56 protein-coding genes and 1 other annotated feature (1 of these 57 running past the window's edge) are annotated in these 57,671 nt (G+C 46.1%); of the genes, 28 read left to right on the top strand and 28 right to left on the bottom strand.

Annotation, left to right across the window (positions count from 1 at the left end):
* The 6 genes from KNP94_RS07660 to KNP94_RS07635 all read left to right on the top strand — a co-directional run.
* Positions 1-549 carry the 3' end of an FAD-dependent oxidoreductase gene (locus KNP94_RS07660; RefSeq protein WP_215115522.1) on the top strand. 804 nt of this gene lie to the left of the window's left edge, so 549 of the gene's 1,353 nt are visible here — the last part of the coding sequence; the start codon falls outside the window, past its left edge; it ends in the stop codon at positions 547-549.
* A gap of 227 nt (positions 550-776) precedes the next feature.
* On the top strand, positions 777-1,661 hold the full coding sequence (locus KNP94_RS07655) for an SDR family oxidoreductase (protein WP_215115521.1): 885 nt from the start codon (positions 777-779) through the stop codon (positions 1,659-1,661).
* A gap of 123 nt (positions 1,662-1,784) precedes the next feature.
* Positions 1,785-2,336, top strand: a complete 552-nt coding sequence (locus tag KNP94_RS07650) for a maltose acetyltransferase domain-containing protein (protein ID WP_371816012.1) — start codon at positions 1,785-1,787, stop codon at positions 2,334-2,336.
* A gap of 99 nt (positions 2,337-2,435) precedes the next feature.
* Entirely contained in the window at positions 2,436-3,524 is a 1,089-nt protein-coding gene (locus KNP94_RS07645; protein ID WP_215115520.1) for a site-2 protease family protein, read from the top strand.
* A gap of 171 nt (positions 3,525-3,695) precedes the next feature.
* On the top strand, positions 3,696-5,084 hold the full coding sequence (locus KNP94_RS07640; protein WP_215115519.1) for an MATE family efflux transporter: 1,389 nt from the start codon (positions 3,696-3,698) through the stop codon (positions 5,082-5,084).
* A gap of 127 nt (positions 5,085-5,211) precedes the next feature.
* On the top strand, positions 5,212-5,787 hold the full coding sequence (locus tag KNP94_RS07635; protein ID WP_214766410.1) for a 3'-5' exonuclease: 576 nt from the start codon (positions 5,212-5,214) through the stop codon (positions 5,785-5,787).
* Positions 5,788-5,947: 160 nt separating this feature from the next.
* On the opposite strand, the gene KNP94_RS07630 is transcribed toward KNP94_RS07635, so the two are convergent.
* From KNP94_RS07630 to KNP94_RS07620, 3 genes are all read right to left on the bottom strand, one after another.
* Positions 5,948-7,063 (bottom strand): NADH-dependent flavin oxidoreductase, encoded by a 1,116-nt coding sequence (locus tag KNP94_RS07630; protein WP_214810984.1) that lies wholly within the window; start codon positions 7,061-7,063, stop codon positions 5,948-5,950.
* 101 nt (positions 7,064-7,164) lie between these two features.
* The gene (locus tag KNP94_RS07625) at positions 7,165-9,273 is read right to left on the bottom strand and encodes an MMPL family transporter (RefSeq protein ID WP_214810987.1); all 2,109 of its coding nucleotides are present in this window, start codon (positions 9,271-9,273) and stop codon (positions 7,165-7,167) included.
* Positions 9,274-9,341: 68 nt separating this feature from the next.
* Entirely contained in the window at positions 9,342-10,142 is an 801-nt protein-coding gene (locus KNP94_RS07620) for a hypothetical protein (RefSeq protein WP_214766404.1), read from the bottom strand.
* A 108-nt stretch (positions 10,143-10,250) separates the two neighbouring features.
* On the opposite strand from KNP94_RS07620, the gene KNP94_RS07615 reads away from it, so the two are divergent.
* Positions 10,251-10,424: a YycC family protein gene (locus tag KNP94_RS07615; protein WP_088838124.1), complete on the top strand. Its 174-nt coding sequence runs from the start codon at positions 10,251-10,253 to the stop codon at positions 10,422-10,424.
* 63 nt (positions 10,425-10,487) lie between these two features.
* On the opposite strand, the gene KNP94_RS07610 is transcribed toward KNP94_RS07615, so the two are convergent.
* Positions 10,488-10,970, bottom strand: a complete 483-nt coding sequence (locus tag KNP94_RS07610) for a hypothetical protein (RefSeq protein ID WP_029331967.1) — start codon at positions 10,968-10,970, stop codon at positions 10,488-10,490.
* 137 nt (positions 10,971-11,107) lie between these two features.
* Positions 11,108-13,117 (bottom strand): type I pullulanase, encoded by a 2,010-nt coding sequence (gene pulA / locus KNP94_RS07605; RefSeq protein ID WP_215115518.1) that lies wholly within the window; start codon positions 13,115-13,117, stop codon positions 11,108-11,110.
* Between the two features lie 106 nt (positions 13,118-13,223).
* Between pulA and KNP94_RS07600 the strand changes: the two genes are divergently transcribed.
* Complete coding sequence (locus tag KNP94_RS07600) at positions 13,224-13,718, top strand: YajQ family cyclic di-GMP-binding protein (RefSeq protein ID WP_029331969.1); 495 nt, start codon at positions 13,224-13,226, stop codon at positions 13,716-13,718.
* A 48-nt stretch (positions 13,719-13,766) separates the two neighbouring features.
* Here the strand turns inward: KNP94_RS07600 and KNP94_RS07595 are convergent, their stop codons facing one another.
* Positions 13,767-14,549: a 3-hydroxybutyrate dehydrogenase gene (locus tag KNP94_RS07595; protein WP_214845948.1), complete on the bottom strand. Its 783-nt coding sequence runs from the start codon at positions 14,547-14,549 to the stop codon at positions 13,767-13,769.
* A 115-nt stretch (positions 14,550-14,664) separates the two neighbouring features.
* Between KNP94_RS07595 and KNP94_RS07590 the strand changes: the two genes are divergently transcribed.
* The 3 genes from KNP94_RS07590 to KNP94_RS07580 all read left to right on the top strand — a co-directional run bounded on the left by KNP94_RS07590 (position 14,665) and on the right by KNP94_RS07580 (position 16,703).
* A complete protein-coding gene (locus KNP94_RS07590; RefSeq protein WP_214766398.1) occupies positions 14,665-15,549 on the top strand; it encodes a LysR family transcriptional regulator in 885 nt (294 codons plus the stop codon).
* A gap of 86 nt (positions 15,550-15,635) precedes the next feature.
* The gene (locus KNP94_RS07585; RefSeq protein ID WP_088838130.1) at positions 15,636-16,046 is read left to right on the top strand and encodes a carboxymuconolactone decarboxylase family protein; all 411 of its coding nucleotides are present in this window, start codon (positions 15,636-15,638) and stop codon (positions 16,044-16,046) included.
* Between the two features lie 63 nt (positions 16,047-16,109).
* Positions 16,110-16,703, top strand: a complete 594-nt coding sequence (locus tag KNP94_RS07580; protein WP_215115517.1) for a metallophosphoesterase family protein — start codon at positions 16,110-16,112, stop codon at positions 16,701-16,703.
* Positions 16,704-16,767: 64 nt separating this feature from the next.
* Here KNP94_RS07580 and KNP94_RS07575 read toward each other — a convergent pair whose 3' ends face one another.
* A complete protein-coding gene (locus KNP94_RS07575; protein WP_088838133.1) occupies positions 16,768-17,373 on the bottom strand; it encodes a hypothetical protein in 606 nt (201 codons plus the stop codon).
* A 29-nt stretch (positions 17,374-17,402) separates the two neighbouring features.
* Positions 17,403-19,085 (bottom strand): arginine--tRNA ligase, encoded by a 1,683-nt coding sequence (gene argS / locus KNP94_RS07570; protein WP_215115516.1) that lies wholly within the window; start codon positions 19,083-19,085, stop codon positions 17,403-17,405.
* Between the two features lie 56 nt (positions 19,086-19,141).
* Positions 19,142-19,362: a binding site (T-box leader), on the bottom strand.
* 129 nt (positions 19,363-19,491) lie between these two features.
* Here argS and KNP94_RS07565 point away from each other — a divergent pair.
* Positions 19,492-21,168, top strand: a complete 1,677-nt coding sequence (locus KNP94_RS07565) for a GGDEF domain-containing protein (RefSeq protein ID WP_215115515.1) — start codon at positions 19,492-19,494, stop codon at positions 21,166-21,168.
* 15 nt (positions 21,169-21,183) lie between these two features.
* The gene (locus tag KNP94_RS07560; protein WP_215115514.1) at positions 21,184-21,960 is read left to right on the top strand and encodes an alpha/beta hydrolase; all 777 of its coding nucleotides are present in this window, start codon (positions 21,184-21,186) and stop codon (positions 21,958-21,960) included.
* Positions 21,961-22,069: 109 nt separating this feature from the next.
* Here the strand turns inward: KNP94_RS07560 and trhO are convergent, their stop codons facing one another.
* Positions 22,070-22,987: an oxygen-dependent tRNA uridine(34) hydroxylase TrhO gene (gene trhO / locus KNP94_RS07555; protein WP_088838140.1), complete on the bottom strand. Its 918-nt coding sequence runs from the start codon at positions 22,985-22,987 to the stop codon at positions 22,070-22,072.
* A gap of 239 nt (positions 22,988-23,226) precedes the next feature.
* Here trhO and KNP94_RS07550 point away from each other — a divergent pair, with 239 nt between their 5' ends.
* Both KNP94_RS07550 and KNP94_RS07545 read left to right on the top strand, forming a co-directional pair.
* Positions 23,227-23,871, top strand: a complete 645-nt coding sequence (locus tag KNP94_RS07550; RefSeq protein WP_088838142.1) for a TVP38/TMEM64 family protein — start codon at positions 23,227-23,229, stop codon at positions 23,869-23,871.
* 633 nt (positions 23,872-24,504) lie between these two features.
* A complete protein-coding gene (locus KNP94_RS07545) occupies positions 24,505-25,359 on the top strand; it encodes a sulfite exporter TauE/SafE family protein (protein ID WP_215115513.1) in 855 nt (284 codons plus the stop codon).
* 64 nt (positions 25,360-25,423) lie between these two features.
* Here KNP94_RS07545 and KNP94_RS07540 read toward each other — a convergent pair whose 3' ends face one another.
* Positions 25,424-26,800, bottom strand: a complete 1,377-nt coding sequence (locus KNP94_RS07540; protein ID WP_088838145.1) for an alanine/glycine:cation symporter family protein — start codon at positions 26,798-26,800, stop codon at positions 25,424-25,426.
* 162 nt (positions 26,801-26,962) lie between these two features.
* On the opposite strand from KNP94_RS07540, the gene KNP94_RS07535 reads away from it, so the two are divergent.
* Positions 26,963-28,180, top strand: coding sequence for a PucR family transcriptional regulator (locus KNP94_RS07535; RefSeq protein WP_029331984.1), 1,218 nt, complete (start codon positions 26,963-26,965; stop codon positions 28,178-28,180).
* Between the two features lie 131 nt (positions 28,181-28,311).
* Positions 28,312-29,436 (top strand): alanine dehydrogenase, encoded by a 1,125-nt coding sequence (gene ald / locus KNP94_RS07530; protein WP_214771717.1) that lies wholly within the window; start codon positions 28,312-28,314, stop codon positions 29,434-29,436.
* Between the two features lie 112 nt (positions 29,437-29,548).
* Here ald and KNP94_RS07525 read toward each other — a convergent pair whose 3' ends face one another.
* Entirely contained in the window at positions 29,549-30,196 is a 648-nt protein-coding gene (locus KNP94_RS07525) for a diacylglycerol/polyprenol kinase family protein (protein WP_088838148.1), read from the bottom strand.
* 117 nt (positions 30,197-30,313) lie between these two features.
* On the opposite strand from KNP94_RS07525, the gene KNP94_RS07520 reads away from it, so the two are divergent.
* Complete coding sequence (locus tag KNP94_RS07520) at positions 30,314-30,934, top strand: DUF1836 domain-containing protein (protein ID WP_088838149.1); 621 nt, start codon at positions 30,314-30,316, stop codon at positions 30,932-30,934.
* 43 nt (positions 30,935-30,977) lie between these two features.
* On the opposite strand, the gene KNP94_RS07515 is transcribed toward KNP94_RS07520, so the two are convergent.
* Together KNP94_RS07515 and KNP94_RS07510 are read right to left on the bottom strand one after the other, a co-directional pair.
* On the bottom strand, positions 30,978-31,454 hold the full coding sequence (locus KNP94_RS07515) for an LURP-one-related family protein (RefSeq protein ID WP_088838151.1): 477 nt from the start codon (positions 31,452-31,454) through the stop codon (positions 30,978-30,980).
* A 171-nt stretch (positions 31,455-31,625) separates the two neighbouring features.
* Positions 31,626-32,150 carry a restriction endonuclease gene (locus KNP94_RS07510; RefSeq protein ID WP_088838153.1) on the bottom strand — a complete coding sequence of 175 codons (525 nt, stop codon included), beginning with the start codon at positions 32,148-32,150 and terminating at the stop codon, positions 31,626-31,628.
* A gap of 191 nt (positions 32,151-32,341) precedes the next feature.
* Here KNP94_RS07510 and KNP94_RS07505 point away from each other — a divergent pair, with 191 nt between their 5' ends.
* From KNP94_RS07505 to KNP94_RS07495, 3 genes are read left to right on the top strand one after another with little or no spacing between them, the layout of a single operon-like run.
* Positions 32,342-34,480 carry a PAS domain-containing sensor histidine kinase gene (locus tag KNP94_RS07505; RefSeq protein WP_215115512.1) on the top strand — a complete coding sequence of 713 codons (2,139 nt, stop codon included), beginning with the start codon at positions 32,342-32,344 and terminating at the stop codon, positions 34,478-34,480.
* Entirely contained in the window at positions 34,477-35,562 is a 1,086-nt protein-coding gene (locus KNP94_RS07500) for an SDR family oxidoreductase (RefSeq protein ID WP_088838156.1), read from the top strand. Before KNP94_RS07505 ends, KNP94_RS07500 begins: the two co-directional genes overlap by 4 nt.
* Entirely contained in the window at positions 35,559-36,299 is a 741-nt protein-coding gene (locus KNP94_RS07495; protein WP_159172973.1) for a sugar nucleotide-binding protein, read from the top strand. The genes KNP94_RS07500 and KNP94_RS07495 overlap by 4 nt, the downstream gene beginning before the upstream one ends.
* 75 nt (positions 36,300-36,374) lie before the next feature.
* Here KNP94_RS07495 and KNP94_RS07490 read toward each other — a convergent pair whose 3' ends face one another.
* Positions 36,375-37,766 (bottom strand): TrkH family potassium uptake protein, encoded by a 1,392-nt coding sequence (locus tag KNP94_RS07490; protein ID WP_088838158.1) that lies wholly within the window; start codon positions 37,764-37,766, stop codon positions 36,375-36,377.
* Positions 37,767-37,926: 160 nt separating this feature from the next.
* On the opposite strand from KNP94_RS07490, the gene KNP94_RS07485 reads away from it, so the two are divergent.
* The 3 genes from KNP94_RS07485 (at position 37,927) to motB (ending at position 39,800) form a co-directional block, all read left to right on the top strand.
* The gene (locus tag KNP94_RS07485; RefSeq protein ID WP_029331998.1) at positions 37,927-38,166 is read left to right on the top strand and encodes a hypothetical protein; all 240 of its coding nucleotides are present in this window, start codon (positions 37,927-37,929) and stop codon (positions 38,164-38,166) included.
* A gap of 100 nt (positions 38,167-38,266) precedes the next feature.
* Positions 38,267-39,052: a flagellar motor stator protein MotA gene (motA, locus tag KNP94_RS07480; protein WP_088838159.1), complete on the top strand. Its 786-nt coding sequence runs from the start codon at positions 38,267-38,269 to the stop codon at positions 39,050-39,052.
* Positions 39,027-39,800, top strand: a complete 774-nt coding sequence (gene motB / locus KNP94_RS07475) for a flagellar motor protein MotB (protein WP_088838160.1) — start codon at positions 39,027-39,029, stop codon at positions 39,798-39,800. Before motA ends, motB begins: the two co-directional genes overlap by 26 nt.
* Before the next feature lie 240 nt (positions 39,801-40,040).
* On the opposite strand, the gene KNP94_RS07470 is transcribed toward motB, so the two are convergent.
* The 6 genes from KNP94_RS07470 to KNP94_RS07445 form a co-directional block, all read right to left on the bottom strand.
* The gene (locus tag KNP94_RS07470; RefSeq protein WP_088838161.1) at positions 40,041-40,574 is read right to left on the bottom strand and encodes a DUF420 domain-containing protein; all 534 of its coding nucleotides are present in this window, start codon (positions 40,572-40,574) and stop codon (positions 40,041-40,043) included.
* 3 nt (positions 40,575-40,577) lie between these two features.
* Positions 40,578-42,005, bottom strand: coding sequence for a dihydrolipoyl dehydrogenase family protein (locus KNP94_RS07465; RefSeq protein WP_029332004.1), 1,428 nt, complete (start codon positions 42,003-42,005; stop codon positions 40,578-40,580).
* Positions 42,002-42,382 carry a DUF1499 domain-containing protein gene (locus KNP94_RS07460; RefSeq protein ID WP_088838162.1) on the bottom strand — a complete coding sequence of 127 codons (381 nt, stop codon included), beginning with the start codon at positions 42,380-42,382 and terminating at the stop codon, positions 42,002-42,004. The genes KNP94_RS07465 and KNP94_RS07460 overlap by 4 nt, the downstream gene beginning before the upstream one ends.
* 97 nt (positions 42,383-42,479) lie before the next feature.
* A complete protein-coding gene (locus KNP94_RS07455; protein WP_088838163.1) occupies positions 42,480-43,865 on the bottom strand; it encodes a sensor histidine kinase in 1,386 nt (461 codons plus the stop codon).
* Positions 43,862-44,554, bottom strand: a complete 693-nt coding sequence (locus KNP94_RS07450; RefSeq protein ID WP_088838164.1) for a response regulator transcription factor — start codon at positions 44,552-44,554, stop codon at positions 43,862-43,864. Before KNP94_RS07450 ends, KNP94_RS07455 begins: the two co-directional genes overlap by 4 nt.
* 23 nt (positions 44,555-44,577) lie before the next feature.
* Positions 44,578-45,840 (bottom strand): hypothetical protein, encoded by a 1,263-nt coding sequence (locus tag KNP94_RS07445; protein WP_214808378.1) that lies wholly within the window; start codon positions 45,838-45,840, stop codon positions 44,578-44,580.
* 126 nt (positions 45,841-45,966) lie between these two features.
* Here KNP94_RS07445 and KNP94_RS07440 point away from each other — a divergent pair, with 126 nt between their 5' ends.
* A complete protein-coding gene (locus KNP94_RS07440; RefSeq protein ID WP_214808382.1) occupies positions 45,967-46,773 on the top strand; it encodes a Cof-type HAD-IIB family hydrolase in 807 nt (268 codons plus the stop codon).
* Positions 46,774-46,929: 156 nt separating this feature from the next.
* Here KNP94_RS07440 and KNP94_RS07435 read toward each other — a convergent pair whose 3' ends face one another.
* On the bottom strand, positions 46,930-47,589 hold the full coding sequence (locus KNP94_RS07435; protein ID WP_088838167.1) for a uracil-DNA glycosylase: 660 nt from the start codon (positions 47,587-47,589) through the stop codon (positions 46,930-46,932).
* 81 nt (positions 47,590-47,670) lie between these two features.
* Between KNP94_RS07435 and KNP94_RS07430 the strand changes: the two genes are divergently transcribed.
* On the top strand, positions 47,671-48,393 hold the full coding sequence (locus KNP94_RS07430) for a WecB/TagA/CpsF family glycosyltransferase (protein WP_088838168.1): 723 nt from the start codon (positions 47,671-47,673) through the stop codon (positions 48,391-48,393).
* Between the two features lie 49 nt (positions 48,394-48,442).
* Here KNP94_RS07430 and KNP94_RS07425 read toward each other — a convergent pair whose 3' ends face one another.
* Complete coding sequence (locus KNP94_RS07425; protein ID WP_029332013.1) at positions 48,443-49,075, bottom strand: NAD(P)H-dependent oxidoreductase; 633 nt, start codon at positions 49,073-49,075, stop codon at positions 48,443-48,445.
* A 171-nt stretch (positions 49,076-49,246) separates the two neighbouring features.
* A complete protein-coding gene (locus tag KNP94_RS07420) occupies positions 49,247-49,705 on the bottom strand; it encodes a MarR family winged helix-turn-helix transcriptional regulator (RefSeq protein WP_088838529.1) in 459 nt (152 codons plus the stop codon).
* Positions 49,706-49,875: 170 nt separating this feature from the next.
* On the opposite strand from KNP94_RS07420, the gene KNP94_RS07415 reads away from it, so the two are divergent.
* Positions 49,876-50,130, top strand: coding sequence for a hypothetical protein (locus KNP94_RS07415; protein WP_088838169.1), 255 nt, complete (start codon positions 49,876-49,878; stop codon positions 50,128-50,130).
* Positions 50,131-50,148: 18 nt separating this feature from the next.
* Complete coding sequence (locus KNP94_RS07410; RefSeq protein ID WP_214808388.1) at positions 50,149-51,120, top strand: LacI family DNA-binding transcriptional regulator; 972 nt, start codon at positions 50,149-50,151, stop codon at positions 51,118-51,120.
* 59 nt (positions 51,121-51,179) lie between these two features.
* On the opposite strand, the gene KNP94_RS07405 is transcribed toward KNP94_RS07410, so the two are convergent.
* The 5 genes from KNP94_RS07405 to cbpA all read right to left on the bottom strand — a co-directional run bounded on the left by KNP94_RS07405 (position 51,180) and on the right by cbpA (position 57,462).
* Positions 51,180-51,842 carry a C40 family peptidase gene (locus KNP94_RS07405; RefSeq protein WP_088838171.1) on the bottom strand — a complete coding sequence of 221 codons (663 nt, stop codon included), beginning with the start codon at positions 51,840-51,842 and terminating at the stop codon, positions 51,180-51,182.
* Positions 51,843-52,074: 232 nt separating this feature from the next.
* Positions 52,075-55,218, bottom strand: a complete 3,144-nt coding sequence (locus KNP94_RS07400) for an efflux RND transporter permease subunit (protein ID WP_088838172.1) — start codon at positions 55,216-55,218, stop codon at positions 52,075-52,077.
* Positions 55,219-55,256: 38 nt separating this feature from the next.
* Complete coding sequence (locus KNP94_RS07395) at positions 55,257-55,820, bottom strand: TetR/AcrR family transcriptional regulator (protein WP_088838173.1); 564 nt, start codon at positions 55,818-55,820, stop codon at positions 55,257-55,259.
* A gap of 174 nt (positions 55,821-55,994) precedes the next feature.
* Complete coding sequence (locus tag KNP94_RS07390) at positions 55,995-56,759, bottom strand: pyrroline-5-carboxylate reductase family protein (protein ID WP_088838174.1); 765 nt, start codon at positions 56,757-56,759, stop codon at positions 55,995-55,997.
* A gap of 64 nt (positions 56,760-56,823) precedes the next feature.
* Positions 56,824-57,462 (bottom strand): cyclic di-AMP binding protein CbpA, encoded by a 639-nt coding sequence (gene cbpA / locus KNP94_RS07385; RefSeq protein WP_088838175.1) that lies wholly within the window; start codon positions 57,460-57,462, stop codon positions 56,824-56,826.
* Between the last annotated feature and the right edge of the window lie 209 nt (positions 57,463-57,671).

The following is a 57,671-nucleotide window of genomic DNA, read 5'->3' as shown; positions in this document are numbered from 1 at the left end:
CGGACGAGTAATCCGAATATCTTTGCTGCCGGTGACAGCTGTGCCGTCTACTACAATCCGGCCCGGACACATGCCTATATTCCACTCGCGACGAACGCCGTCCGTATGGGAACGCTCGTCGGGAAAAACTTACTTGCCCCGACGATTCGTTACCAAGGGACGCAAGGGACGTCCGGTCTCCGGTTATATGACTTAAATATCGCGTCGACCGGCGTCACGGAAGATGCTGCTCCATTCTTTGGACTAGAAGTCATGAGTACGACCGTCACAGATACGTATCGACCTGAATTTATGCCGACTGCAGAAGACGTCCAACTCAAACTTGTTTTTGAACAAAACTCTCATCGCGTCGTCGGGGCCCAAATTATTTCGAAGGTCGATTTGACGCAAGCGATGAATACGTTATCGGTCGCGATTCAAAATGAAATGACGCTTGAAGAACTGGCCTTCGTCGACTTCTTCTTCCAACCGCACTACAACAAACCGTGGAACTTACTGAATCAAGCAGCTCTACAAGGGATGAAAGAGCTGACAGCAGAACGCGTCTGATCGCTCATCCACCTTATCTTTAGTAAAAATCGGAGTTCACACCTGTGGACTCCGATTTTTTTATTCGCTCTTCGTTCGCATTCAGTTATTTGTTGCTATAGCCTTATCGAGCAGCCTTTTCGCTCTAATAAAAACTTCACTTGGTTAATAAGTTGACGTTTAAACGTGAAATGACAGGGAACATACTTCTTATGCAAATCAAACCACTACCTAGGAGGAATCAGTTCATGTCACAGTCTAAAAATCCACTTACACAACACTTCAACGATGATTTCCCAAAACAGTATCAGGAGCCACCGGCTGTCCAGGCAAAAATGGAACCCCTTCCGGATTGCGGAGAAGAAAGCTACAAAGGTTCAGGTAAACTAAAAGGTAAGAAAGCGTTGATTACAGGCGGTGATTCAGGAATCGGACGTGCTGCTGCGATTGCTTATGCCCGTGAAGGAGCAGATGTCTTCCTGAACTATCTCCCGGAAGAACAACAAGATGCAGAAGAAGTAAAAGCACTTGTCGAAGCAGCTGGTCAAAAAGCGTACTTACTCGCAGGTGATTTAAGTGACGAATCGTTCTGTCAGCAACTTGTCAAAGAGGCACATGATTCACTTGGCGGACTCGACATCCTTGCACTCGTCGCCGGAAAACAACAAGCTGTCGAGGACATCATGGATCTGTCAACAGAACAACTCCGGAAAACATATGAAATTAATGTCTTCTCGCTGTTTTGGGTCATTAAAGCCGCTCTCCCACTTCTAAAAGAAGGCGCTTCGATCATCACGACAACTTCTGTTCAAGGATACAATCCGAGTGAGAACTTACTTGATTACGCCTCAACGAAATTTGCCATCAATGGATTCACACGCGGCCTCGCGAAACAAATTGCGCCAAAAGGCATCCGCGTTAATTCGGTCGCACCGGGTCCAATTTGGACACCACTTCAAATCTCAGGTGGTCAACCGAGCGAAAACATTCCGGAATTCGGACAAGAAACACCACTCAAACGAAGTGGTCAACCGGTCGAACTTTCGAGCGTCTATGTCTTCCTCGCGTCTGACGATGCCAGTTATGTCACGGCACAAATTTATGGTGTGACAGGCGGAATTGAACTTGCTTAATTGAATGCCAGAGTAAAAAGCGGTTTTGATGGCGACATCAAAACCGCTTTTTTTGGTATCAGTTGCTTCTCCCCGTCCGATTTAGTCTAATGAAGATATACATACCGTTAGGAGATGATTCATGTGACAGAAAAAGAAAAGATGATTCAAGGTCAGTTGTACTTAGCCGGGGATGCGGAGCTCGTGGCGGACCGGAAACGGGCGCAGATGCTTTGTCATCGATTCAACCAACTGAGCATCGAAGAGCTGCCCGACCGAAAATCTCTCCTGCAACAACTTTTCCGGACGGAACAAACGGATTTTTACATCGAACCGTCTTTTAAATGTGATTATGGCTACAACATCACGCTTGGTGCCCGGTTTTATGCCAATTACGATTGTGTGCTGCTCGACATTTGCCCGATTACGATCGGTGACAACTGTATGCTTGCTCCGGGCGTCCACATCTATACAGCGACGCATCCGTTAGATCCTGTCGAACGAAATAGTGGGTATGAATTCGGCAAACCCGTCGTCATCGGGGATAACGTCTGGATCGGCGGACGAGCTGTCATTAATCCCGGTGTGACGATTGGCGATAATGCGGTCATCGCTTCCGGGAGCGTCGTCGTTAAAGATGTCCCTGCGAATACGGTCGTGGGTGGAAACCCTGCTAAGATCCTCAAAACGATTTGATATGGGAAACAGACTGAACCGGCGGCAAATGAAACTTTTTTTCTTAATTTGGCGTACACTAGAGACAGAACGTCATATTTATGGAAGAAGGAATTCATGATGGATAAAAAACGTTGGGGAGGCCTTGCCGTCGCCGGAGCATTTTTGCTCTCGAAAGGAAAGGTCGTCCTTGCACTCTTAAAATTTTCGAAGTTCGGAGGAACGCTGATTTCGTTCGGTATTTCGCTTCTCTTTTATGCCCAAATTTTTGGTGTTTGGTTTGGTGTTGGTTTGCTTTACCTATTGTTCATTCATGAGATGGGACATTTAGCTGCTGCAAAACGCCTGGGTTTTAAGACGGGACCAGCGATTTTCGTTCCGTTCATGGGGGCCGTCATCGGGATCAAAGATACATTCCGAACGCCGAAACAAGAAGCAATCTTAGCCTACGGGGGTCCGCTCGCCGGACTGCTCTCCCTTATCCCGCTTTTGATTGGATATGCCGTGACAGGAAATGATTTTTGGCTCGTTATCTTCCACTTAGGTGCCCTGCTCAATCTATTCAATTTACTCCCGGTCAGTCCGCTCGATGGCGGACGGATTTTAGCTGGTCTGCCGATCGTCGTCTGGATTGCAGGACTCGCTGCCCTGATTGCCTACGGTCTCACCCATTTCAGCATCATCTTATTGTTGATCGCTTTCCTCGGCGGCAGTGCCGTCTGGAAACGGTACCGTTTTGCGAAACAATACGAAGACAATCAATCCGTCCTGATGTTGTACCGGGCAGCCCGCAACCGTGTTTTACAAGCAAAAGCGGAACAGGAACAACAGCCAATCGCTGAACCGGCTGAGAGCGATCAACTCGACTCAGGTGAGACTACAGTCTCCGCTACAACGAGCTATGATCCGATTGCTTGGACTTTACGCCATGACTTGCAAAGTCTGCGGAGTGCAAGTCCGGAAGAAGCAAAACCAGCTGCTGATGAACTCTTACGCTATCAATATGATTCGGCGAATGATTACGATGCCTTGCTGCGTCGACTCGACCAACGCATCGAACCGTTGCTTGAAGCGGAAAAATCGGTTGAGTACCACCAGATGCCGAAAAAACAACAAGCGATTACGTTAGTTGCCTATTTGGCACTCGGAGCGATTCTCTTCCTCGCTTTCGAATACTCAAAAGGCTATTTACCGTTACCCTCCTCTTAACGCGCAAACACTCCGTCACTGTACTGTTGCCGGAGTGTTTTTGTTTTCATACCGATTCGTCGAACAGTTCCTCTTTGCACATTGCCTGGAGTGATTTCTTGCATCTGCCGACCCAAGCGACTAGTCTGAGTAAAAGCCAACGTACTTACCTTAAAGGAGGCTCTCCTACCGATGAATAAGAATACTGCCCAACTGGGAGATGCACCCATTAATAAATTATTGATTGGATTATCGCTCCCGGCGATGATTGGTATGCTCGTCACTGCGCTCTATAACATCGTCGATACGATTTTTGTCGCCCAAGGAATTGGGACGATTGCTGTCGCTGCCGTCGGAATCGCGTTTCCCGTCCAACTCGTTTTGATGGCGATTGCTAATTCACTTGGAATCGGCGGCGCCGCGATTGCCTCCCAACGACTCGGTCAAAAAAATTTAATCGGAGCCAGTCGCGCATATGCGAATGTCTTGATGGTCGTGCTCGTCGTCAGTATGCTCGCCATCGTCTCCGCCTTCATCTTCGTCGAGCCATTGTTGCGTGTCTTTGGAGCAACCGATGAAATCATGCCATACAGCATCGATTTCTTGCGTGTTTTGCTGTTCGGTTCCCCATTCTTCATGTTGACGATGGCATCAAGTGCGATGTTACGGGCGGAAGGACGCGCGAACTACCAAATGCGTGTCATGTTGACAACTGTCGCCATTAATACGATTCTGACCCCTTTGTTCATCTTCGGATTCGATTGGGGCATTAAAGGAGCGGCACTCGGGACCGTCGTCGCTCAAATCGTCGGTTCCATCTTGATTTTCCGATTCTTCTTTACGAAACAGAAAAAGACAAGTCTCCTATTAGACCGTGAAGCCTTCCGTTTTGAACCAAAGCTCGTTGTCCGGATGTCGCAAATCGGTTCGTCGTCCTTCATCATGCAAGTCTCCCAATCCGTTTTGTTCATCACCGTCAACCATATGCTCGTCCGATACGGGGGGACGACGGAACTTGCGACCTTCGCCGTCATCAACAAATTCATGGCGCTCGTCGGGATGCCGATCATGGGAATCGTCCAAGGGATGCAGCCGATCGTCGGCTACAACTTTGGTTCGAAACAATTCGACCGCATGTCGCTCGCCATCAAACTTGCGATGCGGTACGGTCTGTCATTATCGATTACACTTTGGTTATTGATTCAACTCTTCCCACGCTTCTGGGTCGGAATGTTCACGAATGATACCGCACTGCTCGATGATGGTTCGACCGCGATGCGGATTCTTTTCGCCGTCTCGTTTGTCTATGGGATTCAGATGATCATTAACGGCATGTATCAATCACTCGCGAAAGCCCGTGTCGCGCTTTTCCTTTCTTTATCACGTCAAACACTTTACACGATTCCACTCGTGTTGATTTTACCGATGTTCTTCGGCGTCAGCGGTGTCTGGTTCGCCTTTCCGATTGCTGACTTGATGGCAGTCCTGACTGCGAGTGTCTTTGCTTATCGCGACCGGGTCATGCTCTTTAAGCCCCAAGAATATACAGACCCAGCACCTGAAGCCGTTCAAGCTAAATAATTATCATCGCCGTCCCGTTCACATGTCATGTGAGCGGGTTTCTTGAGGAAAAAAGATGCTTGGGCCGAAATACGAACATGCATTCTAAGTCTGAATACGGTATGCTCTAAGAAAAGGAGTGATGATTATGGTACAACCCTATACATTAGCCATCGACTTTGAAACAGCGAATCGAAACAGTCGCAGTATTTGTGCATTCGGTTGGTCTGTCCTCGCGAACGGTCAGGTCGTTACGAGTAATCAAGTCTTGATCAATCCAGAAGAAGAATTCGATGCCGGAAATATTCGGGTCCATGGCATCCGTCCGAGTGACGTTTGGAACGAACCTGCTTTACCGGAAGCGATGGAACAACACGGCTTATATGATTTGATTGCCGGTGCCGAACTGATTGTTGCACACAATGCAGCATTTGACATGGGTGCTCTGCAAAAAGCAATTCAAAAGTATGACTTGTATCAAATCCCCGCATTTCGATATGGCTGCACCGTCAAGCTATCCCGTAAACTTTATCCGTGGCTGCCGAATCATAAATTGAACACGATGGCCGAGTTTTTAGGTGTATCGTTTAAACACCACGATGCAAAGGAAGATGCCTACATTTGCGCATTGTTGCTAAACGATATGCTCGACCGGACAAATCTTGACCATCCCGTCACCCTCCACGAATTTTGTGGTGTACGAATGGGACAAGTCGCTTATTAATTCTTATTTCATAGGCGATTTGTTCGGATAAAATAAGATGACGCTCATGGTTGCTTTTCCCTTTGGAAGCAATCCACGACGGAACGCGCTTTAAAACGTCTGCATGCTAAAAGGAGGACTCGACTAAATCGTCGAAGCCTCCTTTTTTTAAGCGCGTTGTTTAGTTTGTTGTTTGTTTAATCGGGAACCAGCCTGGACGGCTAATAATTCCTTGCCACAGTGCATCTGGCATCACGAGTTCTGCTTGTGTTGTTGGATCAAGTTCTGTCCGAATCGACGCGACGTCTCCTGCTTCGACTTTTTCGACCCAGTTCGGTTCCATGATTAATTCACGACCGAGTGCGACGAGTGGCACTTCTGTCAAGGCACGCTCGACTTCTTCTGGTGTGTGGAGTGATCCGACACCGATGACTGGAACTTGTTGTCCCACACGCTCTTGAACGAGTGTGATTGGTGAACGTGTTTCGTTTTCATCACGAATCGAACCAGCAAAGAAGTCCATGACGGAGACGTGCAGGTAGTCTAAGTCTTTTTTAGCGAGTACATCAACGAGCTGCATTGTGTCTTCTAGTGTAATCCCCGGGTTTTCGATTTCTTCTGGTGAGAAGCGATATCCGACGATGAACGATGGGTCTTGTTTTGCGACCGCTTCGACTGCATCGACGACAGCAAGTGGGAATGCCAAACGTTTTTCAAGGCTGCCACCCCATTTGTCATCACGACGGTTTGAGTGTGGTGAGACGAATTGTTGAATCAGGTACGTATTTGCACCATGAATTTCAACACCATCAAATCCAGCTTCCATCGCACGACGCGTCGCTTGACCGAATGCTTCGATGATGGCTTCGACTTCTTCTGCTTCGAGTGCACGTGGTGTCATGGCACCTTCACGTTCTGGCGCTACAGCACTCGCGCTGACCGTCTGCCCGCCGACGAGTTCTGGTGGTGCCATCCGGCCTGCATGGAAAATTTGAAGAATCGCTTTTGCGCCTTTGTCTTGGATTGTTGTTGCAAGACGTTTTAAGCTTGGAATGAGTTCATCACGCTCTGCGCCGAATTCATTCGGGAAACCTTGTCCATCCGCTGTGACGTTGGCACAAGCTGTGATGACTGCACCGACGCCACCTGAACGTGCTGCATAATAAGCGAGTTCCGCTTCCGAAACTTCACCATTCTCTTCTGCCGCATAGTTGGTCATCGGCGCCATCATGACGCGGTTTTTCAATGTCACTCCGTTTGGAAGTGTAAACGTATCAAACATCTTTTCATTAGCCATTGAAACATATCCTCCTCTGAAATCTTAACTTGAATATCGTCAGTATACGCTCGGACTTTTCAAAATACCTAATGATGTGCCTAGCCAATCTGCTCGCTTGTTTAGTGGAGCTTCATTTGGCGTTTCCGTCGACCGCCCGGCCACCACCAGTTCCAGTGTCCGAATAACTTCATCAAGGCTGGAACTAACAGCATCCGAACAATCGTCGCATCGATGAAGATCGCGAGCGCAATCCCGACACCGAGTTGCTTAATCGGGCTGACACCCGTGAAGGCAAACGCTCCCGTGACGACAATCATGATCAAGGCAGCCGATGTGATGATTTTACTTGTTTTCGCAAGCCCCATTTCCGTCGCCACGTCATTGTCACCCGTCTCGTCATAGTATTCTTCCATCCGTGAAACTAAAAACACTTCATAGTCCATCGATAAACCGAATACGAGCGAGAAGATAAAGACCGGCGTCAAAATGCCAATCGTTTCTGCCGGAAAAACGAGTCCTGATTCAAATAAAATGACGAGCAATCCGAATGTCGCACCGAGACTGAGTAAGTTCATCAAAATCGCTTTAATCGGAATTAAGATCGAGCGAAACGCAATCAATAAAATCAAGAACGTCGCGAGTAACACGACACTGAGCGCAAGCGGCATCTTGTCATAAATCTCATCGTAGATTTCTTGATTGAATGCGGCAGGACCACCAATCGTAAAGCCCATTTCCCGGACTTTCCTGACCCAGTCCTGCGAGGCTTGATCACCGGGGTCACCGGCTAAATTGACGTTCACCCGGGCGACGTCCGCGTCAAACGCAATCCAAGGGGTCAACTGTTGTTTCGCCTGCTCGATTTGAACGGCTTGCTGCAAATCGAGTCCGTTCTGCTCGGCTAAGGTCGCGCCGGAAATTACTTCTTTCACACCGCTATCTGTTTGAAACTGTCGTGTCGCGTCCTCGAGACGACTGAGTCCTGCTTCAGACGAAAAGTCTCCCTCGACTAACACGACTGCGTCGGTCCCGTCATCCCCAAACGTTTTTTCCCATGACTCAAAAGCAAGCCTTGATGCATAATCTTCCGGCAGGGCACTCGCTTGCGGAATGTTCAACTCAATATCACGCAATGGAATCAAGCACGGGACGAGTAATATCAATGAAAATACCGTAATCGCCACAGGACGCTTCATGACGAAGCGCGCCAGATTCCGCCAGCGTCGTTCACCACGATCCGAGCCCGACTTAAAAATCCGTCCTTTTTCTAATCCTGCACCGAACAGTGCGAGCAAGGCGGGTAATAACGTGATGGCACTAATGACCGCGCCAAGTACCGAGACGAGTGTCCCGATTGCGACCGCTTGAAAGACGTCGACATCGATGACTAACAGACCAGCGAGCCCGACAAAGACGCAAATCCCAGAAAATAAAATCGAACGACCGGCTGTCGCGACAGAGACTTCTGCTGCCCGCGCAATCGAATACCCTTTGCCCTGTTCCTCTCGAAAACGATTGACGTAAAGCAGTGAAAAATCGATTCCGAGCGCGAGTGAGATCATCGCGACGGCGTTTAGAACGAAAATCGATAACTCTTGTTGTCCCGCGACAAAATAGAGAATCCCGGCACCGAAGATGAACGTAACGAGTCCCATGATGAGCGGTAAGACAGCTGCCAAGGGCGTCCCGAAGACGATAAGTAAGACAAGTAAAGCCGCTGGAACACCAATCAATTCAGCACGAACCAAATCGTTTTTCGAGGCCGTGTTCAAGTCGTCGACGATCAGTGGTTCTCCAGTTAGACGGACAGTTACATCACTCGGAACATCCAGCTTGTTTTCGATGGCTTTTGCCCATGTCCGTTCGATGTCCGGTGTCCCGACCGTAAGATATCCTTTGCCGTCCCGAATCGCTTGTGGATTTTCGGTTGGTCCAACGACCTGTCCGACTCCTTTGATGTCACGAAACAACGTGACATGCCGCGTCATTTCTTTGCGAATCGTTTGTTCATCCCCTTCAAACAAGACGATGATTTGATGGGGGTCTTGCTTAAATTCTTGTTCTAACACCTGCTCCACTTGTTGAAATTCCCCATCACGGGTGAAGCCGTTCCCTTTCAATTGATCGGGTAACTGAAGGGCGAAATACCCAAGGACAATCAGTGCAATCAACCAGACGAGACTGATGCTTTTTCGAAAACGAACAATCTTCTGACCAAGACGTTCCATCTGTCGACTCCTCCTTTTTTCTACTTAGACAGCAAAAACATCCTTCGTACGACCGACAAAGGATGTGTTTACGTCTTGTGAAAAATTTGAACCCACGTGTTTCCGAAATTCGGTGACGTCGAAACGATTGCTAGTCGTCTTGCCTGTTCGTCAAGCAACAGACTTTTTAACAATACGGACGACTGACACCCTTCAAATTTAAACTTTAATTGTTTGTCCTCATAGAGGTAAAATCGTGTCGCATCCGTGACAGAAAACAATTGTTTCTGACTATCGACGAGTGAATATTCTTCATAGTCCGAAAACGGGATGACTTGTTCTTCTTGCTTGACCGCGTCCCAAATGACGTATCGCGTCTGATCGGGATCGTACGAGATGATCGTCGCCGGCGCAATAAATCGTTCGAACGTCAATTGTTCATTGTATCCACGCTCGACGATGCGCCCTAATAAAGGGGCTTCGTCATAGTCTGAAAAAGTTCCTGCTTCCGTCATCAAATCAAAGCGGACGATATCCGTTTCCGCTGCGTATAAGAACAGTTGATTGCCACTCCACTCATACAGGTTACTAAACCAAGCATCCGCCCAGATATCCGGGCGATTCATATATGTTATCTGACCATTCTTTAAATCAAGTAATCCGAAGACAATCGTTTCTTCGAAGACGATGAACGCACGACTTCCATTCGGTTCGAGGTACCACGTGAATGGAACATAAGCACAGGCTGTTTCCCAAACTATTTTTAAATCCGCATCGCATTTCGTAAATCCTCCTTGCTCTCGAAACAAGACGAATTCCTCTCCTACTCGTTCAAATAACGATACCGATTCATGGAGCAACAGCTCAGCCGCTGGTTTATACATATACATCACTTCCTACCTCCTACGGTATCAACCTTCTTGATTTCTAGCTACTGTCGATGCGCTCGCGTTGTATGTCTTGTATACTAGAACCAATCATCAAAAGGAGGATCTTTCATGAAACCATTACAACTTTCTGCTGATACGGCAGTCGAGCTCGCGAAGCGTCTGAATGTACCACTCGAACAATTGATGCATATGCCGCGTCACATCTTAATCCAAAAGTTAGTCGAACTCGAGAGCGAACAAGCGGATGCTGCAACTGAATCAAGTGATGAGGAGACAAACTGAGCTCCACTTCTGACAAGCAGCACTCCAATCCGTACGAAAAAAAGAGGCGCTAGGCCTCTTTTTTTACGCTTGCGGATTATACTCCGACTTGCCGTACCGAAAGACATTGACAATTGCTTTCCCATCACTCGGATATCCATTCGGATGATCAATCGGAAAGAGTGAAAAGAAAACAAAGTAGAAGGAGAAATAAGCGAACTGATACGTAAAGATCGATGCTTCGAACACTCCGGCATAAATCAATCCGTTGACGATTAAAATACCTGCAACGTTCGCTAACGAACCACCCAAGTACACCATGATGTTCGTAAATTTATTTTCATGCCGGAGTGCCTCATACTGGCACCAGCCATCCCAAAAGTAAATTCGATTCAAACGAATCGGTCCGACACGTACCAATGACTTGCCTGACCCAATATTGATCTCCATATTTCCTCCGAACAATCGTGCGAAGAAATAATGCCCCATTTCATGAATTAATGTCACAATCGGTAATAACAGAAAAAACGATAAGAAAAATTTCCAGATATCATCAAATCCAAACATGCTGACGCTCCCTTTCAGAAAACTAATCCTCTAAATACTACTTAATCTATTTTCCCGCATCAGATGAATTAAAACTGGATTATCTAAAAAGAATTAATACGAAAAGATGACAGCCGCAACGCGACTGCCATACTAGGTTACTCTTTTTTTCGACGTTTGTTTGCTGCATATAAGAGACCGATGATCGTCAATGCCGCGCCACCCGCGACCGCATACTTTTTATAGTCTGCTTTTCGCTCGGCCACTACGGTCGTTGTCAGTGCCGGAATCAATAATTCCCGTTCCTCGTGCAGACGAGGCGCATGAATTTTGACTGCCCCGTTTTCGACAAGCACTTCGAACTCACCACTTGGCAATTCAATCGTTACGTCTTCATCTGTCGCATTATGATAGACGCGTTGCCGCTCGACGTAACCTTCATACGTCCGCTTCAGCTCATATGCAATGATGCCTTCCCCTTCTTCTAGGAAGCGGAGATGTTTGCGAATCATCGCTGTATTTTCAAGGCGGAACATCGGATATTGACGACGCATCGCTATCAACCCTTTGACATATTCAACGGAAGAACTGAATGTCTCTGCCCGTTCATAATCAAGCCGATTCACGACTTCTCCCGCATTGAAACTATCACGAATCCCATCCTTCGTCCGGAAGAACTCTTGACCCGCGTGGAGGAACGGAATCCCTTGTCCCGTCAAAATGATCGCATTGGCAAGCATTTGACGCTTACGTCGTACTTCATCCGTATCCTCCGGGCGTGAGACAGAGAGCTTGTCCCAAACTGTTAAGTCGTCATGCGCTTCGATATAGGAGACGACTTGGTTCGGCTCATCCGCAAAGCCTTGCGATGAAACGTTCCCGGCAATCCCGCGCTTGACTTCATTCGTCCGATCGAACGCCCCACTGATAAAGCCGCGGTTCTCCGGTGTTTGGACATCTCCTTTTAACCCGTCACGCAAGCCGTTATTAAAGTGTGCAATCCCCGGCATCTGCGGGGCATTGAAATAGTTCGCTTTTTGGTCGAGCGGTAACGGTGTATCAAGATCCCAGCCTTCACCGATGATTAAAATCGACGGGTCGATTCGATCGAGTGCATGACGAACTTGGTTCATCGTTTCGATATCGTGGAGTCCCATCAAGTCGAACCGGAATCCGTCGAGATGATACTCTTTTGCCCAGTACGTCACGCAATCGATGATGAATTTCCGCATCATGAAACGCTCAGAAGCTGTGTCATTGCCACAGAAACTACCATTCGAAAGCGTTCCGTCTGCCGCTTGACGGTAAAAGTAACCCGGAACGAACTGACCAAGCGGAACCTTTTCTGCTTCATAGGTATGGTTGAAGACGACATCCATGATGACTCGGATTCCACGGTCATGCAGTGCCTGGACCAATTCTTTGAGCTCACGGATGCGTGCTTTCGGATCATCTGCGTTTGATGAATAGGAACCTTCCGGTGCAAAGAAATTGACCGGATCGTATCCCCAATTGTAATTATCCGGATCGTTTGGTGCTGCTTCGTTGACCGAACCGAAATCATAGATAGGAAGTAATTGGACGTGCGTCACACCTAAATCAGCTAAGTAGTCGAGTCCCGTCAATCCACCATTTTTCGTCCGCGTACCTGCTTCCGTCAATCCGCGGAACGTACCTCGTTCGACCACACCACTCGCCGGATGACTTGTCGCGTCGCGAACGTGCAACTCATAAATGACAGCATCTTGTGACGAATGGAACATCGGTCGCTCCTCAATCCAACGGTCCGGTTGTACGTTGGACGGATCGATTAATGCACCACGCTTTCCGTTCGTTCCGACTGCTTTTGCATAAGGGTCGACCGCTTCGACTTTCTGACCGTCGACGATGGCTTGAAATGTATAAAAATAACCTTCATACACAGCACGATCGAGTTCTGCGACGAATGTCCCCCGTTCAGCGGCTGACAGTTCGACTTCCTCTACTTTTCTTGCACGCAGCGTCCGGTACAGACGGATGACCACACGTTCCGCCGTCGGTGCCCACAATCGAACACGAATCGTCGTCTCTTCAAAAGTCGCACCCAAGTCCATTCCTCTATAGGCATAACGCTCATCCATCTCCTTTGGCGTGAGCGTCAACATATCTGCTGTTTGTTTCAAAGCCATGCACCCCTTTCATTTCATGGTATTCATTATAACAAAATTTCAAAGTGGTGGACGCTTCCGCTGTTCCTCTCTAAAATAGAGAATAGAACGAAAGGGGAGATGCCATATGGCAGCAAAAGATAATTCATTTGATATCGTGTCACAAATCAACATCGAGGAAGTCAAAAACGCGATGCAAGTCGCACTGAAGGAAATTACGAACCGCTTTGATTTTAAAGGTTCGAAGAGTGACATGAAACTTGAGAAAGAGGATTTAATCCTCATCTCGGATGACGACTTTAAACTCGATCAAGTCAAAGACGTCTTGACGACGAAGTTGATTAAACGCGAAGTCCCGACAAAGAACTTACAGTATGAAAAAGTCGAACAGGCAGCCGGGAACACAGTCCGTCAACGTGTCATCCTAAAGAGCGGAATCGACCGTGATGATGCGAAAAAAATCAACAATGCCGTCAAAGAATCCAAATTAAAAGTCAAAACGCAAATTCAAGATGACCAAATCCGTGTCACGGCTAAATCGCGTGATGACTTGCAACAAGTCATGCAGATCGTCCGTGAGTTACCATTATCTGTCGACGTCCAGTTCATCAATTTCCGTTAAGCAGCAAAAATCCCTTTCTCCAAGTCGGAGGAAGGGATTTACTTATGCTCATTGCGCTGTATATCCACCATCAAGGACGACGGCTTGACCTGTCACGCCAGCTGCTTTATCACTTGATAAGAAAATTGCATAATCTGCGATTTCTTTCACTTGCAACAAACGCTGTTGTGGGACGAGCGGGTAGATGACTTCTTCTAAGACAGACTCAAGTGGTACGTTCCGCGTTTCAGCGAGTGAAGACAATTGTTTTTGGACGAGTGGCGTATCGACGTAACCCGGGCAAATCGCATTGACCGTAATACCGGATGTCGCACCTTCAAGTGCTGCTACTTTCGTTAAGCCAATCACGCCATGTTTCGCACTGTTGTATGCAGCTTTCCCGGCAAAGCCAATCAAACCATTAATGGATGACATGTTAAGAATCCGTCCGAATCCTTGTTTTTTCATGATCGGGAACACGTATTTCGTATAGAGGAATGGTGCCCGTAACATGATACTTTGCATCAAATCAAACGTCTCTGTCGAGAAGTCTTCGATGGGTGAGACGTGTTGCATGCCGGCGTTATTGATGACGATATCAATTTTTCCGTAATGTGCCATCGTCTGTTCGATACTTGTTTTAATCGCCGCTTCACTCGTTACGTCACCCGCGACCGCAAAAGCGTCAAATCCTTTATCCGTCAGTGCTTCTGCTGCATTTTTCGCTGCCTGCTCCTGCAAGTCGACAATCACGACCTTAGCGCCTTCTTGCGCAAATTCTTCAGCGATTTCAAGACCGATTCCACTAGCTGCTCCAGTAATTAACGCTACTTTTCCTTCGAGTTGTTTCATTTCCATCTACTCCTTCTTTACGGTTTCACTTCTTTTACTGTACGCTTGCAAAAACAATAATAAAAATGAATCCTTATTATGCTATATATAACCATTAGGAATAGGAGGAAATACGATGGATTTTCGACAACTCGAATATTTTACTGAAGTCGCCCGGTTTAAAAGTTTCACGCGTGCTGCCGATTATCTTCATGTCACGCAACCGACTTTAAGTAAGATGGTCCGCAGTCTTGAAGAAGAACTCGATATTGCACTATTTGATCGCAGTAAACGGCAAATCGTTTTGACAGACGCTGGTGAAACACTCCTTCTTGAAGGTGAAAAAATCTTACGTCAACTTTCTGATCTCCCCTCTCATCTCTATGACGTAATGCACTTAACAAAAGGAACCATCCGGATTGGCCTTCCTCCGTTAATCGGTTCACTCTTTTTCCCCCGTCTGTTGCATCAATTTTCAGAACAGTACCCGATGGTAACAATCGACATCGTCGAGGCCGGCGGTCACGCCTTAGAGAAAGCCATCGTCGCGGGTGACGTCGATTTAATTGCGACCGTCTTTCCTGCAGATGAAAACTTAACCGTTTACCCCTTTATGGAAGAAGAGCTGCACCTTTTTTTACCGGAACACCATCCGCTCGCTTCACGCGCTTCCATCGCGTTAGAAGAAGTTTCACAGATGCCGTTCGTTTTGTTTAATGAAACCTTCTCTCTCCATAACGTCGTTTTAAACGCCTGCCGAACGGCTGGTTTTGAACCGACTGTCACACATGTCAGTTCGCAGTGGGATTTCCTTTGTCTGCTCGTCGCAGAAGAAAATGCCGTGACACTTCTCCCCCGTTCGCTCGCAAACCGGATTCAAGTCAACGGGGTCAAAACAGTTCCGTTAGAAACTCGCGTACCCTGGCAATTAGGTGTCGCTGTCCCGACCGGACGTTATCAGTCGTATGTCACACGGGAGTGGATTCGTTTCGTCCAAGATTCTTATTCACAAAAAGAATGATATGTATAAAAACCATGTATTTGTAGCATGGTTTTTCTTTCGTTATGATGGGATGTATCGTTACTTCAGAAAGGAAGTTATTTACTATGTCAACGCATGAAACACGTCACGAAGTCGGTCTCAAAAAATTAAGTGAGTTCACAGATGCGAATTCAGCTCAATCCACACATGATAAAATCTCAGAGTCATTAAAAGACATCGCACCTGCCGTCGGCGAATGGATTACAGATTTTGCTTACGGTGAAGTGTATAGTCGCACTGGACTCGGGAACCGTGACCGTGCACTCGTCACAATCTCGACGCTCGTCACACAAGGAACAGAACCGCAACTTGCCTTACACATCAACACGGGGTTAACAGCCGGTCTCTCAGGAAATGAAATCGTCGAAGCCATCATGCACCTCGTGCCCTATACAGGTTTCCCGCGTGTCTTAAATGCCCTTGAAGTCGCAAAAACTGTTTTCGCAGAACGTGGTATCACTGTCGAAACGGACTAAGCGAACGGAGGATGAACGATGCATCTGGCAGGGTATAATCCTATTACAAGGGAGAGATGCTAGATGCAATATGCACTGATTGCCGATTTGCATAGTTCATTTTCAGATACGCGCGCCGTGCTACAGGATATCCGTAAACGTGCTCCACAAGCGACGATTTTTTCGCTCGGCGACGTCTATGAGTGCCATATCGGCAAAAAGAGAGCGCGTCGTCATATTTTTGAGTCCATCTCTGATGTCGTGACGCTTGATTTCGACTATGTTGCGCTACTTGATTTCGAAACATTACTCGGGAACCAAGAAGAACGGATTTTTTCAATCGTCCCAACCGGCGTATCCGGACTGCTTGACCGACTCCGGTCGGTCCCCCGGACAAAGCAAGTGGGTCACGATGTCCTGTTTTTACACGGTGATCAGTTCGAGTGGAGTTATACGTTAATACCGAACACCTCCCAATTCGAACAACGACTATTGTTTTTCGGTCATAGTCATCAACGTGGTTTGTTTCGCGACGGACGCCGGTTGTCGACGCAACTGGACGTTCCGATTTCCATCAAACAAGAACGGTATGCTGTCAATGTCGGTCCTGTTCTCGTCGAGCGAGAATGGTTGCTCTACGACACACAGGAAGAATCCATCGTCTACCACCAAGCATGATAAAAAGACCCTCGGGTTAAAAGCTGGAGTCATCTCCATGCTTTCATCCGAGGGTCTTTTCTGATTACAGGTAACGGACGAGTGAAGCTTTCACTAAATCGACCTGCGTTAATTCATGTTTCTCGACGAATTTATCGACGACACGACGTACTTCTCCTTGACGACGGACGAAGCTTGTCGGGACCGGTGTTTTGCCGACAAGTTGTTCGTATAACGTCGTCAATTGATGATCATCGATGACTGTTGTCATCGAATCGAGGAACAATAAGACGTGGAGACGGTTGAGATAGTCCCATGGCTTGTCTTCCGACCGGAATTCATTCCGGGCCAACCATTTTTTAAGACCAATCGCATCGATTTCACTGAGTGTTTCCTTCGAACGTGGTGCTTTCCAAAGCGCTAAAAGTTCACCTAATTTTTTACGCGTTTGTTTTTTACCCATGAAAAATTCGAAGTTCACTTTCGTTTCGAGTGCATCTCCACTAACAGGTGCGATTAAATCGGCACCTGGTGCTGTCACGACATCAAAGATGAAGTCAACAGACTCTCCAGGCAACCACGTTGCCACTCTCCCGTGAAAATCAGCGATGAACGCAATCGCTTCTTTCATGTCTTCGTTCTTGATTCGTTCTGCTGCCTGCTGCAACCGTTCGTTTGTTTCTTTATTCATATGCTAACCCCATCTTTAATTTGATTTTATTACATTTCTTCTGGAGCGCCGACACCTAGGAGGCGTAGACCTTCCGTCAATACAATCGTAACCGATTTCACGAGTGCAAGGCGAGATTGTTTTGCCGCATCCTCTTCAAGGACACGTACTTGACCATAATATCTATTAAAGCTTTGCGCGAGATCGAGGACATAACGGCTGATGATGGATGGTTCACGACGCACGAACGCCCGGTCAATGACTGCCGAGAATTGGTTAAGCATCGAGACGACCCCCCAGGCATAATCGTCAGCACTTCCGTCGAAGGCTGCACCATCATAGCCGCCTTTACGGAGTAACGAGTTGGCACGGGCATTTGTGTACTGGACGTATGGACCCGTCTCCCCTTCGAATTTCAACATCTGCTCGAGATCGAACTCGATATTGTTCATGCGTTCATTTTTAAGGTCATGGAAGATGACTGCGCCGACGCCGACTTGTTGTGCTGTTTGGTCGGCATTCGCAAGGTTCGGATTTTTCTCGGCGATATTTTGTTTTGCGACGTTGATTGCATCTTGAAGGACTTCTTCAAGCAAGACGATCCGCCCTTTACGCGTCGACATCTTTTTGCCATCTTTCATGATAAGCCCGAATGGTACATGGTGCATGCCGTCAACATTATCAAAACCAAGCTTTTTCAAAACTGCAAACAACTGTTTGAAATGGAGCGCTTGTTCTCCGCCGACGACATAAAATGCTTGTTCGAAACGATACGTTTCGAGGCGATAGACAGCCGCTGCCAAGTCGCGTGTCGCGTAAAGCGTCGCGCCATCTTTTTTCTTGATCAGCGCGGGCGGCATACCTTCTGCTTCAAGATCAACGACCATCGCGCCTTCAGACTCGACGAGCAGTTCTTTTTCTTCTAATAAGTCAATGACATGCTGCATTTTGTCATTATAGAAGGCTTCTCCGTTCAGGCTGTCGAACTGTACACCAAGCATGTCATAAACACGGCTGAATTCGACGAGTGAGACTTCACGGAACCATTTCCAAAGAACGGTTGCCTGTTCGTCACCTTGCTCGAGTTTTTTGAACCAGGCCCGACCTTCATCTTCAAGTTCCGGCTTACTTTCTGCTTCTTCATGGAACCGGACATAGAGTTTCAATAGTTCTTTGATTGGCTCAGCCCGGACATCTTCTTCTTTACCCCACATGTTGTAAGCCACCATCAATTTACCAAACTGCGTGCCCCAATCACCTAAGTGGTTGATTCCAACGACGTCATATCCTTTTTTACGTGAAATTTGGTTCAACGCATTTCCGATGACCGTCGAACGCAAATGTCCCATCGAGAACGGTTTTGCGATGTTTGGTGAAGAGAAGTCGGTGACAATCGTCTTCCCATTCGACTCACTTGATCCGTAGTCCGCTTTTTCGTTTAAGACACGATTGACGATTTCTTGCGAGACGACCTCACGGTTCAAGAAGACGTTGACGTATGGTCCGACTGGTTGAACGTTCGCAAAGAGTGGATTATCGATTTTTTCAGCGACATCTACTGCAATCATGTTGGGTGCTTTGCGGAATGCTTTCGCCAACAAGAAGCAAGGGAATGCGAGATCTCCGTGGTCTTCATGTTTCGGTTGTTCAATCAGTTGCTCAATTTGTTCAAGTGTCAATGCGTCTCCGATGACTCCTTGTAAAACTTCAGCATATTGTTGTTTGTAGCTCATTGTATTACCTCCAACAGTTTATTTTTTCCAATAAAAAACGCCCTTTGCGCAACTCGCAAAGAGACGGAATGACCGCGGTACCACTCTTCTTGGTGTCGTTTTCGACACCCACCTTAATTGGGGATAACGGGGTTCCCCCGGCTACGCCTGATCGTTACGATTCGGATAGCGTCTCTGAAGTGCGTTTCACGATTTCTTTGTCCATTCAGGCTTCCACCGTTTCCTGATTCGCTGGCTGACAAGATAAAACCGTTACTTTCTTCGTCATCGACGATTTGATATCTTTCACATTATACGCAATGACTCGATTTCTCTCAACCTTATTTTTTTGTAAATCACTTATCATAATTTCCACAAATCGGGTATAGATACAGAAGGATCGCCACAGAGAGGGGTCTATTCCGCTATGGTTTACTATCGAAAAGTAGCACGTATGAGCTGGATCACTTTAGCACTTATTGTTGTTTTACTGTTTCTTGCATCGCTTGCCTTTCCCGTCCATATGAACCCAGCGATATCGCTTGGAAATGCAAGTTATCTTCTCATTTTAGTCCTACTCTTCCAATTCGATAACATCCGCCGTGGTGGGATTTATTATACATTTCAAGAAGGTATTATTTTATTCATTTTTCTTAATTACGGTTTATTGATTGCCGTCATTTTGAGTCAACTCGGTGTCCTGATTTTCCAATTATTTTCGCATAAAAAAGAAATTCGTATAAAACGATTCATCTACCTGTACCCCGTCAACGTCTTATTCGACATCGTCTATATCTCAGTTCCCGCCTCCGCTTACTTGCTACTTGGAGGTCCGACCGGCCCGGGCTTTACTTATACCGAATCACTTATCCCGTTTGTCGGTTATCTGGTGGGTGTCTTTCTTATTTCCTATCTTCAATGCCGATTCGTCAATCGTTTCTTAAACTTAAGGTATGACTGGACCCGCCTCATCCGACTTCAGACACTCGTTTACGGAATCAGTATTTTAAGCGCGCTTCTCGGGATTTGGTTTTATGATGAAAACCCGTTAGTTGCTGCGACTGTCTCGACTTTAATTTTATTCTTATTCAAGCAACTCCTACAACAGCGTGGCGCATCCTTACAAGCTACACACAACGCTAAACGGTTCGACGATGCGAAGGAACGGTTGCTCGTTTCACGCTTTGAACGGGAAGCGATTGAATCCTTACTGATTGATTTACCTCATCTGATTGATTTCTCCGACGGCTGGCTTTCTATTCAGCAGCAACGAAAACAAATCATCTATGACATTCGGACAAAAAAGACAGTTGATGTCTTACCTTTATTTCATACGCTATCGGCGAATGATCTGCGGACTCCGATTCTCTATGGCCTTCGGTTCGACTGGGGAAATGATATCCAACTCTCGCTTCCCGTCGATCGGCATTCGATGCTCGCGATTCCTTCCATCACAAGTGGAGAAGTCGATGTCTCAATCGTTTTATTTCATCAAATCGCTGATGCTTATGATGAAGCAAAAGCGGATGAAATTTCTCGCCTGCTTCGAACATTTTGCCGCGTACTCGAGCGTTCCCAAGAAAACTTTCAATTGTATGCCGAAAGCCGGACGGATGCCTTGACAGATCTCCCGAACAGTCGTGCTTTTTATGAAGAGGGGGCACGCCAGTTTGCTTCCGAACACTTTCCGCTGTCGATCATCCTGTTTGATATCGACCACTTTAAATACGTCAATGATACGTACGGACATAAAGTCGGGGATCTCGTCTTACGTGAGCTCGGAAGACGGATTAAATACGTCATCCACCGAAACGATTCCGTCTTCGCGGCACGTTATGGGGGGGAGGAATTCGTTGTTTTGATTGCGGATTGCTTACAAGACCAAGCAATCTCCATTGCTGAAGAAATTCGTCACGCCGTTCTCGATCGCCCCTTCATTGTCGACGATCACCCTCTCTCTATTACCGTCAGTCTTGGCGTCGATACAGTAGAACATCCTTACCAACGCACATTTGAAGAATCATTACGTCAGGCAGATCACGCACTGTATGTCGGCGGAAAACACAATGGTCGAAATTGTACAGCCCACTACGCTAATCTTTGAAAGGTTGTGTTTAACGTGTCTATTACTGAAATCGAGTTATCGCTTCCGATGAGTCAACAACGGCGGACATTACGGATTTATCGTCCCCCTGAGGTCGCGACGGATGTTGCATTACCCGTCATCTATATGCATGACGGACAAAATGTCTTCAGTGGTGCGAGTGCTTCCTTCGGTAAAGGGTGGGATGTTCATCTCGCCCTCCATGAAGTCGGTCTACAGGCAATGATCGTCGCCATCGATAGCCCGGATGACCCGATGGACCGGTACGATGAATATGCGCCTTGGACGGATGACGCGTTATTGATGCGAACCGCATATCCGTCACACCGGACGACGATCGGCGGAAACGGGAAAGCTTATATGGAATGGATTATTTATGACTTGAAACCGTACATCGATTCGCACTATGCGACGATTCCGACTGATACAACGATGATTGGCAGCTCGATGGGCGGCGTGATTTCCTTATATGGCCTATTTGCTTATCCGGAAGTGATCACGCGTGCCGCCGCCTTATCGACAGCCGGATGGGCGAACTTCTCTTCTTTACTTGAATTCATCGAGCGAAGTCTCCCACTGTCTGACGCGCACCGTTGCTACATGGATATCGGGACAAAAGAAGTCAGCGGTCCGATGACGGAAGAAGATTATTTGCACACGAATGATGTCATCTCGGCGGCAGTACGTCAAAAAGTCGAGCAGATGCGATACACCGTCATCGCAGACGGTATTCACCATGAGACAGCGTGGGCGAAACGTATGCCGGACGTGCTCCGATTTCTCTTTTCATAAGAATTAAGTGTTAACGCATTTGAATCATCTGCGTGACACGTCTTTTTCAGTGGTACAACCTAAAAAGGATGATGTACGCTCTAACGAGCACACATCATCCTTTTTCATCTTATTTCACGAGCTCTTCAGTCAGTTCTTTTTCATAACGATTCCGCGGGTGTTCCCGGCATTCGTCGGAACATGAACGCATCACTTTTGGTTCACATTCTTCACAGCAGAAATGCTGACGATTACATTCCGGGTTCGCACAATTAACATAACGTGTTTCTGCCTTACCACAGTAGTAACACTCGGATACGACAGTCGGATTGACTTCATTGACAGGTACTTGAACGCGTTCATCGAACACGTACAGCTCCCCTTCCCAGTCTTCTCCACGCGTGACTTCATCTTTTCCGTACATGACGACGCCACCTTTCAGATGGAAGATGTCGTCGCTGTTTTGACGTTTACGGAAATAAGCCGTGAACTTCTCACAACGTACGCCACCCGTACAATACGTCAAGACTTTTTTCCCTTCGAACAAATGCTCATTTTCATCGAGCCACTGTGGAAATTCACGTGACGCCGCAACGTCGACCTTGACGGCATTCTTGAAATGACCGAGATCGTATTCGTAGTTGTTTCGGACGTCTAAGATGACGACGTCTTCATTTTGCATCATCTCTTTCCACTCAGCAGGCTCAAGATAGGCTGCATTTTCTTTCGGGACATTAAACTCATCTTCAAAACGCCATGTGACGAGCTCTTTTTTGTAACGCACGAAGATTTTTTTGAAGGTATGCTCTTCGACTTCATCGATTTTAAATTCAATGTCGCTAAAGCGCGGATCCGCTAGTAAATCTTGCATGTACTGTTCTGTTTGTTCGACCGTTCCAGAAAGTGTTCCGTTGATGCCTTCTGGTGCAATCAAGATTCTTCCTTTGATTCCAAGTTCCTTGCAGTATGCCAGGTGCTCTTTTGTTACTTGTTCCGCATTTTCAATCGGAACATACTTATAAAATAATAGTACGCGATAAGGTTTCATAATCCTCATTGGCCCCCATGTCAGTTTTTTGCAGTAAAACGAACGTTGGCGAACGAAGCGTCATAGCTAATAGCTAGCTGGGAACGCCTGCAAAACGCACCCATTTAAGTATAATACCAACTCCGATTCAATTGTACAATCGACAAATCCATGACACTTACATCGTAATTCAATTCCCTTTCTGATGCGGAAAGAGGTAAAATAGAAATCAGCAGTTTATTTTGTAAGGAGGATTCCGAATGCTCCAAACTATCCGTCAATGGATCGAGCACATGATTATATTTCTACAAGATCTTCCGGGTGGAGCTTCGACTGGATTGATTGCACCCTTCTTAGAATCACTATTCCCATTCCTCCCACTCGTCCTGATCATCTCCGCGAACGCGGCGACCTATGGTTTTTGGATGGGAGTGCTCGTATCTTGGGTCGGCAGCATGTTAGGTTCACTCGTCGTGTTTGCTTGTATCCGCTATTTATTTCGCCGTCCAGTCACCCGGTGGCTTGAAAATCATAAGGCAGCACAACACTGGATTGAACGCGTTCGTCACATGAGTCCGATTTCGCTCGGCTTTTTCTTTTCGCTCCCGTTCATGCCGGCCTTTATCATTACATCCATCTCGGCGATGATTCAGTTATCACTCCGTACGTATTTAATCGCAGCTGGCGCCGGACGCCTGATTGTCGTCATTTTGTTTTCTTTGATCGGCAAAGAGTGGTCAAGTTTTTTAGAAAGACCTGTTCGTCTACTGTTCCTTTTCTTGATCCTACTTACGATTTGGGGAATCAGTCGCGGTATGGAAGAATGGATTAAACGCCGGGCACTCGCACGTCGTACGAAAAACTTACGTGAACTAGAAAATGTAATTGAAGGTAAGAACAAATAAACAACTCTCTCAAAAACACATGACTTACCCAAGTGTTTAATTTATTTCACTATCCGGATGGAAGATCGCTTACATGTGATGTTCCATCTTTTTTTGGTTATGCCACCCTTCTTTATGAATCAGATGTTATTTTAGTTCATGAAAGAACGATACCTGAACTACGCCTAAATCGACTTACGATTAAGACTAGGTCTTTTGAATCATTTTCATTCGCTATAATTATATAAAAATACTGTTCACACATTAGACATTATTGATGACGCTTACATTTAATTGGTAAGACCAATATTAGAATAATGTTCACTTTTCGACTCAATAAAATAGGATGGATTTTCCAACTTCTTCATTCCTATAATGAATCTATATTTACGATTCATCGACTCCCTAAGACGGGTATTCCTCTCGTCAGCAAGTCCGAGCATCGTCTCTCTTGCACCCTCGTTCAATGTCACCGGTATCATTGAGCGTACGTAATTTTTGTACCGGAATCGATGGAGCGGCATCTGTCACTCCATCAACAGAATAATCCCCTTAACGGCTCCTTCAACCCCCTTGAAGGAGCCGTTCCCTTTTACTTTCCGCTCCGCCCTTGCGATACTTAACGTACTATGGATTGTGAAGGGATGGACCTGCATGGAATTTTATTATTTTTTACCGCTTGGATTTTTTATTGGCATTATCTCTGGCTTCTTCGGAATCGGGGGCGGAATCATTTTGACGCCCCTCCTGTTGATTCTTGGATTTACCCCGAGTATCGCCATCGCGACAAGCCTCATGTTGACACTTGGTTCAACCGTTTCCGGAACACTCTCTCATCTTCGTCTAAAAAACGTTGTTTGGCGTGATAGTCTCGTCATCGGTGGTGTCGGGATTATCGGTTCGACGATTGCAACGCCCCTCGTCCTTCGACTCGAAGAAGTCAACGGGGCACACCTCGTCATCTCGATTGTTTACATTGCTTTACTACTCTATTTCGCGAATAAGTTCCTTCGTCCAAAGTCGACGAACGGTTCGCAAGACGGTTGGCGTAATCGTTACGTCGCTCTCGCCTTTACCGGTCTGTTCGCTGGTTTCGTATCGTCGCTACTCGGTGTCAGCGGAGGCTTCATCATCACGCCACTACTCGTCGGAATCGTCGGTTATGAACTGAAACGAGCGGTCGGGACAAGTATCGCCTCTGCCTTATTGATTGTCCTATCTGGACTCGTCAATTATACGGTGGCGAGTACGGATGTCGATTTGCTCGTTGGTGTCATGTTAATTATCGGCGCCTTACTCGGTGCACCGATCGGCGCCAAACAATTGGGACACTTTGAAAGTCCGTTCGTCAAAAAGTATTTAGGGTTCTTTTACTTAACGGTCGCGACAAGCGTGCTGCTTGAAGTGTTAGGCTTTAATACAGCTTCGTTAATCGTCTTAGTGACCCTTAGCGTCGTCTTCTTAGTGACGTTACTTGTATACAGCCGTAAACGTTCAACATCCTCTTAACTGTTTCTCATACTAATAGCCGTCTCCCGTTAAAAAGGGGACGGCTATTTTTCTCTATTTCTTGTTAAGCAACTTTTCGAATCGTACCGGCTTCGTACTCTTTTGTATGATCAATGACGATTTTCGATAATAATAACATCCCGATTAAATTCGGAATCATCATCAGACCGTTCGCAATATCAGCGACCAGCCACAACAATTCTAAATTTGCGATTGCTCCATAACAGGCTGCTAATGCAAAGATGACTTGGTAGAGGCGATTGAATTTCGTCGCACCACTTAAATATTCAAGACATTTCTCACCATAGACATACCACCCGATAATCGTCGAATACCCAAAGAAGAAGACCGAGAAGGCAACCGTCCATTGACCCAGTGGTCCAAGTACACTGGCAAATGCGGCCGATGTAAGTGCCGCTCCTGTCAATGAGCCGTCATGTGTGACACCTGATAACGTCCCTCCCGTCGGATCCCAAAATCCAGTCGTCATTAAAACGAGTGCCGTCATCGTACAAACGATCAACGTCACGATAAACGTACTCGTCATCGAAATCAATCCTTGTTCTGCAGGTCGTTCACTTTTAGCAGACCCGGCAATTAAAGCAGCTGTTCCCAGTCCGGCTTCGTTCGTAAAAATACCACGTGCGACACCAACCTGCATGGCAACCATGATGGACACACCCGCAAATGCGCCGACTGGTGCCAGCGGCTGAAACGCATATTGTACAATCAGCCCTAACGCGGGAATGATTTGGTTCGCTTGAAGAACTAAAATAATGAGTGCCGCCACGATGTAGAGCAAACTCATCACCGGTACAAAAATCGTCGAGATTGAACTCACACGCTCAAGCCCACCACGAATCGAGAAATAGACCGCGACGGCTAGTACAACTCCAAAAGCAAGTAACGGGATGTGGAACGTCTGCTTCAATACCGTCGACATCGCATTCGCCTGGACCGTATTTCCGACGCCAAAAGAAGCAATCAGACCAAACAAGGCAAACGCAACCGCTAACGGCTTAAAACTTTTTCCAAGACCTTTCTCGATGTAGTACATCGGTCCACTGACAATTTCACCACGATCGTTTCGCTGACGAAATAAAATCGCTAACAGACTCTCGGCATACTTCGTCGCCATCCCGACGAGACCAATCACCCACATCCAAAAGATTGCACCTGGCCCCCCCATCGTCAAAGCGACGGCAATTCCGGCGATGTTCCCATTCCCGATTGTCGCAGCCAGTGACGTCATCAGCATTTGAAAGCTACTGATTTCCCCTTCACCATGCCCCGTTTTCGTCAATGCGAGTTGAAACGCTTGTTTTAACCGGCGAAACTGTAATCCTCGAAGACGAACCGTAAAATATAAGCCCGTCCCGACCAATAACACCATGCTCGGGATTCCCCAAATCCATGATGAAATCATGTGTAACACTTCCATCGCACTCCAAATCCTCTCTATCTCTATCTCAGTTGACTCTGCCGCTCACCTTAGCATATTTTTGTTTATTCCTACAATATAAATCGATTGTTTTTGTGGTTATACACAAACGGTTGTATACTAAATATAAGGAATACGATAGAGAAAGAAGGAACTTCATTTATGTTAGAAGCAACGTACCATTCCCTCGATGATTTAGCAGAAGCGATCGGCCTCGCACTTAATGCACCGATAACGATTGAAGACCGCAATCATCGTCTGCTCGCCTACAGTACGCATACGACTGATACAGATCCTGCCCGTGTCGCTACCATCATCGGCCGCCGTGTCCCTGAATCCGTCATCGATCAACTTTGGAAAGATGAGGTCATCCAAAGCTTAGCGGCTCAAGATGATCCACTCGTCATCACTGCCCGGACGAGCGTTGGTTTGAACGACCGCGTCGCCATTGCCATTAAACAAGATATGGAGATTCTCGGTTACATTTGGTCAATCGCTCGCAACACTCCCTTCACGGCTTCAGAGCTAGGCGATTTAAAGAAAGGTGCCATGCTTGCACAACGACAGTTGCTTGCAATCGACATGCAAAAAAAACGGCAAGAAGAACAGACGGAGCAATTCTTTTTTGAGTTACTCCATGAAGAGTTACCCGAAAGTGAAATCCTAAAGACGTTCTCAAAACTTCATCTCGCTCCGCCGGGAATCAGTCGCTTAATGGTCATCCGTTTCCCGGAAGCCATTACGCCGCGTCTAGCCGATCGCCTCCGTTATTTATTGACGATTCAACAGACGGTACGTCCCCTGCTGTATGCATACGACACGACAGATTTTATTTTGTGGATCAGCACAAACGATCGTGACATTCAGCATGAACGCATTCAGTTCGATGCTTTCATCCAGTCATTCCGCCAACTACTCGCCGAACGGTTTTCTTATACAGAATTTGTTGTATCGAGCAGTGAAGTTTTCACCGGCGTGCAGTCGATTCCAGAACGTTACGAAGAAGCAGGTATCGTCTTACGTCTCAAAGACGCCTATCCTTTCGAACTTCAAAATGTGACGCGATACGAGCGACTCGGACTATTCCAGTTATTACCTATCTTTTCAGAACGCCTACGGAGACGGACGGTTCGACTGGAAGAAATCGAACGTCTTCGCGCTTACGACTTGAAACACACAGCTTCTTTATGCGAAACGCTCGAGTGGTTTTTGCATTACGATGGAAACGTCAAACAAGTTGCCGCCCACCTTCACGTCCATCCGAATACGATCTTATACCGCATGCGGCGCATCGAAGAAGAAGCCGGCATTCGGATGGAATCATTACCTGAACGTTCGTTACTTTATCTTTACTTGAAAGCCGACCGTTACCTTTTGTGATTTCTCACAAATAATCCTCTTATTTTTTGAAAACACCGATAAAGTCGTACGCTTTCATTTCTCGTATACTGAGGGAGAAGTAAGTAGTTAAAGGGTTATTGGTTGTTCATTTGCGAAAGGGGATCGCTCTTATGATCATTGGAGTATTAAAAGAAATTAAAAACAACGAAAACCGTGTTGCGTTAACACCTGCCGGGGTAGCAGCGTTAACGATTCATGGACATCAAGTCATCGTCGAAACATCTGCTGGTATGGGGAGCGGCTTTACAAACGAAGAGTATATCGAAGTTGGTGCACAAATCATCGAAACAGCGGCAGAAGTTTGGGCGACTGCTGAGCTTGCGTTGAAGGTCAAAGAACCCATCGCTTCAGAATATCAATACTTCCGTCCCGACTTAACCTTGTTCACTTATCTACACCTTGCAGCGGAGCCAGAACTCACACGGGCACTTGTTGACTCGAAGATTACGGCAATCGCTTATGAAACGGTCGAAAAAAATCGGACATTGCCACTTCTGACACCAATGAGTGAAGTCGCTGGTCGGATGGCTTCACAAATCGGTGCACAGTTCCTTGAAAAACCGCATGGTGGACTGGGGATTCTACTTGCAGGCGTCCCTGGTGTTCGCCGCGGAAAAGTTACTGTCATCGGTGGTGGTGTCGTTGGGACGAACGCAGCAAAACTCGCAGTCGGTCTTGGTGCTGACGTGACGATCATCGACGTCAGTCCTGAGCGCCTTCGTCAACTTGATGATATTTTCGGTAACTCAATCAACACGTTGATTTCGAATCCGTATACGATTGCAGAAGCCGTCGCTGAAAGTGACCTCGTTATTGGTGCCGTCTTGATTCCAGGAGCGAAAGCACCGAAGCTCGTGACAGCAGAGATGGTTGAACGAATGAAACCAGGTGCTGTCATCGTCGATGTCGCGATTGACCAAGGCGGAATTTTCGAAACCGTTGACCGTATTTCGACACATGATAATCCAACGTATGAAAAATTCGGTGTTGTTCACTATGCCGTCGCGAATATGCCGGGTGCTGTTCCACGGACGTCGACACTCGCGCTTACGAACGCAACACTTCCTTACGTTCTCGAACTCGCGAACAAAGGCACACACCGTGCACTTGCTGAAAATACTTCGCTTGAAAAAGGTCTCAACGTCGCGCAAGGATTCGTGACGTACGAAGCAGTCGCGCGCGACCTCGGTTACACGTATAAATCCGTTGAAGATGTATTGCACCTTCACGCTTAATAGAAAACAGCAAAAAAGCAGCAGGTTTCTTCTTTATAGAAGAAATCCGCTGCTTTTTTGTTTTTACCTGAATCGCGCGACGTCTTACCGGTGAAGCAAGTAGCAACATCTATTAAAGCGCAAACGCAACGAGTGCACCGATTGAAAGCGGGATGAAAACATTATCTAAATCGCGATAGGACACGGCTTCAATCAAAGCAGCAATATTCGCAAGCAAAAAACCGTAACTGATTGCAATCCAAGCCGGTAATGCATATATAAGAAATGTGGAAGTCAGGACGAGGAACGAGAATAAAAACATCGCGATGCTTCCTTCAAATGATCGTTTAATCGCCCCACGTGTATAGAACGTCTTTCCGTAGCGTCGACCTACTAAAGCAGCCATTCCGTCGCCCCACGCGAGCACCATGCTGCCGGCGACGAGTGCCATTGGTTCTCGTTCAAAAAAGAGTCCGACTAGAATCAGTAAAGAAATCGGGTAGTAGACCGTCCCGTAAGATATGCGTTCCACTTGATTCATTTGACCCGTCCCGCGTTTTAAGGTCAGCAGATTAACGACCGTGAAAAATAGTAACGGGACGATTGCGACATACCAATGATCGATCCAGGCAAGCGCCAGAAAGACCCAATGCCCGACTGCGATATGAATCCATTTCCGAACCGTTTCCGGCTCTGCTCCCACGCGTCGACCAATCGCTTCCAACAAGAACAAGATGAGTCCAATGATGACGATTGTTCCAACAGCAGCAACCCATTCCATATGAATCCTCCTTCTTTTGCTCCATTCTATTGTACTTTGTCTGATTGCCGTTTGCTCTTTCGAACCTTCATTTGATAACATAAGGTCAAATGACGTCCTAGAGAGGAAGTATTCTGAATGTATGATGCTCAAGCCGTGCAAACGTTATCTAACTGCCTATCACATTTGAAAGAAGGAAAAGGGATCGGCACACTCGTTTCCGAGGATGAATCGGATCTTCCGAAAGTCATCCATCGCCTCAAACAATTTGATGCGACGAAAAATGGTTTATCGATTAACGAAATCGTCCATCTCGCGAATGCCTTAATTGGAGAACATATGTCTGCGACGACGATTCAAAACTGGACGAAGCGTGAAGTACGGGACATCATCGGTGTTCCGCATCGCGGGAAAAAATACTCGATCAATCAGGCAGCCATCATCTACTTACTTGATGACTTAAAGCATCTCTTTTCTTTAGAAGAAACACGTGAATTATTGACGATCGTTTTTAAGAACCCCAATATCGATGAAGATGATTTAATCAGTCCGCTCGACTTTTATCTCGTCTATACACAGCATGCAGAGACGAGTGGACCAATCGAACTGACGGAGAAGCGTCTGAGACGCTCTTTAGAGCGTATCCATGCCTATCGACCTGAGACGGTCCACGTCTTACAGCTCTGTCTGTACGCCCGTCGTATTTCGCACCTGACGCACGAAGCAAAACAGCGTCTCCAGCAAGTTTTACAATCTTGAAGTAAAAAGATGCCCTCCAGAATAAACTGAAGGACATCTTTTTTTATACAGCTGTAAGTGGTTTATAGTTGACGGAGTTCGTCAAGCTTTTTAAGACGGACAGCAGTTCATACATTGAGAGTTTGTCAGCATCTTTTACGAGACGATATTCATCGCCGTCTTGCAGCAATTCTGCGACGACTTCGCCTGCCGCACTTCGGACTGAGAATTTCCCTTTTGTCAGGTCGAAGGAAATGACATACGTGCCTCGTTCGTACACGTTATATTCACATTTCTTCGAGAAGAGTGAAAACTTCTCACGCATTTGACCTACCTCTTGACCATCATGGTTCATCACGACCCATTTCTTACATGTCGGGATGAACTTTCCAAACGCTACCCCTCTACCTTCACCATTCATTACTTGAACACGACCTGTCTCGTCGTGTTGAACCGCACCAATCATTTGGTGTGCTTCATCATAAATCGCGGCATGACCTTGCGAAAAAACGCAACCCTGCACATAGACAACTTTGCGCAACAGAAATTCTCCTCTCACTGCTAAAAAGTGCTGGTATTTCGTCCCCAGTATATTTAGACATCCTGAATAGTTTAACTTTCTTTATCTCTATGATATTTCGTTAACGAAAATGATTATTGCACCGTTTGAACAAATTGACAACCCCCTTTTGTCGACAATCATTCGACAACATCAGCGAAAGCCAATTTCTCGTGCAAACTCAAGCAATTCTTCTCGATCAATCAAGCGCACCCGATTCGGTTCTGCCAAGCGACATGCGGCGTCCGTATACGTCGAATTCGTCACGACCCATCCTTCATCCATGTCGTAAAAAGGTACTGCCGCGGCGACTTGTTGAACCGCCTCTAATCCAACCGGTCCACCATAACGTTTTGCTTGAATCGCTATTCTATACCCTTGTGCGTCTTCAATCAATAAATCCGCCCCAAAATCTCTTGAGGCCGGCGTCAGTTCAACGCGATAGCCGGCACCTTCAAATAGTTCGACGAGCCACTCTTCAAACTCCCTGCCTTCCATGCGATCAATTCGATTCGCAAGTGAAGGGGTAAAGAAGGAAAGTAATAAAAAAACGATACATCCTACTATACTGATTCCGACAATTAAAAGTTCCCAGGAACTCGAAAAAAAATAAGTTCCGGCGACTCCGAGCACCGCGAACAGTAGTGCGATTATTCTGCGTTTCGTACGTATTTGCATGACTTGATTCTCCTTCACTCTGAGTTGACTCGAATTCAATCGGTTTCTTTAAAATTAATATACTAAATTCTCTTTCGGTTCGCTTCCTCGAAAGGAACGAACAACGCAGATGGAGAATAAGTGTTGAGAGAAGATTACGTTTTTTAATAATCATCATGCACCGGACTTTATTTTTTGAAAGGAGGTCGCTTATGACTGAACACTCATCCACATCCGCAGAAGCACTTATCCGTGCGACCTTACGTGCCGTCTCAGAACCGCTCGCTTTAGTGGATCGGATGGGCCGAATTAACTTTGTGAATGATACCTTTCACGCCCAATTCCCTACCGACTCCAATGACAAGTCACTGTTTTCACTTTTCTCACTCGACGAACAGTCTCTTCCATTATCTGATTCGGTCCACTTCCGGGTAATCCCTTACGAACTCATCGTCTCACCGATTGCGCAGACTTCCCTTTTCGTCGTTTCCGTTAAATCGCTCGCGATCGACCGCTTGCTCGAATCGACATTAGATGCTGCCCTACTCGTCACAGACGCAGACTTCCATATTACCGCGTTTAATGAAACAGCAGGTACCTTGTTCGGTTACGAAGAACACGAGCTGATCGGAAGATGTCCTGATGACTTACACGATCACGCAGAGTTTGATGAGCGGAAGCGACACTTGGAGCAGTTGAATTTAAAAGACTTATCTCCAGCCGATGTCTTATTGTTGCACGGGCGTGATGCGGAAAACGAATGGGTGTATCACCGTAAAGACGGCTCGACCTTCTATGGTCGATTGTATATGACCCGTCTAGCAGACGGACAATTTTTCTTGTTCATCGTTGATATGAGTGCCCAAAAACAAATTGAGTCACACCTGACGAAAAGTGAACGTCGTTTCCGTCTGTTTTCCGAATCAATCGTCGAAGCGGTCATCTTCCACGACCGTGGTACCATTCTCGACGCGAACCGAGCAGCTGAAGTGATTTTCCGTACAAAACTTGAACAAATCAAGGGACGCAATGCCCTGGATTTCATCCATACTGACTTTCATGAAGAGGTCAGCCGGCGTATCGAACTCCACCGTAATGATCCGTACGAGGTCATCGGACAACGGGCAGACGGGACACCTGTCGAAATTGAAATTTTCCCGCGCGAAATCATGTACGAAAAAACACGGATGCGTGTCGCCGTCATTCGGGATATCAGTGAGCGTAAAAAAATCGAGAGCATGTTGGAACGTGAAAAAAATGCCATCATGCGTCAACGCGATATCACCCAATCGATTCTGCAAGCTTCAAACGAAGGGTTTTTACTGACAGAAGAAGATGGCAGCTTCATCTTCATGAACGTCAAAGCCCGAAAACTGCTCGATGTTCCAGGGATTGCACCAAGCAAGATTCAAGAGCGGATCAGTATGATTCCGAATCTCGATCTCGCGACCCGCTATGAGATGCTACAACAAGTCGAAGAACTCCTTGCCGGCAAGCATTCTGAACTGTCATTTCGGTTTACACTACAACGTCCGAATGAATCCAATCATCTTTACTTCGAGTTTTATGCGACTTCAATTAAGAAGGAACGTAGTCGCATCTCCCGTCATGGTTTTTTGTTCGTCTTCCGCGACCGGACAGAAGAGCAAAAAATGGACCAGGTCAAAGATGAACTCATCAGTACCGTATCGCATGAGCTCCGAACACCCCTCTCATCGATTCTCGGTTATTTGGAGTTGTTGCGCTATCGTAAGCTCACACCTGAAAAAATACAACGCTATGTCGAAATCATGCATGAAGAAGCCAAGCGGTTAACGACGCTCCTCAATGAATTTTTAGATATTCAACGGATGGAAGGCGGCAAACAACCGTACGATTTTAAATCATTCTCTTTACGTCAACTGCTCCTCGATACAACGGACGCTTTTGGTGAAACGGCCGAAACCCATCGCATCGTGCTTGATGTAAAGGAAGATCCTGTCATGATCGTCGCTGATGAAAATAAAATTAAACAAGTCGTTTTGAACTTACTCTCGAATGCAATCAAATATTCACCATCCGCCGACCACGTAACGGTCAGTCTACACACACAAGGCGAGCAAGCCATCATTACTGTGACTGATCACGGTCTCGGAATTCCTCAAAATGCATTCGATAAGCTTTTCACGAAATTTTACCGTGTCGATAATTCAGCCGTCCGTAAGATTGGCGGAACCGGCCTCGGTCTTGCGATTTGTAAAGAAATCATCGAATCACATGGTGGGGCGATTTCCGTCGAGTCGGAGCTCCATCAAGGGTCGACTTTCACGGTTGTACTCGATTTAGATTCAAGAAAGGATTATGCAAAATGAAACGGACTTATTTCATGACAGGATTCCCCGGATTCCTTGCCACCAAATTAATTGAACGTCTCGCTCTTGTGCCGGAACAAATTGACCGGTTTTATTTGCTTCATCTACCGAGCGAACGAACAAGTGCCTTAGCAAAAAAGGAATCGTTACTCGAACACACGCGTCTTGAAGAAGCACAACTCGTTTTATTAGAAGGTGATATCACAACACCCGGATTAGGATTGAACACAGAGACGAAGCAACGACTGTCGACTGAAGTGACGCATCTCTTTCACCTGGCAGCACTGTATGACTTGGCGACGACATTTGATATCGCTTTTCGAATTAACGTCATCGGAACATCGAACGTGACGCAGTTTGCTCATACGTTGCATTATCTTGAACGCTACATCTACTTCAGCACCGCCTATGTCTCCGGGCTCCGGACCGGGACGGTTCTTGAACAAAACCTCAAACATGCCGCATCATTCAAAAATGCGTACGAAGAAACGAAGTACCTGGCAGAAGTTCGCTTTCATGAAGAAGTCGGTTCACTTCCTTACACGATCATTCGTCCAGGTATCGTCGTCGGTCACTCCGAGACAGGGGAGACACCAAAGTGGGATGGGGTTTATTTCGTCTTGAACGCCCTGCGCCTGCTCAAGCAATTCGCCCCCCTTCCTTATGCAGGTAGAGTCAATGCACTCGTCAATCTCGTTCCGTATGATTATGTCATCGCTGCGACGACCTATTTAAGCCATGTACCAAGCGGCGTCCGTCAAACGTATCACCTGACGGATCCATTCCCACACGGCGCACGGACGATTTATGAGCTGTTACATGATACCTACTATGGTGCTTCTCCACGAGGTGTCGTCCCGTTTCGCCTCGTGACGTCCCTGTTGACCCCGCGTATCGCTACGCGCTTACAGATGCAGCGGCAGACGCTTGATTACTTTGTTCACCCTGTTCACTACGATACGACGAACACACTTCGTGATTTAGACGGAACTGGTATTGTGTGTCCTGATCTTGCTGAGTTTCTTCCACGACTTGTCGATTACTATAAAATTCAACATCCCGAAATGGAGAAAACACAATGAATGCTCTTGTTACCGGTATGAATGGTACAGTCGCACCTGTACTTGCAGACGTCTTACGCATGCATCAGTATGAAGTTACAGCTTGGGATCGATCGGTTGTCTCGACGACTGATCCCGCAATCATGGAAGCTTTTATTGATCAGGTCCAACCTGATCTACTCTTACACATCGGAATGGGTTCTGCTGAATTTGCAGAATCATTGGCACGGCTATCTTTTGAGCGTAACATTCCCTTTCTCTTTACGAGCACGGCTTCTGTCTACGCAAATCATCAACAGGGACCGCATGATCCATCTGTACTTCCGGAAGCAGACGATGACTACGGTTTTTATAAACGAACATGCGAACGACTTATCCAAGCAGTCAATCCTGACGCCTACATCGTCCGGATCGGCTGGCAAATCGGTCAGGTTGCCGGATCAAATAATATGATTGATTATTTAGAACGACATGCCTCAACGGGTCCCATTCCGGCAAGTAAAAACTGGTATCCCGCTTGCTCTTTTTTAGAAGATACGGCGCAAACGCTCTATACAATCTTGACGACTCAAACACCTGGCCTTTATCTTGCCAATGGAAATTCGACCCATTCCTTCTTTGAAATCGCTACAGCATTAAATGTATACCACGGTTCGAAATGGAAAATCGAAGAAGATAATACAATCCAGCGTGATGATCGAATGAAGGATACTCGGGTGACCATTGCCCCAATCTCAGATCGATTATCATTTATGTAAGAAAAGTGCCTCGCCATTCGATGCGTTATCGAACGGTGAGGCACTTTTTAGGAGACATCTGCTACTGACAGCCAATCAACCAATCAGCATATTTTCTTTCGGATAACGAATCAAGCGATTGTGTTGCGTCGCGACCGTGAAGAGAATCGTCAAGGAACCGACACGTCCAAGCAACATCATGAACATGATTAGTCCTTTTCCAAAATCATTCAACTCTGATGTCACATTTAACGAAAGTCCGACCGTCCCGAATGCGGAAACCGTTTCGAAGAAGAGCCCTGTAAACGAGATATTCGGTTGCGACAGTGCCAAGAGCGTTGTGATGACACCGATGAATAAAATGCTGAAAATAGCAATCGCATAAGCTTTTGATACGGCCTGCGCCTGGACGGTCCGACGCATCAGGACCGTTTCTCGTTGTCCCCGTAGATACGTCCAGACGTTCTTTAAGATGACGGCTGCTGTCGTGACTTTAATGCCTGATCCCGTCGACGCCGATCCCGCTCCGATATACATCAAAACCATCATCAAACCGATCGAAAGTGGCACCATCGTCGTCAAATCAATCGTCTGGAACCCTGCCGTCCGGGTCGTCACGACTTGGAAGAAAACGATATGTAGTGCTTGAAAGAACGAATAATTTTGAAGGGAACCGAGATGTGAGACCCACTCATACACCATCATCGCGACCGTCCCGATACCGTTGATGACGAGTAATGATAAAATCATTAATTTCGAGTGTAATGAAATTTTCTTGAAGCTGCGGTTAGCCGAAACATCAGCGATGACCGTGAAGCCCAATCCCCCAATCATCAATAGAGCAGAAATCGTAAAAATGAATGTCGTATCTTGTTGGAAGGACGTCAAACTGTCTCCCCATAACGCAAAACCGGCATTATTAAAGGCGGAGACCGCATGAAACAGACCATAATACAGTGATTTTGAGAGCGTATATTTGTATTGAATGAACAGATCGAGAGCAAGTAAGATCATCCCAATCAACTCCAGGATGACGGTCGTCAAGAGAATGTTCCGGACGAGTCGAATCGTTCCTCCCGGACTATCTAAGTTGAACATCTCTTGAATGATGATCCGCTGACGAATCCCGATTTTTCGACCTGTGACACTAAGTAGAACAAGTGCAATCGTCATGAATCCGAGACCACCGATTTGAATTAAAATCATTAAAATCAGTTGCCCCCACAAATTATAGGACTCTGCAATGTTAATCGGCGAAAGCCCCGTCACCGTCGCAGCCGATGTCGCGACGAACAGACAATCAATTAATGCAACGTGGCTATCGCTTTGTTGAAACCAGGGGATCCACAACAATAATCCTCCGAGCAAAATCGTCAATGTGAATCCAGTCGCGATGAAACGGGCTGGTTTATCAAATAATTGATGATACGTTCGTTCTCCAAAATCTCCAAATTTCGCTAAACGTGTATGTCTTTTATGCGAAAACATGCGTTGACTCCTCCTAGATGAGATTACTCAATTGCATTTATCATACTCTCTCGAAAACATTAGTTCTATCGAAATTTGCAATCAACTAAACGTTTTCGTTTTTTTTTGGTAAAATAGATAAAAGCAGACGTGTTAACTTTAAAGGAGGTTGAGGGAAACAGTGGACCCTAGGACGGCTGACCATTCGATTGAGGATGTCTCGCGAAGGCTAGAACGACAATCACAATGGATGCCCGCACAGTTATATTATCAGTTCGAGGAATTATTATCGTTACATCTGGAACAACCGATTCTAAATGAATTGTATAATGTATTAAAAAAATACGACGTATTAACCGATATAGAGCGTGACGAACGAAACGAAAGCATTCAATTGCTAATCGACGAAAACGGCGCTTAATTCTCGGTTTTTGGATTTCCGAGCAGAAGATGCCTCTTCTGCTCTTTTTATTTTTTCGTTCACGACCCTAACAACATGTGGAAAGGTGGCACAATTAACAATGGATATCGTGTCGATAATCGGTATTATTCTTGGACTCATCACACTCGTCGGAGGAATGATTCTAAAAGGTGCTCCTCCAATCGCCTTACTGAACCCTGCGGCACTCGTCATCATCTTCGCAGGTACAGCAGCAGCCATCATGATTTCCTTCCCGAAGGAACGGCTCAAATTGATTCCAGCCCTGTTCAAAGTCATCTTCTTCGAACAAAATTTAATGACCAAACAAAATCTCATGCTTCAATTTTTGACACTATCGACGCAAGCGCGTAAAGAAGGTCTCTTATCGCTCGAAACAGCGATTGAAGAAGTCGACAACGCGTTCATGAAACGTGGTGTCATGATGGTCATCGATGGTCAACCTTCTGAATATGTGGAAGATGTCATGACACGCGACCTCGAAAACATGACAGAACGCCATCATGCGAACGCGAACATTTTCACACAAGCTGGTACATATGCTCCGACCCTCGGTGTTTTAGGGGCCGTCATCGGTCTAGTCGCCGCCCTATCCGATCTGTCGGATATCGAGAAGCTCGGACACGCAATCTCGGGTGCCTTCATCGCCACATTATTCGGGATTTTCACCGGCTATGTTTTATGGTTTCCATTCGCGACGAAACTCAAACAAAAATCAGCAAATGAAATTCAACTCTATGAAATGATCATTGAAGGAATTCTTTCGATTCAAAACGGGGAATCTCCAAAAAACTTGGAGGATAAGCTACTCGTGTATCTGACGCCGAAGGAGCGTGAAACTTATGAAGCGGAAAAAGAAGCCGCATGATGAACACATCTCGGAAGGTTGGCTGATTCCGTATGCCGATCTTTTGACTCTGTTACTTGCGCTTTTCATCGTCCTTTTTGCTTCGAGTAACGTCGATGCCGTCAAACTAAAAGCGATGTCTCAATCATTCAGTTCCGTCTTCAACGGTGGCTCCGGCATGATTACCAATAGCTCGCTCGCGACTTCACAAGAAGAAGAGGACGAAAAAAAGACGGATGCTCGGACGAAAGCACAAAGTTTTGAAATCTCAGAGCTCGAAAAAATTAAAGCCCAAGCGTCCGACTATATCAAAAAAGAAAAGCTCGAAAAAGATATTAAAGTCGAAATCACGAATGAAGGTCTCGTCTTCACGATTCGAGATCGCGCTCTATTTTCTCCTGCGCAAGCTGAAGTCAAAGGCGAAGCCATCCAAATTGCTCAAGGGATGAGTAACTTACTCGTCAAATCTGGACAACGTCAAATTCAAGTGTCTGGTCATACAGATAACATCCCCATTCGTACGGCACAATACCCGTCGAACTGGGAACTCAGTACGGAACGCGCCATCAGTTTCATGCGTGCGTTGCAAAAAAATCCAAAGTTAGAACCAAAACGGTTCACCGTCACCGGATACGGCGAATACCAACCCATCGCTTCGAATCAAACAGAAAGTGGACGGAGTCAAAATCGGCGCGTCGAAGTCCTCGTCCGTCCGTTACTTGATATCAAAGCAGCGAATTTGCTAGATGAAACAACGGTCAAACCGTAAGAAACAACTAATTTCGAAGATGAAGATATACACGAAGGGATTGCCATCTAACATCGATGCGCAATCCCTTTAGACTGTAAAAACCTTTTTATGAAGCGTGAACATGCTGCAGGAATAATGTCAATTTTCTCGCCTTGTCTTCAAAGAAGCAATTCACATTGCACTAAGTGAGGAACAAAAAAAGTGAGTCCCAAACACAGACAAGCTGCGTGAAGACCCACTTAACTCGAACATTCATTTTTAGTAATATGGACGAATCATGATGTAGACGATGACACCCGTCAGACTGACATACAGCCAGAGCGGCATCGTAAAACGTGTCCATTTTTTATGTTTCTCGAAATTTTGATTGAGCGCATGTGCGAGCGACATCAAGACGAGCGGCACGATAACCGCTGCCAAAATGATATGCGAAATCAAAATAAAGAAATAGACCGGGCGAACGAATCCTTCGCCGCCAAACTTCGTCGACTCACTCACGGCGTGATACGTCACGTAAGAAACTAAAAAGAGTGTCGTCGTCGTCATGGCACCACCGATGAAACGACGGTGATTGATCCGGTTTCCACGACGAATCGAAATCCATGCTCCAAGTAGGAGCATGAACGTAAAACTGTTAAAAATCGCATTGAAAAACGGTAACAACGTCCAATCAAAGCCATCACTCACCTGAAGCGGTGGCGCGAAAAAAAGTAAGGCGACAAGTAAGTTGATGACGAGCGTCAAAATAATGACGACCGGCACAAAATTACGCCGTTTAGCAGGTTCTTGCATGAATCATTCTCCTTGTTTCCAGTCAAAGTATCGTTTCAACCATTTCGGCAATGGACCATCAAAGAGACGCTCACGCCAGTAAAGATCAGCCGCACGTTGCACAGCCGCACCACGAATCGGATACGGGTGGACGACACGTGACAATTGACCGACTTTATCTTTACGAGCCATCGCATAAACGACTTCTTGCATCCACTCGCCAGCTTGCTCCCCAATCGCATGAGCACCAATTAGTTTACCACGTTTGTTCGCAATCAATTTGACGCGACCTTCTGTCCGACCATTGATGACGAAACGATCGACTTCATCGAGGCCTGTTTGATAAACCTTGATTTCGTCATATTTTTCGCGTGCTTCTTCTTCGGTCAATCCAAGATGGAACAGCTCAGGCGTCGTGAATGTGACCCACGGGACGGCACGGTAATCGGGCTTCGTCCGTAAACCGAACAAGGCGTTCGTAACGACCGTCTTACCTTCAAGACCCGCGACGTGTGTGAATGGTAACGATTGAATCGTATCACCGACAGCAAAGATGTGCCGTTGACTCGTCCGAAGTGATGCGTCGACTTGCACGTACCCTTTTTGCACATCAACACCGGCGCGATCGAGGCGTAAGGCTTCAATCCGCGGTTTACGTCCGACAGCGACGAGTACGGCATCCGTTTCGATGACACGTGATTCTCCATCCGTTTCGACCGTGACTTCAATCCCACCTGACGCTTTTCGAACTTGCGTCACCGTCGTGTTCAGATGCAACACAAGCTCTTGCTCAATTTGGCGTTGCAAGACTTCAACCATGCCTTTATCTTCTTTCGGCATCAGTGATTTTGCACCTTCAATGACCGTCACTTCTGTTCCAAGATGCGCGTAGGCTTGCGACAGCTCCATCCCGATTGCGCCGCCCCCGATGACGAGCAGACGTTCTGGACGCTCCGTCTGTTCAAAAATCGTTTCGTTCGTCAAATACGGAACCGTATCAAGACCATCGATTGGCGGAATGATTGGTTGCGAGCCTGTCGAGATTGCAAATTTTTCCCCGACAACAAGTTGTCCTGCTACCTCGACTTCGTTTGCACTGAGGAAACTCGCTTCACCGATATAGACATCTACGCCTAAGTCTTCGAACCGTTTTGTTCCGTCATGTGATTGAATGATGTTTCGTGCCCGGTCGACGCTCGCTTTCGTTTTCGAGTAGACCGCGTCACCATTTAATGTGACATTATATTTTTCAGCAGTCTGCTTCATGACATAGACATCGTGTGCTGCTTCAATCAACGCTTTTGACGGGACACACCCGTAGTGTAAACAATCTCCACCGAGATGCGTATGACGTTCAATCAAAGCGACGTGCGCACCAAGACTTGCAGCACCAGCTGCAATAGTCATGCCTGCTGCTCCACCACCGATAACAACGAGTTGATAACTTTTCATTGTGACTCCTCCTTCTGATAACGGTTAACGATATCTTCCATCCGCTTTCGATTGACGCCCCAGTCGGAGTAACCGACGCGTGAGGCAGACCGGAAATGAACAAGATGAGTCGACTGATCAAAATAAAATTCGACATCATCCTTAAAGTGGAAAAACTTACTCGAGAAGACAGCATGGATATAGTCTGGTGTTTCTTTCACGATTTTAACTCGATCGAGACTTTGCAAAATCCGCATGACTTGGAATTTCGAATCTTTCATCGTACCTTTGAACGGTAATGGGTCCATCTTTAACGCTTGTTGATCCGTTTGTGTCGATACTGCGTTCGGTTTTCCATTTAGCAGACTTAATGCTCCATTTGAGACGCCAAGTGCCATGTCTGATTCCTCCGTTTCATTTCTTGAAAAAATAAATACTATTCCCATTTTACTTTACCAGTTCGATTTCGAAAGCGCTTCTCATTCGACTCCCCTGTTATGCTTTCGTCACCGGAAGCAAGATTGTCGCGATAGCACCACCTTCTGGTTGATTATCGATAAATAGTTTTCCTTCATGTGCTTCAACGAGTTCACGGCAAATCGATAGACCCAGCCCGGTCCCACCTTTTCCTTTTTGGACTTGATAAAATTTCTCCGTGACATGACGTAAATGTTCTTTCGGGATTCCTGGTCCTTCGTCACTAAAGGATAAAAAGAGCACACGTTCTGAACGGACGAGACGGATTGTAATTTCGCCACCTACGGGCGAAAAACGAATCGCATTATCTAAGAGGTTCAAGAAGACTTGTTTCAGTCGATTCTCGTCGTAGAGACCGATGACTTGTGCTGGTAACTTCCGCACGATGGTGACTTCTTTTTCTTCGACCTTTTGACGCAGTTGAGCCGTGACGGCTTCGATGATTTCCGTCAAGTTGACTTCCTGACGGTATAAGACGAGGCGACTCGTCTCAAGCTTCGAAAAGTCGAGTAACTGTTCAACGAGTGAAATCAGTCGTTCCGTCTCCGAGTGGATGATGCCCATACCGAGCGAGGCTTCTTCCGGTAGACGCTCTTTCTCTGCGAGCAATGTTTCACTCCATCCTTTGATTGAAGTCAGCGGTGTCCGTAACTCATGTGATATCCCAGAAATAAATTCATCTTTCAACGTTTCTTGTTGCTTGATCTGTTGTCCCATGTAGTTGATCGTCCGCGCGAGTTCTCCCAGTTCGAACGTATAGGCCTCATTCACTTTAACGTCGTAATGTTGCTTTGCAATTTGATCTGACGCCCCGATGACTTCTTGAATCGGTCGGACGATCGAGGAGACGAGTCGGGAAGAATAAATATAGGCGAGCCCCCAAATGAGGATTCCGAGCAAAAGGATTGCTAAACAAATCTCCATAACCCGTTGATCGATTTGATTGAGTGACGTCGTATAACGTAACGCCCCTGTCGTCTGTCCGAAAGAGACGACGGGTTCTGTCACTTCAAGCAGATGTTCATCCGTTGCAGCATCATCATAACGCTTCGTTATTGTTTCCCCAGCTTGGAGTTGTGTAATCTCTTCGTTCACTAATTTTCGTTTTGAGATGAAGCCAGTCGACGAATAGCGGGGGACGCCCTTCGCATCCAGCACCTCAATCTCAGCATCTTCATACGCATAGGAATCGAGGACGTCATGAATCGTCGCATCTGAATCCATGTAGTCATATGCCAAGCCACTATTTGCGAATAAGACAGCGCTCGCATTCGCATGCCGCTTCAAGACGTCTGTCGCCGTCACATAATAATAGTTATAGGTCACAAACGATAAAATCCCGATGACGAGCAGAACGGTCACCGTAATAATCGTCATGAACCGCATCAATATCTGTCGTTTCATTTTTCGTTACGCCACTTGTAGCCATGCCCCCACAACGTTTCGATAAACTGTGGTTCAGCCGGGTTTTCTTCAATTTTTTGACGAAGACGACGAATGTTGACATCGACGGTTTTTCGATCGCCGAAATAGTTTTCTCCCCAGACGGCATCAAGCAATTCATCCCGTGACATGACTTGATCTTCATTTTTAATGAAATGACAAAGTAAATCGTACTCTGTCGGCGTCACTTCGACATCGACGCCTCCTTTTTGGACACGCTTCGCGCCAAGATCAATCCGGAATGGTCCTGAAATCAGCTCGCGTGGTTGCTTCCGACGACGTAACGTTTCGACGCGTCGTAACAACGATTGAATCCGAGCCAGTAATTCGGCCGGGCTAAACGGCTTCGCGATGTAATCGTCCGCCCCGACACTGAGCCCCATGACTTTGTCTTCCTCACGTGTCCGCGCTGTCAACATGATGATCCCGACGACTTCATCTTGCGCCCGTGCTTGCTCGCATACAGCAAATCCATCGACTTCAGGCATCATGATATCGAGTAACATAATATCGAATGTCTCTTGTTTAAATTGTTCTAACGCTTCTCGTCCATTTTCCGCTTCACTCACTTCATACCCTGCCCGTTTTAAATTAATGACGATGAAACTTCGAATCGCGTGTTCATCCTCAGCCACTAATATTTTTGTCATGTTCGCTTCCTCCTACTTCGACTCTATTCGACGAGCGTTACGTTCGCTGCGTACTCTTCATATGATTTTGTGACATTCACGACATAAACGTAGTCAATGCCTTCTTTGATTTTCTTTTTTTGCGGACTGGCAATGTACTGATTTTTCGGAATCACTTCGATTTCGAAATCGATTCCGTTCGTCTCCTGATTGATGAAGCGGATCCGATTATCTTTTTTATCAATCGTCTCTCGCGTCGCCCAGCGCGCCGGGAAGCGCATGACGAAATTGTATTCTAAATCGATGTATTGTTCTTCTCGGAGTTCAAATCCCGATTCGAGAAAAGGCGACACGTCCAAGCCGTTCCATGTGTAATAGGCCGTGATACGCGGTTTATCCTCACCAATCGGACCACTGCTGTTTTTTGGTGTGTACTGGTGTGCAAACTCTACGATTCCATCTTTATCAACGTCTTTCGGATACGTATACATCGGTTCGATGATTTCTGCTTGATCGCCGAATGTATGCTGCACAAGCCGACCTTCGTCCAGTTGAAACAGCGCCACATGCATCGCGGCATCACGTGTAAAAGAAATGAGCAATCCTCTTTTTTTAGACACATCAATCGAATCAACTTCAAACAAATCATGATCCGCGAACAAGTCACCCTCTTTTGTCGTCAAAGACATCGCCTGGCGATCAGATGGATTTAACACATCCTTGTAGTACATCACTTTTGCCGGTCGCCCTTTTTTCAAAAGAAGCATATCTTGTTGCTGATCTTGATTTAAGTCAGCAATCGTGACTCGATCGTATGTATCTACCTTCGTAATGTCTGCCGTTGGTTGAAGGAGATTTTTTAAGAGATAAACCGTGTTCGTCTCAAGGTTCGATATACCAATCACTAATTGATTAGACGTTTTCATCGGATTCAACACAACATGCAGTTGGTCGATTGCCTTTCCTTCTGCAATCGGTCGTCGTACCTTTAATGACCAACTCTCTTGTTTACGCTCGTGAACCAATAAATGAATTTGGAAGTCTCCGTTCACTTCAGTCCGATAAAAGGTGACCGCTTCTTGATGACCGTCCTGATTCAGGTCGATCAATTCATATAACCGTGATATCGACTGGTTTCGGGGGGCGATGATTTCTGCTCGTTCCGGGAGGTCGTGCTCAATTTTTTCCTTTAATGCAGTCTCCCATTTCGGTAGGGCCGGATGCTGTAGTAAGGTCGCAGGGTGCGGCAGGCTCAGGCCACATCCTGCTAAATATAGGGTCGATAAAATAATGGCAACATATCTCATAGTGGTTGAATCCTTTCCATTCGTGCTCTAATCAAACTGTATCATACTCTTCCTAAGGAGAGTATATTGTCGAATAGGAGGCAACTTGATACGATAGAACAGATAATTGAAAGGGGCTTACACTGAATGGCTTACGAAATGATTGTGCTCGATCTTGATGATACATTGTTGACGAGCGACCATACGATCTCCAAAAAAACGAAACAGGCACTACTCGACGTACAACGTCGCGGAAAAAAAGTCGTCCTCGCGAGCGGACGACCTACTTATGCGATGACTGATTTAGCGAAGGAACTTGAACTTGAACGTTACGGAAGTTTCATCCTTAGTTTCAACGGTGCATCCATCATCAACTGTCAGACAAACGAATCACTGTTTTCGAGTACACTCAGCCCGGAAACGGTTCATGGGCTTTACGATTTAAGTCGTCGTGAAGGCATCTATATCCATACGTACGTCGGTCACGAAATTTTTACGGAGACACCGAACGAGTATACGACGCTTGAAGGTCAATTGACGGGGATGGACGTCATCACGGTACCGAACTTTAAAGCTTCCGTAACAGAGCCGGTCGTCAAATGTCTGATGCTTGCTGAAGAACAACGCTTAGCGGAAGTCGAACAACAACTTCAAGTCGAACTTGCGGGTCAACTCGCAGTCGCACGTTCTAAACCCTTCTTCCTTGAGTTCACAGAAGCTGGTGTGACGAAAGGTACGAGTTTGGAACTTCTCGCTCGTCACCTCGGTATTAAACAAGCAGACGTCATCGCCTGCGGGGACGGCAACAACGACTTATCGATGATTGAATGGGCAGGCCTCGGTGTTGCGATGGCAAATGCTGCCGATACCGTCAAAGAGCGCGCTCAGCATATGACGGCTTCAAACGATGAAGACGGCATCGCACTCGTCATCGAACAATTCATGATGGATTGAGTTTTCAGATGACGATGTGATAACTACAAAAAAGCCGAATGCCTTCCCGCACTCAAAAGGGGGAAATCATTCGGCTTTTTTAGTGAACCTCCTACCCAAAACAGAATTCCCTGTTCGTTTATCAACCGTCTAATCCTGGTTAGGATATTTTCCGTTTCATGAGATACACCAATCAATCGGTTGGCGCCCTTGTTCTTCAAGCCACTGATTGACACGCGAATAAGGTCGACTCCCAAAAAAACCACGGTTCGCCGATAACGGACTCGGATGGACCGACTCCACTATCAGATGACGCGAGGTATCAATTAATACTTTCTTACTTTTTGCATGATTTCCCCAAAGAATAAACGCAATCGGTTCCTCCTGTGCACTGAGTACTTCGATTACTCGGTCAGTAAAGGGCTCCCAGCCCTTTTTAGCATGAGATCCAGCCTTCCCATCTTCGACCGTCAACGATGTATTCAAGAGGAACACCCCTTGATCCGACCACTTTTCGAGATTTCCGGTCGTTGGTTGCGTGCATCCTAAATCGGTTACAAGTTCTTTATACATGTTTCGTAACGACGGTGGAATCTTGACCCCGTCGTTCACGGAAAAGCTTAATCCGTTCGCTTGATTAGGTCCATGATAAGGATCCTGTCCTAAAATGACGCATCGAACGGCTGACGGTGCGACCGCATCAAACGCATGAAAAATCCGATCCTTCTCCGGATAAACTGTTGTCTCTTGATAGGCCGATTGAACGAACGACCAAAGTTGTTGAAAATATTCTTTTTCTTTTTCTTCTTTTAAAATTGTTTGCCAAGCAGGATGCATACAACTTCACTCCTTTTTCGGTCTTAGGACCCTGTTTGTTTAGATGGGTTCTGCTATGATGGAAAATGAGGTGGATTAACAATGATTCAAACAACAGAACTATTCGGGTTACCGTTCGTCAATGCCACACCATCGACATGGTATACCCATATTAAAACAGTCTTACACGACAATGAAAAAGCTTTTCTTGTGACGGCAAATCCTGAGCTCGTTCTCCGCTCTTTACGTGATCCGGAATACAACGTCATCTTGAAAAAAGCGACGTTCATCACACCAGACGGCATCGGTGTGACTGCCGCCAGTAAACGTCTAGGCAACCCGTTGCAGGCGACGCTTCCTGGAATTGAAACGGCACGGGAATTGTTGCGAACGGCTGACAATTTACACAAACGTGTCTTCTTACTCGGAGGTCGCCCGGAAGTCATGAAATCGTTGATTAAACAATTATCGATCCGTTTTCCGAATATCCAGTTCGTCGGGACATTTCATGGATTCGGTAAGGATCAGGAAGCTGCCGACGCCATTCGCTCTGCACAGGCTGATTTAATCCTTGTCGCGCTCGGAGCACCCAAGCAGGAGCAATGGATTGCTTCCGTTTATGATCTCGTCGATCGCGGCATCTTCATCGGGGTCGGTGGTGCCTTCGATGTTTGGTCCGGTCATAGCAAACGAGCCCCTAAAGTGTTCCGCAAACTAAAACTAGAATGGCTTTACCGTATTTCGACACACCCTCGCGGTTTCGAGAAACTGAAGGACCTCGTTTTGTTTGCATTGCTTGTTCTACGTAAAAAATCACACATCTAATCAAAAAAATCCCTTCGTCCAGTCATTCGGACGAAGGGATTTTTTTAACTTACGCGTTGACCGTTGAGAACGCACGACCTAGTTCTTTTGCTTTTGCGATTGCTTCTTCTTTGATTTCTTCTGCTTTTTCTGGGTTCATCGCCATACCTTCGATGAAGAGCGCGTCGTATTCAGTCACACCTGTGAATGCGAGTGCTTGACGGAGATAATCGTCACCGAAGTTCAAACCAGAACCTGTGTAAACGCCGCCTGTTGCTTGGATGTGGAGTGCTTTTTTACCTTCCATCAATCCTTTTGGACCTTCAGCTGTGTAGGCAAATGTTTTTCCAGCAAGAAGAACGCTGTCGATGTACATTTTGAGACGTGCCGGGAATGAGAAGTTCCACATTGGTGTAACGAAAACATATTCGTCAGCTGCCATGAACTGCTCGAGGTGTTTCGTCATTGTCCCGACTTTAGCGATTTCGACTTCTGAAAGCTCTTCACCTGTCGCGAATTTGCCCCATGCACTTAATACGTCTGTATCGATTTCTTGGACGTCTTCGCTGTAGAGGTTAAGTACTTCTACTTCTGCATTCGGGTTTGCTGCTTTATAGCTTTCAAGGAACGCTTCACCTGTTTGAAGGCTGAACGAATGTTCCGTAGATTTTGGGTTTACAGTTACATAAAGTAATTTAGTCATTTTTATTTCCCCTTTTTATTTAAAGTAATTTCTGTAACTAAACATACCAACATCATTTTCATTTGTCAATTCGTTTGATTTCAAAGTATTAACTCTATGAAAAGACAAACAAAAAAGATGAAATCTCACCTTTCGGTGACATTCCATCTAGATTGAATGGATCGGCTGGCATTACGCTTTTTCAGAATGCGTATAATTATCTGCCCGGTACCCGACTCGTTTAAGTTGATCAATCAATTGTTCTTTTTCGCTAACCGTCAAGTCGCTGAATAAGTCCATCAAAAATGCTTCATGTTTCGGGAACGTTTCTTCCATCAACGCTTGACCTGCCTCAGTCAACGTACCGAATGTGACGCGACGGTCTGTCGGGCAAGATTTGCGTGCTAGTAGTCCACGATTTTCAAGTTTATCTACTACGTAAGTGACACTTCCACTCGTCAATAAAATCTTGTCGCCGATTTGCTGGAGCGGTGTATCGCCTTTATGATACAACAACTCAAGCACACCAAACTCTGAAGGATTCAATTGATGGGTCTTGATGTCTGCTTTTACTTGTTCCGTCACAGCATGCATCGTTCGCGATAAGACTACGAGCAATTTTAGTGCTAGTTTCGAATCTGTCGCTTCCATTTTACGTTCGCCCCTCTTTATCTTGATTCGCAAATAATCATAGTCCTCTTTTTTACATTGGTCAATTGCGGTCAAAATCCTCATGCCTTCTTCCTCTTGAAATTGTTCTTGCCGTGGAACGCGTTCCATAGTCTATCGTCATGGTATACACTACTAAGGAGGTCTTCTATATGTCGCTTCATACACGACTAAAACGTCTCTACAAATGGAACGTCGCCTTCGAACTTGCGATTGAGCAGCTCGGGACGCCGACCGGTTATTACCTTTGCAAACATACCTTGATTGAACAATATCCCCATTTAACACCGGCTGAAAAAATGAAGCTTCTCGAAAGAATTACGGAGCAAATCGAACGCTCTGATTCGTCGTCCGGACCGATCACGAAGCAACACTGGATTCAACTCGAACAACAACTATCTAGCTAAGGATAGGAGGGATTTTGAATGACGAACATTCGTGACTTGGCTCACGAAGCAAACGTTTCCGTGACGACGGTTTCACGCGTCCTCAACGATCATCCTTATGTCGCTGAAGAAAAACGGCGTGCCGTCAAAGAAGCCATTTTAAAGCTCGGCTACATCAGAAATCAGACAGCTGTCCATCTCTCGACTGGACGGACGAAAACGATTGGCGTCATGTTACCGTTCGTCGACCATCCCTATCATGCCGCGATTCTTCAAGGAATCGCTAAAAGTGCCTTCGAGGACGCCTATCGTTTTTTAACGTGGCAAACGAACTATTTCGAAGAACATGAACGAACTGTTTTACGCGCGCTTGCGCAACGTGAAGTCGACGGCTTAATCATCGTCTCACACAGTCTTGCCGTCTCTGAAATTCTTTCGTACGAACAATACGGCCCAATTGTCTTTTGCGAGTTGCATGAATATGTCTCATCCGTCTATATCAATCATTACACTGCGTTTTGTAAAGGCTTGACGGCACTCCAGCAACTCGGTCACCACCAGATTGGTATTTGCCTTGGACGGGCTGATAGTACGAATAGCCGCGCCCGCAAGCAAGCCTATCATGATCTCGTCGAACCTAATTCGAATGATTGGGTGTATGAGCAAACGTTGACGATTGAAGATGGCACCCGTGTCGCCGAACATTGGCTCAGTCAGAAACAGCGCCCTTCCGCTATCATGACGACGAGTGACCACGTCGCTGCCGGACTGATCATCGCGCTCAGAAAACGAGGGTACCGTATCCCGGAGGACCTATCTGTTATCGGGTTCGATGGCAGTGACCTCGCAGAAGTGCTCGATTTGACAACGATCGCGATTCCTTATGGGTTAATTGGTCAACAAGCTTTTTCGCTCGTAACGCGTGATGTCGCAAAACAACCGTTACAAATCGAAATCCCGGCAACCCTTCGGATGGGGAATACTGCGGCACAGCTTCCCTTTGCTGATTGAGAATGAGAACTAAAACACCCGCTTCTTGTCTCGCACAAGAGCGGGTTTTTGTCTTGTTCTTATAAAGTTCCTGCCGCGACGTAACGCGATCCCCAATACCCACCGCGGAATGATTCTTTGACGACTTGACCATAATACGAGTTAGCATTGATCATCGTCGAACCATCGACTGCAATACCGACGTGCTGGATGCCACTGCCATGCGTGAAGAACACGAGATCCCCGGCTGCTGGTGCCGTCCGTTTCGTTGCTGCATATTGTGAGGCTGCCGTACGTGGTAAAGATTTACCGAGCGCACGGTAAACGTAACTTGTGAATCCAGAACAATCAAAGCTCGTCGGACCCGTTGCACCAAAGACATATGGACGTCCTTTTAACCCTTCAGCGACAGATACAATCGTCGCACCTGTTTTTGAGAGTCCCGCTGTTGCTTTTTTATTGTAGCTCTTCGTGTACATCGCAGCGATGTACGCTGTCTTACCTTGATAACGCAACCGATACCAGTTGTTTGAGGTTTTGCTCGTGACAGTGACTGACTGGCCGAGCTTCAGCTGACCGAGTTTCTTCCCACTGACCGTGGCTTTCGAACGGATATTCAACACATCGACTGAAACGACTACTTTTTTTACCGATGCTGCTTTGGTTGCTTGTGGGACGGAACTCCAACTGCTAACGACTAATGTCACGAGTATAAATAAACGGATCCAGAGCGATACTTTCATCTTTTACTAATCCCCTTTTAAGTAAAGTTGACGGTTATGTAAAACGAATTAAATTGTCAGATAATTTCTGTTTTTATCCTATCATTTTGATTCCATCGCTCGTGTTACAGTTTATTGACAGGAATGCCTCCCTGTAATACTTTTGTAACAAAATAAAAAAAACAGGTTATAGAACGGCTTTATGAAGCCATTCTATAATTCCTGTTTCAGAGAAGTTTTTGTTTGAAATCAATTAATCGATTGACTTCTTTTTCCGAAAACGTGCTAAGAACTCATAGACAATCGGGACGATGAGAAGTGTGAGTAACGTCGAACTCGTTAACCCACCAATGACCGTGACCCCAAGTCCTTTCGAAATCAACGCGCCGCCTTCTAGACCGAGGGCGAGTGGTGATAAGGCACCAATTGTTGCGAGTGCCGTCATCAAGATAGGACGAAGTCGTGTGCCTGCTGCATCGAGCAGGGCCTCACGTGTCGCTAGACCTTCATTTTCCTTATGAATGACACGGTCAATCAAGACGATTGCATTCGTGACAACGATTCCGATCAACATCAAGGCTCCGATTAGTGATGAAACCGAGATCGTTTCGCCAGTAATCAAGAGGGCGAGTAAACCACCGATGATTGCGAACGGAAGTGAGAACAAGATGACGAGCGGCGTCAATGCTCCACCGAATGTCACGACAAGAACGAGATAGACGATCGCGACTGCTGCTGCCATCGCAAGACCAAGTTGTGTGAACGATTCTTGAATCTGCTCCGTCACCCCACCGACTTTGTAAGAAACACCTGTCGGAAGGTCAATTGTTTTGACAGCATCGTCAATTGCTTGTGATGCTTCCGTCGCTTTATCTGTTTTCAGTTCTGCCGTCACGGTTGCGACGAGTTTCCCGTCTCGTTCATTTAACGAGTCCGGTGTCGTGCCTTTTTTGACAGAGACGAAATCAGATAACTTTTTAACACCGAGCGGCGTCGTGATATCGGCTTCTTCTAAATCATCAATCGAGTCGTACGTCGTTTGTTCGTTTGGTACGATGACGTCCAATTCTTTCCCGTCTACTTTTATAGTAGAAAGTGGTTTTTCGACGCCTTGCACGTTAGCGATTCCTTGCGCGAGTTGGGCTGTCGACACACCGAACTCGGCAGCTTTTTGTTGGTCGACTTCAAACGTGTACTGCGTATATGAATCTTTTAAGTCGGTCGTTACCTTCCGAACGTATTTTGATTCACCTTCGATTGCTTTAACGAACTTCGGTGTGATCGTTTCTAGATCTTCGATTGAATTCGCGAAGACTGAATACGAAACACCAGATGAACCGGCACCACCACTGAAGTCTTGTTCTTTCCATTCTCCAGTCGGGATGGCTTCATTCAAGTCTTTCACTGCCTGTTGTTTCACGTCTGCGAATTCCTCTGTATCTGGATCATACTGGGCGATGAAGACCGCTTGTTTCGTATTTCCCGGATTAAGTGGATTTTCGCCTCCTACCGTGAACTGGAGATTGTCGATATTCTTTTGTTTATCAAAATAAGCTTCAGCTTGATCCGCTGCCTCAAGCGAGTCATCAAGCGTTTGACCTGGTTCCGGATTATACGTCACATAAAACGTTTTTTCACTCTCTTGATTCAAGAAGTTGACCCCAATCGCCGGTACGAGAGCAAAGCTTCCGACAAGCATTAAGACTGCAAGACCGAAGACGATTAATTTATGGTTCAAGGACCAGTTCAACACGCCACGGTACCAGCTCGCTAATTTCCCGCCATCTTCTTTTTCCGGTTTCGGTGCTTTCCCACGTTTGAACAGTGAGTCAGCAAACATCGGTACGACTGTTACGGCAACAATCAGCGATGCGAATAATGCAAAGACAACTGTCAGTGCGAACGGCAGGAACAGTTCACCAACAAATCCTGTTACGAACCCGAGTGGTAAGAAAACAGCAATCGTCACGATTGTTGATGATGCGACCGGAATGAACACTTCACGTGTTGCATCGATGATTAAGGCTTTACCTTTAAGTTTTTCGCCGGGATCCGTTAAGCGACGATAAATATTTTCGATGACGACGATCGAATCATCGACGACACGACCGATTGCGACCGTCATCGCACCAAGTGTCATGATGTTCAACGAGATATCCATCTGTTTCAAGACAAGAATCGCCATCAGTAACGACAACGGTATCGAAATGACTGCAATGATTGTCGATTTAAAGTTGCGTAAAAATAAAAGGATGATGATGATCGCAAATAATGCACCAATCAAGGCTTTACTGATCATCGTTGAGACAGACTCTTCAATCGGTTTTCCTTGGTCGAGTGTGACTGACGTTTTGACCGATCCGTTTTCTTTTTCAAAATCTTGAATCGTTTCTTTGACGGCAGTGACGACATCGACGGTATTCGCATCCTGTGATTTCGTCACTTGAATTCCGATTGAACGTTCACCGTTCGACCGCGAAATCGATTCTTCGATTCCTTTATCTTCTACTTTTGCGAGCTCAGACAATTTAACAGTCGGGACTTGTGTTGGTGTTGGCGCTTGTCCTTCTGTTGGTGCTTGTCCTTCTGTTGGCGCTTGTGGCGTCGTCGGAGCTTGTGAAGGAGCTGCCGGTGTATCGCTTGCTGCCTGTTGCGGCGTATAAGGCAAACGAAGATTTTTTAATTCTGTGACCGTCGTAGCTTTTCCATCAAGCACAACAGCTTGCTCTTTGTCACCAAGCTCGTATAAGCCGAGTGCTAAACGCGAATCATTCGCTTGAATCAGTTGCTTGACGTTATCTTCTGTCAATCCATATTGCTGTAGCTTTTCATCATCGAATCGAATTTCAATCCGACGAATCTCTTGCCCAGCGATTTGAACCGTTTGAGCGCCTTCGATCCCTTCAAGTTTCGGTTGAAGTTCTGTCTCGACGAGCTTCGTCAACTCGGAGAGTGAACGTTTTTCGTCTGATACTGCGAAACCGACAACGGGGAAAGCATCGAATGAAATCCGTGAGACATTTGGTTCTTGCGCGCCTTCTGGTAATTCAACATTCGCTAATGCTTCTTTGACTTGTTGTTCTGCTTCATCCATATCCGTACTGAAGCTGTAGTCGATTTGTAGATTTGAGGCGTTTTGGAAAGATGTCGATCGGACCGTCTCGACGCCTCCTAGATTTTCGACCTTACTTTCGAGTTCTCGACTGACTTCATCAAGGACTTGTTCAGGCGTCGCCCCTGGATAAATCGTCGTTACCGAAACAGTCGGTGTCGTAATGTCTGGTAGCGTTTCGAGTTTCATCGTCGTTCCTGCATAAATCCCAGCGACGGTGATGATGATCGTCAGCAACCAAAGAGCAAATTTATTATTCACTGAAAATTGAATGATACGCTTCATGGTAATTATTCGCCTTCTCTCTGTTTTTTATTTCATATTTACTCTTTATCTGAAGCTTGGTCGATTTCGCGCGCCCGTTTTAATAGACGCTCGACCAATTGTTGACGCTCTGCTTTTGACGGCTGAGCGAACTTAAAGTGCTCCGACATTTTCAACCCATCTAATACGAATCGAATCATCATCGCTTCGACCGGATCAGCGCTCTCCATCAATTGATTAAAGAACTGATTAACTTGCTTTTTTCGTTCTTCGACAAACGCTTCATTTTCTTTCAAGAACGATAACAAAAACAAGACCGTATCGATATCCAAGTGAAACTCTTCCTCGTGATTCGCTTGTAACGTGACAAACGCTTCCATCTGACCTAAACCTTGATCCAGATATTCTTGATACTGCTTAAACTGACGGGATTCTTGTTCTTCAATCACACCCATCAGCAACTCTTCTTTAGAAGCGAAATGATACAATAAGCCACCCTTAGAAACATTCGCTTGTTTCGCGACTTCTTCTAACGTCAATTGCGGAAACCCACGGCTCATCATGACTTGAACAGTCGCGTCAGTGATTCGCCGTCTCGTTTCTAACGCTTTCGCACTAACCATACGTTACCTCCTTTCTTTTACTATACCGTCCAGACGGTTTATTTCTTCACTATACGAATTTTCATTTGATAATGCAACCGTCAATGCATGTTTCACGTGAAACGTTTTCAATTTTTACGAAAAAAGACACATTCTCGTCTGAACCGTGACGGAATATGCCTAAAGTCGTTCGATTTACGCTTCGCGTGCACTCTCACTTAATGCCGCTCGCATTATTTTCTTCAATTCATGCGTACGTAACACTTGAACCCCACGATCAGTTGGTCCACCCTCCGCCGCGACATCATCAATCAATGCCTCAGTCGGTCGATCGTCTTGAAGCAAAAGTTCGGCCGACCCTTTCATTGCTTGGGCGATGATCCGTCGCGCTTGTTGTGCTTCAAATCCGGCTTCCGTCAAAACAGGAGTCATCGCACCTACGATTTCATAGAAGAAAGCCGGACTGCAGCCAGCAGCAGCCATTAAGAACGGCATAGTCGTTTCATCCGTTTCTACCACCTCACCGACGCGTAGAAAAAGTTCCGTCGCCAATTGTTTTTGTTCCATCGCTACTTGATGACCGAACCAAAGCCCTGTCATCCCTGTCCGAAAAGCGACCGGTGTATTCGGCATCGCACAGACTGCACCGCAACCTGATATCTGTTCAATTTCATCCGGTGTGATATGTGCTGCGACAGAAACAAGCAGTTGATTCGTCCACTCATGACGCTCTACGTATTCCAGTACGCCGTCAGGTTGCATGGCTAAGACGACGATATCGAATGACTCGATATTCTCTTCTTCAATGATTTGAACACCATGTTCATTAGCGAGCTCTGATAAACGCTTACGATCTGCACGATTCGTCATCGTAATTGATTCGGGCGCAATTCCTGAATCAATCCATCCTTTGACCAACGATTCACTCATCGATCCTGCACCAACCATTAAAATGTTCATAACGTTCCTCCCACAACAAAAAAGGACCTGTTGTGCCAGGTCCTTTTCGTATTTTCCTTTTTAATTATACACGAAGTTCCAAGTCTTCGACAGCGACGACACGAAGCCCTTTTTCGTTCAATTTCTTCACGATTTTATTTTTTGTTTTCTCATCACAATCAAGCGGAAGGGTAATGAGAACACGACGCATGACACTACTTTTGGCATCAAGTGTCATGAGACTAGCAACCGTCGAGTATTTGTTGACGATTTTTGCGATTTTTTCAAGAGCACCTTTTTGTTCACTCAGTGCGATCGTCAACACGTAACTTCCTGAATCACGATTCCATGCCTCTTCCAACATCCCAAGCATTTTCCCGTGCGGTAAAATACCAAAGAATTGACCGTCATCATTTAGTACGGCGATGTATGGTAATTCTTTGATCGAAAAGAAGACTTCAAAGAAATTGCTTGCTGTATAGATGAATTTTGATGTGTTCTTAATGAGTGTCATGACATTGTCATCTAAACTGCCACCATTCATCCCATGGCGATAAATATGCATTTTATAGATATTTCCTTTAAATTCTTGACCTGACTGGTCGAGTACAGGTACGCAACGATATCCTGTATCTTCTAACGTCTTTAACGCTTCACGAAGCGTTGCCGTCTCTGAAATCTTGATACATTGGTGTTTTGGTATACATAAACTTTGCACGAGCATACAAAACGTCCTCCTCTATTTCACTTTGTGTTGTAACCTACTTCTTTATCCTTTGTACTTATTCGTTCTGTTATACATTTTTCCTGCTTCTCTTCTATTCCCTACTATTACAATAACAAAAACACAGATAAAACCCATTGAATACAAAGAAAATAGTCTTGAAAAATCTTTATCCAGATTATTTATTAATTTATCAACCCTATTAACTT

It is taken from the genome of Exiguobacterium sp. s80 (assembly GCF_018618725.1).
Taxonomy (GTDB): Bacteria; Bacillota; Bacilli; order Exiguobacteriales; family Exiguobacteriaceae; genus Exiguobacterium_A; species Exiguobacterium_A oxidotolerans.
Note: the sequence above shows the minus strand (reverse complement) of the source record. Positions and strands in the feature narration are given on the sequence as shown.

What these genes read in the sequence shown, in the direction of transcription:
- KNP94_RS07655 (WP_215115521.1), top strand. Translation starts at nt 777, where the DNA reads ATGTCACAGTCTAAAAATCCACTTACACAACACTTCAACGATGATTTC.
- KNP94_RS07645 (WP_215115520.1), top strand. Translation starts at nt 2,436, where the DNA reads ATGGATAAAAAACGTTGGGGAGGCCTTGCCGTCGCCGGAGCATTTTTG.
- KNP94_RS07640 (WP_215115519.1), top strand. Translation starts at nt 3,696, where the DNA reads ATGAATAAGAATACTGCCCAACTGGGAGATGCACCCATTAATAAATTA.
- KNP94_RS07635 (WP_214766410.1), top strand. Translation starts at nt 5,212, where the DNA reads ATGGTACAACCCTATACATTAGCCATCGACTTTGAAACAGCGAATCGA.
- KNP94_RS07630 (WP_214810984.1), bottom strand. Translation starts at nt 7,063, where the DNA reads ATGGCTAATGAAAAGATGTTTGATACGTTTACACTTCCAAACGGAGTG.
- KNP94_RS07625 (WP_214810987.1), bottom strand. Translation starts at nt 9,273, where the DNA reads ATGGAACGTCTTGGTCAGAAGATTGTTCGTTTTCGAAAAAGCATCAGT.
- KNP94_RS07620 (WP_214766404.1), bottom strand. Translation starts at nt 10,142, where the DNA reads ATGTATATGTATAAACCAGCGGCTGAGCTGTTGCTCCATGAATCGGTA.
- KNP94_RS07615 (WP_088838124.1), top strand. Translation starts at nt 10,251, where the DNA reads ATGAAACCATTACAACTTTCTGCTGATACGGCAGTCGAGCTCGCGAAG.
- KNP94_RS07610 (WP_029331967.1), bottom strand. Translation starts at nt 10,970, where the DNA reads ATGTTTGGATTTGATGATATCTGGAAATTTTTCTTATCGTTTTTTCTG.
- pulA (WP_215115518.1), bottom strand. Translation starts at nt 13,117, where the DNA reads ATGGCTTTGAAACAAACAGCAGATATGTTGACGCTCACGCCAAAGGAG.
- KNP94_RS07600 (WP_029331969.1), top strand. Translation starts at nt 13,224, where the DNA reads ATGGCAGCAAAAGATAATTCATTTGATATCGTGTCACAAATCAACATC.
- KNP94_RS07595 (WP_214845948.1), bottom strand. Translation starts at nt 14,549, where the DNA reads ATGAAACAACTCGAAGGAAAAGTAGCGTTAATTACTGGAGCAGCTAGT.
- KNP94_RS07590 (WP_214766398.1), top strand. Translation starts at nt 14,665, where the DNA reads ATGGATTTTCGACAACTCGAATATTTTACTGAAGTCGCCCGGTTTAAA.
- KNP94_RS07585 (WP_088838130.1), top strand. Translation starts at nt 15,636, where the DNA reads ATGTCAACGCATGAAACACGTCACGAAGTCGGTCTCAAAAAATTAAGT.
- KNP94_RS07580 (WP_215115517.1), top strand. Translation starts at nt 16,110, where the DNA reads ATGCAATATGCACTGATTGCCGATTTGCATAGTTCATTTTCAGATACG.
- KNP94_RS07575 (WP_088838133.1), bottom strand. Translation starts at nt 17,373, where the DNA reads ATGAATAAAGAAACAAACGAACGGTTGCAGCAGGCAGCAGAACGAATC.
- argS (WP_215115516.1), bottom strand. Translation starts at nt 19,085, where the DNA reads ATGAGCTACAAACAACAATATGCTGAAGTTTTACAAGGAGTCATCGGA.
- KNP94_RS07565 (WP_215115515.1), top strand. Translation starts at nt 19,492, where the DNA reads ATGGTTTACTATCGAAAAGTAGCACGTATGAGCTGGATCACTTTAGCA.
- trhO (WP_088838140.1), bottom strand. Translation starts at nt 22,987, where the DNA reads ATGAAACCTTATCGCGTACTATTATTTTATAAGTATGTTCCGATTGAA.
- KNP94_RS07550 (WP_088838142.1), top strand. Translation starts at nt 23,227, where the DNA reads ATGCTCCAAACTATCCGTCAATGGATCGAGCACATGATTATATTTCTA.
- KNP94_RS07545 (WP_215115513.1), top strand. Translation starts at nt 24,505, where the DNA reads ATGGAATTTTATTATTTTTTACCGCTTGGATTTTTTATTGGCATTATC.
- KNP94_RS07540 (WP_088838145.1), bottom strand. Translation starts at nt 26,800, where the DNA reads ATGGAAGTGTTACACATGATTTCATCATGGATTTGGGGAATCCCGAGC.
- KNP94_RS07535 (WP_029331984.1), top strand. Translation starts at nt 26,963, where the DNA reads ATGTTAGAAGCAACGTACCATTCCCTCGATGATTTAGCAGAAGCGATC.
- ald (WP_214771717.1), top strand. Translation starts at nt 28,312, where the DNA reads ATGATCATTGGAGTATTAAAAGAAATTAAAAACAACGAAAACCGTGTT.
- KNP94_RS07525 (WP_088838148.1), bottom strand. Translation starts at nt 30,196, where the DNA reads ATGGAATGGGTTGCTGCTGTTGGAACAATCGTCATCATTGGACTCATC.
- KNP94_RS07520 (WP_088838149.1), top strand. Translation starts at nt 30,314, where the DNA reads ATGTATGATGCTCAAGCCGTGCAAACGTTATCTAACTGCCTATCACAT.
- KNP94_RS07510 (WP_088838153.1), bottom strand. Translation starts at nt 32,150, where the DNA reads ATGCAAATACGTACGAAACGCAGAATAATCGCACTACTGTTCGCGGTG.
- KNP94_RS07505 (WP_215115512.1), top strand. Translation starts at nt 32,342, where the DNA reads ATGACTGAACACTCATCCACATCCGCAGAAGCACTTATCCGTGCGACC.
- KNP94_RS07500 (WP_088838156.1), top strand. Translation starts at nt 34,477, where the DNA reads ATGAAACGGACTTATTTCATGACAGGATTCCCCGGATTCCTTGCCACC.
- KNP94_RS07495 (WP_159172973.1), top strand. Translation starts at nt 35,559, where the DNA reads ATGAATGCTCTTGTTACCGGTATGAATGGTACAGTCGCACCTGTACTT.
- KNP94_RS07490 (WP_088838158.1), bottom strand. Translation starts at nt 37,766, where the DNA reads ATGTTTTCGCATAAAAGACATACACGTTTAGCGAAATTTGGAGATTTT.
- motA (WP_088838159.1), top strand. Translation starts at nt 38,267, where the DNA reads ATGGATATCGTGTCGATAATCGGTATTATTCTTGGACTCATCACACTC.
- motB (WP_088838160.1), top strand. Translation starts at nt 39,027, where the DNA reads ATGAAGCGGAAAAAGAAGCCGCATGATGAACACATCTCGGAAGGTTGG.
- KNP94_RS07470 (WP_088838161.1), bottom strand. Translation starts at nt 40,574, where the DNA reads ATGCAAGAACCTGCTAAACGGCGTAATTTTGTGCCGGTCGTCATTATT.
- KNP94_RS07465 (WP_029332004.1), bottom strand. Translation starts at nt 42,005, where the DNA reads ATGAAAAGTTATCAACTCGTTGTTATCGGTGGTGGAGCAGCAGGCATG.
- KNP94_RS07460 (WP_088838162.1), bottom strand. Translation starts at nt 42,382, where the DNA reads ATGGCACTTGGCGTCTCAAATGGAGCATTAAGTCTGCTAAATGGAAAA.
- KNP94_RS07455 (WP_088838163.1), bottom strand. Translation starts at nt 43,865, where the DNA reads ATGAAACGACAGATATTGATGCGGTTCATGACGATTATTACGGTGACC.
- KNP94_RS07450 (WP_088838164.1), bottom strand. Translation starts at nt 44,554, where the DNA reads ATGACAAAAATATTAGTGGCTGAGGATGAACACGCGATTCGAAGTTTC.
- KNP94_RS07445 (WP_214808378.1), bottom strand. Translation starts at nt 45,840, where the DNA reads ATGAGATATGTTGCCATTATTTTATCGACCCTATATTTAGCAGGATGT.
- KNP94_RS07440 (WP_214808382.1), top strand. Translation starts at nt 45,967, where the DNA reads ATGGCTTACGAAATGATTGTGCTCGATCTTGATGATACATTGTTGACG.
- KNP94_RS07435 (WP_088838167.1), bottom strand. Translation starts at nt 47,589, where the DNA reads ATGCATCCTGCTTGGCAAACAATTTTAAAAGAAGAAAAAGAAAAAGAA.
- KNP94_RS07430 (WP_088838168.1), top strand. Translation starts at nt 47,671, where the DNA reads ATGATTCAAACAACAGAACTATTCGGGTTACCGTTCGTCAATGCCACA.
- KNP94_RS07425 (WP_029332013.1), bottom strand. Translation starts at nt 49,075, where the DNA reads ATGACTAAATTACTTTATGTAACTGTAAACCCAAAATCTACGGAACAT.
- KNP94_RS07420 (WP_088838529.1), bottom strand. Translation starts at nt 49,705, where the DNA reads ATGGAAGCGACAGATTCGAAACTAGCACTAAAATTGCTCGTAGTCTTA.
- KNP94_RS07415 (WP_088838169.1), top strand. Translation starts at nt 49,876, where the DNA reads ATGTCGCTTCATACACGACTAAAACGTCTCTACAAATGGAACGTCGCC.
- KNP94_RS07410 (WP_214808388.1), top strand. Translation starts at nt 50,149, where the DNA reads ATGACGAACATTCGTGACTTGGCTCACGAAGCAAACGTTTCCGTGACG.
- KNP94_RS07405 (WP_088838171.1), bottom strand. Translation starts at nt 51,842, where the DNA reads ATGAAAGTATCGCTCTGGATCCGTTTATTTATACTCGTGACATTAGTC.
- KNP94_RS07400 (WP_088838172.1), bottom strand. Translation starts at nt 55,218, where the DNA reads ATGAAGCGTATCATTCAATTTTCAGTGAATAATAAATTTGCTCTTTGG.
- KNP94_RS07395 (WP_088838173.1), bottom strand. Translation starts at nt 55,820, where the DNA reads ATGGTTAGTGCGAAAGCGTTAGAAACGAGACGGCGAATCACTGACGCG.
- KNP94_RS07390 (WP_088838174.1), bottom strand. Translation starts at nt 56,759, where the DNA reads ATGAACATTTTAATGGTTGGTGCAGGATCGATGAGTGAATCGTTGGTC.
- cbpA (WP_088838175.1), bottom strand. Translation starts at nt 57,462, where the DNA reads ATGCTCGTGCAAAGTTTATGTATACCAAAACACCAATGTATCAAGATT.